We start from the raw sequence: 54946 nt of genomic DNA, 5'->3' as shown, positions 1-54946 counted from the left end.
CAGGCGGGTTTCGCGGTGCTCAAGTCGCCCAGCGTGCCTTCGATCCTGGTGGAGACTGGCTTCATGTCCAATGCCCGGGATTGCCAGCGGCTGCAGGATCCTCGTCACCAGCGCAAGGTCGCCGAAGCTATTTTCGCCGGGCTCGACAAGCACTTTCGCAGGCGCGCCCCCGATGGCAGCTACCTGGCCGCGCTCGCCGCGTACCGCCTGGCCGAGCCTGGCGCCCAAGGCTGAAGCGGGCCGCTTCGAGAACGCAGCGGGCTTGCGTATACTGTGCGCCTTTACGGTCCAGGGCTGAACCCTGCGACCCGCTCACGGATCGCGCACAGAGGCTTGCCAGTACGATGACGCAAGGATGTACTTCCACCACTGAGGCACCGTTGATCTCGGTCGTCGCCCCCTGCTACAACGCCGAGAAGTACCTGGAGGCGGCACTGGCGAGCATCTTTGCCCAGGACTACCCGAACTTTGAAGTCATCATCGTCGACGACGGCTCCAGCGACCGAAGCGTCGAGATGCTCCGCGCGTTGCAATCGACCTACGATTTCACCTTGCTGACCCAGGCCAACCAAGGGGTCAGTGGTGCGCTCAATACCGGCCTGCAGCATGCCCGTGGGGTCTATGTCTCGACCCCCGATCTCGACGACATCATGCTGCCGAACTCCCTGAGTGTTCGCGCCGCCTACCTGGACGCCCACCCAAAGGTCGGTTGTGTCGGTGCGTTGATCGTCTACATGGACACCGAAGGCCGCGACATCAAGGCGCAGCAACGCACCGAAATCAAGACCTTCGATTTCGCCGAGATCCTGCGTGACGCAGTGGTCGTCGGCGCGCCCGGCTCGCTGTACCGGATGGAAGCGATGCGCGCGGCTGATTTCTACGACCCGGCCATCAAGGTCCAGGATTTCCAGATGACCTTGCGCATTGCTGCCCAGGGCTACGAGATCCACGAGCTGCCGGTGTGCGTCACCCGCTACCGCCGCCACCCCAACAACCTGTCGCGCAAGTTCAAGGTGCTGCTGGAGGCCGATCTCAAGGCCATCGCGCCCTACCAGCAGTATCCGGGCTATGCCCGTGGGCGCTCGGTGCTGGTGCACAAGGCGCTCAAGTATGCCGTGGTTGCCGACAAGGCCTACGCCTGGGATCTGCTGCGCAGCATTCCCCTGCGCCACTACAACAAGACCACCCTCAAGCGCATCAAGCGCCTGATGTTCCACCGTTGATGCCGATCGAGGAGCGCCTGCCGTGAAATTCTTCAGGAACCTGGCCGAGCGCCGCGAACGCAAGCGTCTGCGGGCGATGGACAAACTTGAGCGTGCGGCGGAGAAGATCCGCCTGCGCTATCCGCGTAGCACGGTCGGCGTGGGCAGCTACGGTATCCCCGAGGTCACCGATTTTGGTGATGATGCCGTCTTGCGCATCGGTAATTACACTTCCATCGCCGCAGGTGTTCAGGTGCTGTTGGGAGGCGAGCATCGAACCGACTGGCTGACCACCTATCCATTTCCGGCAATGATCGACGGCCTGGAAGACATCAAGGATTACGCACCCAGCAAGGGCGACGTGGTGATCGGCAGCGACTGCTGGATCTGCACCAACGCGGTGATCCTTTCCGGAGTCACCATCGGCCACGGCGCCATCGTTGCCGCCGGGGCGATGGTCACCCGCGATGTACCGCCATTTGCGGTGGTTGGTGGCAACCCGTGCAAGTTCATCCGCTGGCGCTTCGACGAGCCGGTGCGTGAAGCCTTGCTGGAGGCGGCCTGGTGGGACTGGCCGATGGAAGAGGTCAAGCAGGTGGCGCGCATGCTCAGCAGCGCTGACCTGGACGCCTTCCTCGGATACGCCAGAGCCCGTCAGGGCCGCTGAGGCTCTATCGCTCGATTGACCGACTCCAGCGCGCGTTCCACTGCGGCCGCTGCTGGTTGACCTCGTCCCAGTTCACCACCACGGCGCTCTGCTGATACTGCTGCATCGCCTCGACCTGGCCGCGGGTGCGTTCGGTGGTCGGGGTCGTGGGGTTGGACGGAATCTGGTCGCCTTCCTCCAGCGCCGGGGCTTGGGCCGCAGGCGTGAGCAGGTAGGCGGCGAGCTTCTGCGCCAGCTCCGGCTGGTCGTTGTTGGCCACCACGCATTCGGCGAAGTTCAGCACCACTGCCCCTTCCTTGGGCTGGGCGTAGGCCACCGGGATACCCTTGGCCTGCAAGGTGGTGACCTGGGTGGGCGTCAGTGGGAACAACGCGGCCTCGTCGGTCTGCACCATCTCGGAGATCTTCGCCGAGCTGGCGATGTACTCCAGCACGTTCGGCCCGACCTGCTTGGGCCAGGCCTTGAAGCCCGGTTCGACGTTGCTTTCGTCACCGCCCTGGAGGCGGTTGTACATCAGGAAGCCGTGCAGGCCGAAGGTCGAGGAGGCCAGCGACTGGAACACCAGCTTGTCCTTGAAGCGCGGGTCTTGCAGGTCGCTCCACGAGGTTGGCGCGGCCCAGCCGTTCTTCTCGAACAGGCGGGTGTTGTAGGCCAGCCCCGTCACGCCGAGGCTGACGGCCACGGCTTCTTCCTTGATGCGTGCCTTCTGCGGAATCTGCGACAAGGCCTCGCTGGGCTGCAGCTTGCTGCACAGCCCCATCGAGATGGCTCGGTACATGATGCCGTCGTCAAGCATCACCACATGCATCTGCGGCTTCTTGCTGTTGGCCTGGACCTTGGCCAGATGGTCGGCCGAGGTGCCGGGCACGATCACCACCTTGACGTTGTTTGCCTGCTCGAAGGCCGGCAGCACCTTGTCGGCGTAGGTACGCTCCATGGTGCCGCCGTTCATGCCCAGGTACAGGGTCGGGGTGGCGGCCTGCAGCGTGGGGCTGGCGGCGAGCAGGGCCAGTGACAGGCAGGACAAGCCGGTGCCGAGGATACGTTTGACGTGTTTCATGAAAGCGACCTTCCTCTTAGTGGTTGGAGGCCAGGTCGTGACGGACCTGGAAACGACGGATGGAAAATGCCTCGATCGGCTGCCTGCTGGCGCCGTCGCAGACGAGCTCGGCCAGTGCCTCGCCGACCGCCGGGCCGATCTGGAAGCCCGCCCCGGCAAAGCCGAAGCCATGCAGCAGGCCGGGTTGGGTGGTGCTGGCGCCGATCACCGGCTCGTGGTCGGGCAGATAGCCTTCGGTGCCGCTCCAGGTGCGGATCGCCTGGGTGCCAGCCAGAAACGGGTAGAGTTCGACGGCGTTGCGCAGGATCGCCAGCACCGCTGACTGCCCTGGGCGAGCGCGTTGTGCGTCGAGGGCAAAACCACGCCCGCCGCCGAGCACGCAATTGCCGCGGGCGACCTGGCGGGCATAGATGCCGCCACCCTCGACACCGGTGCTGGCATTCATCACCCAAGGCAAGGGCTCGGTGACCAGCATCGCCGGGTGGCCGGACTCCATCGGCACCGGCTCGCCAAACTGCGCCGCCAGATCGGCGGCCCAGGCACCGGCACAATTGAGCAGCCACGGCGCGCGCAGGCGCAGGCCGCTCTGGGTGTGCAGGATGAAGCGCTGGCCATCATGCTCGACACGGCTGTCGCCGGCCTGCTCGATGACCCGTGCGCCCTGCTGGCGGGCGGCACGGGCGAAAGCGGGGGAGACCAGGCGTGGGTTGGCGTGGCCATCGTCGGCGCAGTACGAGGCGCCGACGGCGATCTCGCCGACCCAGGGGTAGCGGGCGCGCAGGGCGGCGCGGTCGAGTAGTTGCAGGTCCAGGCCGTGGTCGCGGCTGGCCGCCTCATAGCCTTGCAGTGCGACGAAGTCGGCCTCGCTGCGTGCCAGTTTCAGGTGCCCGGAGCGCAGGTATTCGCCATCGATGCCGATCAACGCAGGCAGTTCGCCCCAGATCTGGTGCGCCCGCTGCGACAACGGCAACTGCGCCAGGCTGCGCCCCTGGCGGCGCACGCCGCCGTAGTTGACACCGCTGGACTGGGCGCCGCAGAACCCACGCTCCAGCAAGGTTACCGAACGGCGACGCCGGGCCAGGGCAAGCGCCGCCGACGCGCCGACGATACCGGCGCCCATGACGATCACCTCCGATTCGATCCACGGGCTCATGCGTCATGCTCCACGCCGAAGGGCAGGGGTTTGATCGGTGCCTGGGCGCGCAGACGGCCGACCTCGTGCAGGGCCTTGCCACTGCAATGGGCAATGATTTCCGCCGCTGCCGCGCCGCACATGCGGCCCTGGCAGCGGCCCATGCCGACCCGGCAGTGAGCCTTGACCCGGTTGATCTCCCAATGGCCTTCGCCGACCACGGCGCGCAGCTCGCCGACGCTGATCTCTTCGCAGCGGCACACCACCAGATCGTCCGGTGCCTGTTCAGCCCAGTGCTCGGGGAAGGGGAAGGCGGCTTCCAGCCCTTCACGGAAACGGCCAATGCGCGTCAGGCGTTTTTCCAGGGTGCGGCAACGCTGGGGGTCGACGGTTTGGCCGAGGTCCTGCAGCACCGCCAGGGCGGCGCGTTCGCCAGCCATTTCGGCGGCGTCGGCGCCCATGATCCCGGCGCCGTCGCCGGCGAGGTAGACATCGTGCTCGCTGCTGCGCCCGGCCTGGTCGCGGCGCGGCAGCCAGGCCCGGTTGAGCGTGCTCCACTCGAATGCGCAGCCGAGCAGGTCGGCCAACTGCGTTTCGCTGCGCAGCGCATGGGCAAAGGCCAGCGCATCGCATTCGGTGTCATGTAGCTGATCGCCCTTGCGCCATACCGCCCGTTGCACCTGTTGCCCGCCTTCGATGCGTTCCAGCGTCGCGCCCTGATGCACCGGCACGCCATGGGCGCTGAGCCAGGCGCGGTAGTACAGGCCCTTGCCCAGGGTTGCCGGTTGCTCGAGCAGCTCAGGCAGGGCGCGGCACTGGGCGCTGAAGGGCGCGCTGTCGAGCACGCCGAGGACCTTGGCACCGGCCTTGGCGTACTGGTAGGCGACCAGATAAAGCAATGGCCCGCTGCCGCAAAACAGCACGCGCTCGCCAATGGCGCAGCCCTGATGCTTGAGCGCGATCTGCGCGGCCCCCAGGGTGTAGACCCCGGGCAGCGTCCACCCCGGCACCGGCAGCACCCGGTCGGTGGCGCCGGTGGCGATGATCAGGCGCTGGTAGGGTAGGTGCGCGGCATGGCCGTCGCGCAGGGTGTCCAGGGCGCCGTGCTCGGCGTTCCATACCAAGGTGCCGGGGCGATAGTCGATCTGCCCGGCAAGCGCATCGAGGGTCTGGTGCAGCGCGCTGGCCTTGCGGGCCTCGAAACCATAGAGCTGGCGCGCCGTTCGCGTGAAGTTGGCCGGCTGGCGGCGATAGATCTGCCCGCCGCCCTGGCTGGCTTCGTCGATCAGGACTGGATGCACACCGTGCTCCACCAGTGTCTGTGCGGCGCGGATCCCGGCGGGGCCGGCTCCGACGATCACCACGGCGCTCATGGCCGGCGCCCCGGTTCGCGCAGCACCTGCTGCCCTGTTTCCAGCGCGGTGGCGCAGGCGCGTACGCGGCGGCCATCGCCCAGCCGTACCCAGCAGTCCTGGCAGGCGCCCATCAGGCAGAAACCGGCGCGCGGCTCGGCGCTGAAGTCGCTGCCGCGCAGGTGCGCGCCGCTGGTCAATATGGCGGTCAGCAGGGTGTCGCCGAGCAGGCCACAGGCCGGCTCGCCGTCGAGGGTGAAGTCCAGCTCCGGGCGCTGGCGCTCGGCGAGGCGTTTGAACAAGGCCATGTCAGTGCTTCCCTACCAGGACCCGATCCAGGCCATAGACCCGGTCGAGCAGAATCATGGTCACCGCTGTCAGGGCGATCACCAGGGCCGACACCGCAGCCATCATCGGATCGATGGACTCGGTGGCGTAGACGTACATCTTCACCGGCAGGGTCTGGGTGGCCGGCGAGGTGACGAAGATTGACAGGGTCACCTCGTCGAAGCTGTTGATGAACGCCAGCAGCCAGCCGCCGGCGATACCGGGCAGGATCATCGGCAGGGTGATCTTGCGAAACAGCGTGAAGCGGCTCGCACCCAGCGACTCGGCGGCCTGCTCGGCGCTGCGATCGACGCCGATGGCGGCGGCGATCACCAGGCGCAGCACATAAGGGGTGATCACCACCGTGTGCGCCAGGACCAGCCAGGTGAAGCTGCCATTGACCCCGAGCAGGGCGAACAGGCGCAGCAGCGCCACCCCTAGCACCAGGTGCGGAATGATGATCGGCGACAGGAACAGCACGTTGAGAAAGTCGCGTCCGGGGAACTGCAGGCGCGTGATCGCAAGCCCTGCCGGCACTGCGATCAGCGTCGCCAGGCTGGCGGCGAGAAACGCCAGCTGCAGGCTGTTTTTGAAGGCTTCGAGGAAGTCGGCGCGCTCGAACACCGCTTCGAACCAGCGCAGCGAGAACCCCGCCGTAGGAAGGCTCAAGGTGTTTTCCGGGGTGAATGCCACCAGGCACACCACCACCAATGGTGCGAGCATGAAGACCACCACCAGGCTGTGGAAGGTCAGGGCCAGAGGACCGTTCTTGGACATGAGTTACCCCAGCGATTTCTTGTAGCGGCGTTCGATCATGCGGTTCCACGACAGCATGATCAGCAGGTTGACCAGCAGCAGGGCGATGGCGATGGCCGCGCCCATGGGCCAGTTCAGGTCGGCCAGGTACTGGTCGTAGACCAGCGTGGCGACCATCTTCAGCCGGCGCCCGCCGAGCAGGCCGGGGATGGCGAAGGAACTGGCGGCCAGGCCGAAGACGATCAGCGTGCCGGACAGCACCCCCGGCATCACTTGCGGCAGCACCACCAGGCGCATGACCTTGGCCTGGCTGGCGCCAAGTGACAGCGCGGCCTGTTCGGCGGCGGGGTCGAGCTTCTGCAGGCTGGTCCAGACCGGGATGATCATGAACGGCAGCATCACGTGGACCAGCGCGACGATCACCGCGAACGGGGTGTACAACAGCTTCATCGGCGCGCCACCCAGGGCCTGGATCGCGTGGTTGACCAGCCCGTCGGCGCCCAGCAACAAGCTCCAGCCGAAGGCGCGCACCACCACCGAGATCAGCAGTGGGGTGAGGATCACCACCAGGAAGATCGAGCGCCACGGGCTGCCCATGCGGCTGAGGATGTAGGCCTCGGGTACGCCGATCACCACGCACAGCAGGGTGACCAGGGCGCTGATCCAGAAGGTGCGCCAGAAGATTTCGAGGAAGTAGCTGTCGCCGAGCAGGGCCAGGTAGTGCTCGAAGGTCCAGTGGTCGGCGCGGATGCCGACTTCGTAGTCGAACACATTGAACGACAGCACCAGGGTCAGCAGCAGAGGCACGACCAGCAGGGCGGCGAACAGCGCCAGTGCCGGCGCCGACAGCAGGTAGCCGCGCAGGTCACGGTGTTGCCTGGCGCAGGTGGCGGGGGCAGGCATGGCGCTGTTCATGCGCTCACCTCGTCGGCAGCGAGCACCCGCAGTAGCTCGGGCTGCCAGTCCAGGCCGACATCGACACCTTCACCGAGCGGTGCGCTGCCATCGTTGCGCCGCACCACGGTCAGTTCGCCCAGCGGTGTGCCGATGCGGTACAGCCATTGGCTGCCAAGGAAGTAGCGGGCCAGGATGCGGCCCTGCAGGCGACCGGCGCCGTTGTCGAGCAGGTCGATCTTTTCCGGGCGCAGGCTCAGGGTCAGGCTGGCGTCGCGGCTGTGTTGCACCTGTGGCAGGCCCGCGCCGTCCAGCTCGCCGGGCAACAGGTTGGCCTTGCCGACGAAGTCGGAGATGAAGCGGGTGCGCGGGTGTTCGTAGAGGCGATACGGCTCGTCGACCTGGGTGACGCGCCCGCCCTGCATCACCACCACGCGGTCGCTGATCGACAGGGCTTCGGCCTGGTCGTGGGTGACCATCAGCGTGGTGATGCCGACTTCGCTCTGGATCCTGCGGATCTCGAACTGCATCTCTTCGCGCAGGTTGGCGTCGAGGTTCGACAGTGGCTCGTCGAGCAGCAGCACCGGTGGTTCGATCACCAGCGCCCGGGCCAGGGCCACACGCTGGCGCTGGCCACCTGACAGTTCGCGTGGATAGCGTTCGGCATGCCGATCCAGGCGCACCAGCGCCAGTACCTCGGTCACCTTGCGGCGAATCTCGGCTTCGGGCTGCTTGCGCATGCGCAGGCCGAAGGCGACGTTGTCGGCCACGGTCATGTGCGGGAACAGGGCGTAGCTCTGGAACACCACACCCAGGCCACGGCTGCTGGGCTTGGCGTGGGTGATGTCGCGTCCGTCGAGCAGGATGCGGCCGCTGCTGACGTCGACGAAGCCGGCGATCATCTGCAGGGTGGTGGTCTTGCCGCAGCCTGAAGGTCCGAGCAAGGAGACGAATTCGCCTTGTTCGATGGCGAGGTTGGTGGCGACCACGGCGTCGATCGCGCCGTAGCGTTTGCAAAGATTGTCCAGTTGCAGAAAGGCCATGACTGCGTTCCACCTGTCTTTTGTCGCGTGTCGGGCACACTTGTTGTTGGGGGCAGATGCAAGGAGGCAAATCGAGGACCGATGAATACTCACGAGGCCACCGGTGTGTTGTTCGATTTGTCCCGGTGGACGCAGAGTAGGCGCAAGCCTAGGATGGCCTCAATGGCGAATTTCACTGAGTCGAGCACTATTTTCAGTTTTATTCGCTCAGTGAAATTTATATAAGGAAAAGCACAAATTGAATTCCGATAAACGAAATCAGGAAGAGCCTGGGGTCAGTGTGGTCTCGCGCTTGTTCGCGGTGCTGCGGGTATTGGGCGAGGCGCCGGTGGAGGGCATGCGGGTGATCGAGCTGGCCGAGCAGGTCGGCCTGTCGCAGCCGACCGTGCACCGGCTTGTGCGCAGCCTGGTGGATGAAGGCATGGTCGAGCAGGAGGCGCGCAGCAAGCGTTATCGTTTGAGCCTGGCGTTCTTTGCCCTGGCGGCGCGGGCAGGCAACAGCGGCAACCTGCGCGATCTGGTGCGGCCCAGCTTGCTGCGTCTGTCGGCCTCGCTGGGGGACTCGCTGTTTCTGCTGGCGCGCAGTGGGTTCGATGCGGTGTGTCTGGATCGCAGCGAAGGGCCGTATCCGATCCGTACCTTCACCGGCGATATCGGTGGGCGTGTGGCGTTGGGTGTGGGGCAGGGGAGCCTGGCGATCCTCGCCTTCCTGCCGGAGGAGGAACGCGAGGCGGTGATTCGCAACAATCTGCCGCGGCTACGGGATTTTCACCTGTACGACGAGGTGTTCCTGCGTGCGGAGGTGGAGAACGTGCGGCGCCAGGGTTATGCCGCACGCAATACCGGCGTGCTGCCCGGCATGGCCGGGCTGGCGGTGCCGATCCTCGATGGCAATGGCCATGCCGTGGCGGCGTTGAGCGTGGCGACCATCAGTGACCGGCTGGGGCCGGAGCGCCTGCCGATGGTGGTCGAGTTGCTCAAGCGCGAAACGACGGCGATCGGGCCGAGGATCAATCCGTTCGATCCGACCCTGCGCCATCCTTCGCGGGTGTTCGGGGAGTGAATGTCGCGGTGTCCCTTTCGCGGGCAAGCTCGCTCTCACCCTGTGGGGGCTTGCCCGCGAAAAGAACAGCGCAGTACCTGCGATCAGGTCCTGAACTGCTCCATCAGTGCCTGCTGCTGATTGGCCAGGCGGTTCAGCGCCTGGCTGATCCGCGCCGACTCTTCGGCCTGCCCTGACAGCGACTCGGTCACATCACGAATACCCGCCACGTTGCGGTTCACCTCCTCAGCCACCGCGCTCTGTTCCTCGGCCGCCGACGCGATCTGCAGGTTCATGTCGCTGATCACCGCCACGGCCTCGCCGATCCGTTGCAGGGCCGGGAGCGCCTGATCCATGCGCTGGGCATTGTCCTGGGCCTGGCGTTGACCGGCCTGCATGGCATCGACCACATCGCGCGTGCCTTGCTGCAGGCCTTCGATCACCACGCGGATCTCCTCCACCGACACCTGGGTGCGCTGGGCCAGGTTGCGCACCTCGTCGGCGACCACGGCAAACCCTCGGCCGGCTTCGCCCGCACGGGCGGCCTCGATGGCGGCGTTGAGTGCCAGCAGGTTGGTTTGTTCGGCGATGGCGCGGATCACCTCCAGTACAGAGCCGATCTGCTCGCTGCGCCCGGCCAGCGAACGGGCTTCGTCCATGGCCGCATCCATGCCCGCGGCCAGGTTGGCGATGGTCTGGCGGGTACTGGCGACCAGTTGCAGGCCCTCCTGGCTGGCCTGGTCGGCACCTTGCGCAGCCTCGGCAGCCTGCGAAGCGTTGTGGGCGACATCCTGCGCTGTGGCGCTCATCTCGTTGGCGGCGGTGGCCACCTGCTCGATCTCGCGGTGCTGCAGTTGCATGCCGGCACTGGTCTGGCTGGCGATGGCGGCCGACTGATCGGCCGTGCCGCGTGCTTCGTGCAGCGACGCCTTGACCTGGGCGATCACCGGCTGGAGCTTGTCGAGGAAACGGTTGAACCAGCCTGTCAGCTGGCCCAGTTCGTCGTCGCGGGCGTAGTCCAGGCGTCGGGTCAGATCGCCCTCGCCGCTGGCGATATCGCGCAGGCGCTCGGCCACGGCCAGGATTGGCCGCGTCACGCCGCGGGCGGTCAGCCACACCAGCAGCAGGCCGAGCACGGCAGCGACCAGGCCGATCAGCAGGCTGGTGAGGTTGGCCTGCTGGTTGTGGGTGTCCAGACGCTGGTTGACCGCCACGGCGGGGGCGCGCAGCACCGCTTCAGGCACTTCCAGCAGCACCTGCCAGGGCGCGGCGCCAGGGATCGGTGCGAACGGATGGGAGACGCGCAGCATCCCGCCTTCCTGGCGCTCGACTGGCTGACCGGTGCGCATCGGTGCCACCAGTTCGCGCACCGCCTCACCCAGCGCCTGCTCCAGGGGCTTGCTCAACTGGCTGGCGTCCTGGCTGTGCCCGGCCAGCAGGCCGACGGGGCTGACGATGCTGACCTGGCCCTGGCCTTCGAACAGCTCCTGGCGCCCAGCCAGGCTCAGTTGCTGCAGGTTGTCCAGGCCGATGTCCAGGCCGACCACGCCGATCACCTTGCCGTCTTCCAGCAGTGGCAGGGCGATGCTGGTCATCAGCACCTGACGGCCGTTGACTTCGTCGAAGTAGGGGGCGAGCACACAGGCCTTGGCGGTTTCCAGCGGGCAGGTCAGCCAGCGGTTGTAGGCTGAGCCGTTGGCGCCGATGCTGGTGTCGGCCAGCATCGATTCGGGCATCGCTTCGGAGGCGACGTCGCCTGAGCCTTCGCGCGACCAGTACAGCGAGAAGCGCCCTTGCTCGTTGCTGCCCAGCTCGGCCTGGCCGCTGAAACGCGCGTCCTGGTGCTCCAGGGCGTCCGGTTGAAACACCAGGTAGAGGCCGATCAGGTCAGGGTTGCCTGCCAGTGCCGTACCGGCTTGCTTGACCAGTTCGCTGCGCAACTCGTCGCCCCCGCGCGCCCTGAGCACCTGCACCACGCGGGCGAAGCCATTGCCGTACTGATAAGCGTCCATGAAATAACGCTGGATGCGCAGCGACTGGGTCTCGGCGTGGGCCTGCAGGCGCTGCCGCGCGCTTTGATCGAGCAGTTCGGTGTTGGCGGTGAACACCTGTTCGGTGCTGCGTCGGGATTGGATCAGCGAAGTGGCCACCAGCAAGGTGACCACCGCCAGCAGGCACAGCCCTGCAAGCAGGGTGATTTTCCACTGGATGGAGAGACGGCGCAGCGACATGGAGCGTTTCCTTCTCGATCAAGACAACGTCCGCGGTCAGGCGCGGGCGTTGTCGGCAGGGTGGGTCATTCGGCCACGTAGCTTGGTGGGGCGACGCGGAACGCCTTGGTCAGCCAGGCCAGGTACAGCACGCCGCACAAGGCCCAGGCGCCGCCGAACGCCAGTGAGTGCTCGTCCAGGTCGATCCACAGCACGGCGATGATGCAAAAGCCTATCGTCGGCAGCACCAGATACTTGAGGTTGTTGGTCAGGCCCTTGTTGCGCCGTTCGCGAACATAGCAATGGTTGATGACTGACAGGTTGACGAAGCTGAAGGCCATCAGTGCGCCGAAGTTGATCACCGAGGTGGCGGTCACCAGGTCGAAGAAGATCGCCGACAGGGCGATCACGCCCACCACCACGATGTTCAGCACCGGGGTGCGATAGCGCGGGTGCAGACGGGCGAACAGGCGGGCCGGGATCACCTCGTCGCGGCCCATCACGAACAGCAGGCGGGACACGCTGGCCTGGGACGCCAGGCCCGAGGCGATGGTGTTGATCACCGTGCAGGCGATGAACACCGACTGGAACAGCTTGCCACCGACGTACAGGGCGATTTCCGGCAGGGCCGCTTCATGATCCTGGAAGCGGTCCATGGTCGGGAAGTACGCCTGGATGAAGAACGACATGATAATGAACACCACGCCGCCGATCAGGGCGATCAGGAAGATCGCGCGTGGGATGGTGCGTGCCGGGTCGCGGGTTTCTTCTGACAGGCAGGTGACGGCGTCGAAGCCCAGGAACGAGAAGCACAGGATGGTTGCGCCGGCGACCAGCGCGCTGAACTGCGTCTGTTCATCGGCGAACGGCGTCAGCGTCCAGGCCGTGCCCAGCCCTTCGCCCTGGTGCAGGCCGCGCACGCAGAGGTAGACGAACACGGCCATGATCGCGATCTGCACCGCCACGAACAGGGTATTGAAGTTGGCCACCAGGTTGATGCTGCGCATGTTGACCAGGCTGATCAGGGTGACGAAGGCCACCACCCAGACCCATGCCGGCACCTCGGGGAACATTGCCGACAGGTACAGCTTTGCCAGCAGGGCGTTGACCATCGGCAGCAACAGGTAATCGAGCAGCGACGACCAGCCGACCAGGAAACCGACGTGCGGGTTGATCGCACGTTGCGTGTAGGTGTAGGCCGATCCCGACTCCGGGAAGCGCCGCACCAGCGTGCCGTAACTCACGGCGGTGAACAGGATACCCAGCAGGGCCAGGATATAGGCGCTGGGCACGTGACCGGCGGTAATGCCGGAGACGATGCCGAAGGTGTCGAAAACGGTCATCGGTGCGATGTACGCCAGACCGATGATCACCACCTGCCAGAGGCGCAGGGACTTGCGAAACTGCTCGTGACGATTGGCAGGGTGCTCAGGCTGCATGCTGGCGCTCCCGGCGAAGGCGGGACGAAGCGGGCGACGGGCACGGCAAGGTCGAGCGGATGGGCTCCATGTTGTTCACCTTTTATAGCGGAGCGAAGGTTCGCGCGTGGGCGCGTGATCAGTACGGGCGGGGCCGGCGAAACGGCGGCGCCTGGGGGCAGGGGCGGACAGGCATGATGGCGGCGCGGTCTTTTTTCTTGATGTGGAGGGCGCGGAGCAAGGTGGGGAAAATAAAAGACGATTGGACGGTTGGGTGTCAAGTTAAACATGACAGATTGATTGGTTTTCAGGTTTTTATCGGCTTTTTAATGGGTGAAAATGGGTGTTCATGGATATTTAGGGCAAAAAGCAGATTTTAGTGTTCGTAAAATTTTACGATCGGCACCGTCGGAGTTATCTGTCGGCAGTTGTAGGACGCGTCGCAAGTGCAGGAAAATCTCCCGGGTGGACACCGCGCCAGGCAAGCGACAGTGCTACGCTTGGCACCCCGGTCGCGTGCTTCGCGCCACCACCAGCCCTATGGACAGCAATCGGTTCTATTCATGAAGAAATCAGTAGGCATCCTTTCCGGCCTGGCCGTCGCCATCGCCGTCGTCACCACTGCTGGCGCCTGGTACACCGGCAAACAGCTGCCGACGGAGCTGGAGCAGTCCATCGCCCGCGGTAACGCGGAGTTGCAGAAGGCGCTGGTCGGTACGGGTGGCACCATGACCATCGAGCTGGTCTCGCTGGACCAGCACCTGTTCACCAGCGATGCGCAGTACCGGCTCAAGGCCAGTGACCTGCGTATCGGCGAAGGTGCGCCGGTGAGCTTCGAGGTCGGTGTGACCGACCACATCGAGCATGGCCCTTTCCCCTGGTCGCGGGTCAAGGCGTTCAAGCTGCTGCCGGTGATGGCGGTCAGCAACAGCCAGTTGCAGAAGGATGACAACACCGCATCGTGGTTTGCCGCCGCAGGCGACAAGTCGCCAGTGGTCGGCCAGGTCAGCCTGGGTTATGGCGGTGGTGTCGAGAGCGACATCCGGCTGGCGCCGGTCAAGCTGGACGAAGGTGATGGCAATGTCCTCGACTTCGCCGGCATGCAACTGGTGCTCAAGGGGGATCGTGAAGGCAAGGCGGTGGAAATCCACGGCAATGCCGAGCGCCTGGACATGACCCTGGTTGGTGATGATCACCCGCCGGTCAAGTTGCAGTTCAATGGTTTCAAGATCGGCGGCGAGCTGGCCAGTACCGGGCACGACATGATCTATGTCGGCCACCTGAACCTGCTGCTGGCCGATCTGCAAGCCACGCTCGGGCCGAAGCAGGACGTGCTGGTGCTCAAGGGGCTGGAGCAGAACAACCTGTACAGCGCCGAGGGCCAGGACAAGCTGGGCGGGCGCCTGGAGTACAAGGTGTCCGATATCACCTACGCCGGTCGCGCGGTGGGCAGCGGGCAAATGGTGCTGAGCATGAAGTCGGTGAACATGCCGGCCACCCAGGCACTGCTGGAGTGGTATCAGACCAAGGTGCCCGAGCTGCAGGACGCTGCTGCCCGTGGCGAGGCGGTGCCGTCGCTGAACATGAGCCCCGAGGAGACCGCCAAGGTCCAGGGCGACCTGCAGAAATTGTTGGCCGACAAGCCGCAGCTGGCGCTGGAAGACCTGTCGTTCAAGACGGCGAATGGTCAGAGCCACTTCAACCTGTCGCTGGACCTCGCCAATCCGACGTCCTTCGACCTGCCGCCAGACCAGATCGCCAAGCAAATGGTGACCCGCCTGCAGGGCAAGCTGTCGCTGTCCAAGGCGATGGTCGGCGACCTCGCCACGCTGCAGGCGCTGCTTGACGGTCAGACCGACGCCCAGGCCATCGCCCTTCAGTCGGGCCAGGCCGGGGAAATGCTCGGCATGATGGCGCTGCAGAGCGGCATGGCCACGGTCGAGGGTAACGACGTGGTGTCGAGCCTGCATTACGCCGATGGCATGGTGGACTTCAACGGCAAGAAGATGACTGTCGAGGAGTTTGCCGTGCTGATGAGCATGCACCTGGCGGCTTTGTCGCCACAGGGCTGACGATTGCCTTGAGTTCTGCGCGGGTAAACCCGTTCCTGCAGTGGTGGTGTACCTCTGGGGGGCGGGTTTATCCGCGAATGCCTTATCCTGGCAAAAACACCTTTTGCATTCCCCCGATTGCCTGTAGCCTTCGCCGTCCGATAATAATCCGCGCCCGCAGAGGGGTCGCGATGGCCCGCCACTGCCGGCCATCCGGCACCGTTAGCCGATCTGCCAGGGGCCGGGTGGTACACTCGACTGACGCGCACGCAGGTCCAGCGATCATGACCCAGATTTCCGAACGTCTCCTGGTTCAAGCCCACCTTGACGCCAAGCAGCCCCATCCGCTGACGCCCGCGCAGGAGGCCGATTACCGTGCGGCCATCGCTGCCGAGCTCAAGGCGCAGAATGCGGTTCTGGTTGCCCACTTCTATTGCGATCCGGTGATCCAGGCCCTGGCCGAGGAAACCGGTGGTTGCGTTTCCGACTCGCTCGAAATGGCCCGCTTCGGCAAGAACCATCCGGCTGAGACCGTGGTGGTCGCCGGTGTGCGTTTCATGGGTGAGACCGCGAAGATCCTCACCCCGGAAAAGCGCATTTTGATGCCGACCCTGGAAGCCACCTGCTCCCTCGACCTGGGCTGCCCGGTGGAGGAGTTCTCGGCGTTCTGCGATCAGCACCCGGAACGTACCGTGGTGGTTTATGCCAACACCTCGGCAGCGGTAAAGGCGCGTGCCGACTGGGTGGTGACCTCCAGCTGCGCGTTGGAGATCGTCGAGACCCTGATGGACAACGGCGAGACCATCATCTGGGGCCCGGACCAGCACCTGGGCCGTTACATCCAGAAGAAAACCGGCGCCGACATGTTGCTGTGGGACGGTGCCTGCATCGTTCACGAAGAGTTCAAGTCGCGCCAGTTGGCCGACATGAAGGCGCTGTATCCGGATGCAGCGATCCTGGTGCACCCGGAGTCGCCGGAGTCGGTGATCGAACTGGCCGATGCGGTGGGGTCTACCAGCCAGTTGATCAAGGCAGCGCAGACGCTGCCCAACAAGACCTTCATCGTCGCCACCGACCGCGGCATCTTCTACAAGATGCAGCAGCTGTGTCCGGACAAGGTATTCGTCGAAGCGCCGACCGCCGGCAATGGCGCCGCCTGCCGCAGTTGCGCGCACTGCCCGTGGATGGCGATGAACACGCTGGAGCGCACGCTGGATTGCCTGCGCAAGGGCAGCAATGAGATTTTCGTCGAGCCTGCGCTGATTCCGCGTGCGATCAAGCCGCTGAACCGGATGCTGGACTTTACCCAGGCGGCGCGTCTCAAACTCTCCGGTAACGCCTGACGCCAGACTGCCGCTCCCTCAGTGAGTGATGTCCTCGCTCGCTGTGGGAGCGGGCTCGTCCCGCGATTGGGGCGCGCAGCGGCCCCTGTCCATATCAGCGCATCATGTCCTTGACCATCCGCTGCTGCTCCATGATCTCCCGCTGGCGCTGGTCGATCTGCGAAGCCAGTGGGAAGTTGCTTCCTGCCCGGCGCTTGGCGTAGTCCAACTGCTGGATTGCCTGATCGAAATCGCCCACCAGCGTGAAGTACTCCGCCCGTGCCCGGTGCAGGCCAATCGTGTTGCCTGACAGCCCGCGCACCTCGGCTACGTCGTACCAGACATCCGGGTCGTCCGGCCGGTTCTTGACCAGGTCGTCCAGCACCTTTTCTGCTTCGGCTGGCTTGCTCTGCTTGACCAGCAGGTCGGCGCTCACCTGCTTGAGCGGGTAGTTACCCGGATACAGCCCTTGCATGCGGGTGACGCGCTGCTGGGCATCGGCCAGGCGGTTGTTGGTGATGTCCAGGTCGATCTGCGCCAGGTTGTAGGTGATGTCGTTGGGTGCCTTGGCCAGCAGCGGCTTGAGGTTTTCCCGTGCCTCGTTCAGCTGGCCACCCTTGATCTGCGCCAGGGCCAGACCGTAGCGGGCAGCGTCGAGGTTGGGGTTTTCGTCAAGCTGGGCACGGAAGCGCTTGGCCGCGAGGCCCGGCGTGCCTTCGTAGGTGAGGGCGACGCGGGCGCGGATCAGTTGGTAGCGCAGGCTGTCTTCGACGCCGCCCTTGGGCGCCTGTTCTGCGCGGTTGCGGGTGTCGGCGATACGCGATTCGGTGACCGGGTGGGTCAGGAGGAATTCCGGCGGCTTGGCGTCATAGCGGTACTGGCGGGCCAGGCGCTCGAACATGCTCGGCATGTTGCGTGGGTCGTAGCCGGCCTTTTCCAGGTTGAGGATGCCGATGCGGTCGGCTTCCTGCTCGTTCTGCCGCGAGAAGCGCCGCTGTTCCTGCAGGGCAGCGGCCTGGGTGCCGGCGATCACGCCGATCCCGGCATCGCCACCGCCACCGGCAGCCAGCACGATACCGGCCAGCAGCGCCGCCATCATGGGCAGTTGCATACGCTGCTGGGCCTCGACGCCGCGGGCGAAGTGGCGTTGCGACAAGTGCGCCAGTTCGTGGGCCAGCACCGAGGCGTACTCGCCTTCGGTCTGGGCGTTGAGGAACAGGCCGCCGTTGACCCCGACGATGCCGCCGGGCGCGGCGAAGGCGTTGAGCTCGCGGCTGTCGATCAGGATGAATTCCAGGCGCCGGTCCTGCAGCTGGCTGGTCTCGGCCAGCCGGTACACGCTGGTTTCGACGTAGTCCTTGAGCTGTGGGTCGTTGAGCTGGTTGACCTGTCCGCGCAGCAGGCTCAGCCAGGCGCGGCCCAGGTCGTGCTCCTGTTTCGGCGAAACGATCGCAGAGCTGGCATCACCCAGCGACGGCAGGTCGTCGGCATGGCCAGGAAGGGCCATCAGGCAGGCCAGCGTCAGCAGGGTAGGGCGCAGTAGATTCATGCACGAAGCTCGCGTCGATCAAAACCCTTACTGTAGCCCGCTCGCACCTTGCCGACCAGTGGCGGTATCCTACGGACATCGTCTGCAACACCTTATTGCGCCCGCCATGGAGACTCCTGATGATCGACACCCCGACCTGCGACGCTGAGCTCGACGCCAGCGGGCTGAACTGCCCATTACCGCTGCTCAAGGCGAAAATGGAGCTCAATCGCCTGGCCAGCGGCGCGGTCCTCAAAGTAGTGGCCACCGATGCCGGCTCGCAGCGTGACTTTCGCACGTTTGCCCAGCTTGCCGGTCATACGCTGCTTCGTGAAACGGCCGAGTCAGGGACCTACACCTACTGGCTACGCAAGGCCTGAGTCTTCTTTCCCAAGGATCGTCAATGTTCAAAGTGCTTCGCGACTGGATGCAGCGCTACTTTTCCGATGAGGAAGCGGTGGTGCTGGCGGTCCTGCTGTTCCTGGCCTTCACCGTGGTGCTCACGCTCGGCGGCATGCTCGCGCCGGTGCTGGCGGGCATGGTCCTGGCGTTTCTCATGCAGGGGCTGGTCAACGCCCTGGAGCGCTTCAAGGTGCCGACGCGCATGGCGGTGTGGCTGGTGTTCGCCCTGTTCATGGGGGCGCTGGGCGTGTTCCTGGTAGTGCTGGTGCCGTTGCTGTGGCACCAGTTGATCACCCTGTTCAACGAGTTGCCGGGCATGCTCGGCAAATGGCAATCGCTGTTGTTGCTGCTGCCCGAGCGCTATCCGCACCTGGTCTCCGACGAGCAGGTGCTGCGCGCCATCGAGTCGGTGCGTGGCGAGATCGGCAAGTTCGGCCAGTGGGCGCTGACGTTCTCGCTCTCCAGCCTGCCGCTGCTGGTCAATGCGATGATCTACCTGGTGCTGGTGCCGATCCTGGTGTTCTTCTTCCTCAAGGACCGCGAGATGATCGCCCGTTGGGTCAGCGGCTACCTGCCGCGTGAACGCAGGTTGCTGACCCGCGTGGGCGACGAGATGAATCGGCAGATCGCCAACTACATCCGCGGCAAGGGCATCGAGATCCTGATCTGCGGCATCGCCACCTATATCGCTTTCATCAGCCTGGGGCTCAACTACGCGGCCTTGCTGGCGCTGCTGGTGGGGCTGTCGGTGGTGGTGCCCTACGTGGGGGCGGTGGTGGTGACCGTGCCGGTGACCCTGATCGCGCTGTTCCAGTGGGGCTGGGGTGATCAGTTCTTCTACCTGATGGCGGTGTACGCGATCATCCAGGCGTTGGATGGCAACGTGCTGGTACCGCTGCTGTTCTCCGAAGCGGTGAGCCTGCACCCGGTGGCAATCATCTGCGCGGTGCTGCTGTTCGGTGGGCTGTGGGGGTTCTGGGGGATCTTCTTCGCCATTCCCCTGGCGACGCTGTTCAAGGCGGTACTCGACGCTTGGCCGCGGCAGGAGCCGACGGTGGCGCCACTACTGTAGGACTGTGGTGTTCTTTTCGCGGGCAAGCCCGCTCCTACAGGTGTAGGAGCGGGCTTGCCCGCGAAAAAATTCAAGGCGATATCAGGCCTTGTTCAGGGCCTGCGCTGCCGCCAGCACCGCATCCACATGCCCGGGCACCTTCACCCCGCGCCATTCCTGGCGCAGCACACCGTCCTTGTCGATCAGGAAGGTGCTGCGGTCCACGCCCAGGTATTCCTTGCCATACAGCTTCTTCAGCTTGATCACGTCGAACAGCTGGCACAGCGCCTCGTCCTTGTCGCTGATCAGCTCGAAGGTGAAGCCTTGCTTGGCCTTGAAGTTCTCGTGGGACTTGATGCCATCACGCGAGACGCCCAGCACCACGGTGTTGGCAGCCTTGAAAGCTTCGTGCTGGTCACGGAAACCCTGGCCCTGGGTGGTGCAGCCCGGCGTGCTGTCCTTGGGGTAGAAGTACAACACCACCTGCTGGCCCTTGAGCGCGGACAGGCTGATGGTCTGGCCACTGGTGGCCTGGGCCTGGAAGTCGGCAACGGGTTGGTCGATGGCAACGGCCATGGGAGCTCCTTAGACAGGGTTCTGTGGACGCCAGGGTTCGATCAGGGCGTCCAGGTTCAGGGCGTCGGCGAAATCCAGGAACTGGTCGCGCAGCCAGCTGATCTGGGTGCCGGCCGGCAGGATCACGGTGAACTGTGCGTTGAGCATGCTGCTGCCAGTCTGCGGGGCGAGGTAGGTGTCGCAGGTCATCCCGTCGAGCTCGACGCGGTGGTCGAGGAAGAACTGGCACAGCTCGTTGATGATGTCCGGGCGATAGGCGGCGCTGACGTAGGCAACGTAGGGCAGTGCCTGTGGGCGAACCTCCTGCTCGGCGCTGCGCACCACATCGAGGGTCAGGCCATGCTTCTTGCCAAGGCCGGGCAGGGTGGTCTCAAGACGGGCCAGGGCATCCCAGCTGCCACCGACCTGCAGTACCAGGGCGCTGGTTTCGCCGTGGCGCGACAGGCGCGAGGTGACGACCGCACAGCGGTTTTCGAAGGCTGCGCGGCTGAGGACGTTGGCAAGCTCCATGGGATTGGGGCCCAGGGCACTGATGACGAGGAATTGTTCGCGGGGGGCGGTGGACATGCAGCATTCCTAAAGCGATGAGCGGTCGGCGAAGGACGAGAGCAAGCCTCACTGTCGCCCTTATTCGCAGCCCTGTGGGGCATGACGAAGTACTGGCGTGGAGCACTGTCGACGGCCCGGCGGGCCGCACTGCGCCGATCAAAGAATCAAGGGTAGCGAAAAGCGACGCCGAGGGGAATGCTCCGCCCGCCAGCTTCGCTTGTGCAAGGTCGATGGCGCCAGTACCATTACCGCTCTCTTTTTCCGGCAGGAGCAGTTTCATGATCGCGGGCAGTATGGTGGCATTGGTCACACCCATGGATGCACAAGGGCGTCTGGATTGGGACAGCCTCGATAAACTGGTCGACTTCCACCTGGAAAAGGGCACCCACGCGATCGTAGCGGTCGGCACCACTGGCGAATCCGCCACGCTTGACGTCGAAGAGCACATCCTGGTCATCAAGCACGTGGTCGAGCGCGTCAAGCGCAGCGCCCGCCGCATCCCGGTGATTGCCGGCACCGGCGCCAACTCCACCGCCGAAGCCGTGCACCTGACGCAGAACGCCAAGAATGCCGGCGCCGACGCCTGCCTGCTGGTGGTGCCGTACTACAACAAGCCGACGCAAGAAGGCCTGTACCAGCACTTCAAGCACATCGCCGAAGCCGTCGACATCCCGCAGATCCTCTACAACGTGCCCGGTCGCACTTCCTGCGACATGCAGGCCGAGACCGTGATCCGCCTGTCGAAGGTCAAGAACATCATCGGCATCAAGGAAGCCACCGGCGACCTGGTCCGTGCCAAGGCCATCCTCGACGGCGTCGACAAGGACTTCATCGTCATGTCCGGCGACGATCCGACGGCCGTCGAGCTGATCCTGATGGGCGGCAAGGGCAATATTTCCGTCACCGCCAACGTCGCCCCGCGCGAAATGGCCGATCTGTGCGAGGCCGCCCTTGAGGGCAATGCCGAGAAGGCCCGCGCGATCAACGAAAAACTCATGCCGCTGCACAAAGACCTGTTCTGCGAAGCCAACCCGATCCCTGTGAAGTGGGCGCTGGTGGAAATGGGCCTGATGCACAAGGGCATTCGCCTGCCGCTGACCTGGCTGAGCGAAGGCTGTCACGAAAAAGTCCGTACTGCCTTGCGCCAGTCCGGCGTACTGGTTTAATCGAGGAAGTACACCGCATGAAGCGACTGGCTGGTCTTTCCGCGCTCGCCCTGATCATCTCCAGCACCAGCGGGTGCGGCTGGCTGTGGGGCGAGGATGGCTATTTCCGCGACCGCGGCAGCGATTACCTGCAGGCGCACCCGACTGCGCCGATGCAACTGCCGCCGGACGCCGCCAACGTCAAGCGCCTGGATCCGCTGCTGCCGATCCCGCGCAACGTGGCCGACGACAACGCCACTGGCGAGTTCGAAGTTCCGCGTCCGCAGCCGCTGTCGGCCAGCGCCGACGTCAGCGATTTCACCCTGCAGCGCAGCGGTGCCAACCGTTGGGTGCTGGCCCAGCGCTCGCCGGCCGAAGTCTGGCCGGTCGCGCGCCAGTACTTTGAAGACAATGGTTTCCGCATTGCCGAAGAGCGTCCGCAGACGGGTGAGTTCAACACCACCTGGCAGCGCTTCGATGAGCTGTCTGCCTCGCTCGGCCAGCGCCTGGCCAGCACCTCCAGCAGCCCGGACAGCGAAGTGCGCGTCCGTGTGCGCATGGAGCCCGGCGTGCAGCGCAATACCTCCGAGGTGTACGTGGTCAGTGTCGAGCGTCCGGCCGGCAGCACCGCCGAGCCTGGCTTCCCGAGCACGTCGAGCAACACCGGCGTCGATGCGCTGCTGGTCGACGAACTGCTGGCCAGCATGAACCGCAGCGCCGAGAAGGGCGGTTCGGTGTCGCTGCTGGCGGCGCGCGATTTCGATGCCCCAAGCCAGGTCAGCCTGAGCGAGGACGGCAGCGGCAACCCGGTGCTGTTCCTGGGCTCGGACCTGGACCGCGCCTGGTCTGGCGTAGGCCGCGCCCTGGAGCAGGGCGAATGGCGTGTCGAGGACATCAACCGCAGCCTGGGCCTGTACTACATCAACCTGTCCGAGAAACCCGAGGACAAGCAGAACGAGCCGGGCTTCTTCAGCCGCCTGTTCGGCAGCGCGCCGAGCAAGGAAGAGCGTGAAGCACGCGCCGAGCGCTACCAGGTGCGCCTGAGCAAGGTGGGCGAGTCGGTCCAGGTCACCGTCGAGAAGAACATCAACACCGTGGCCCCGGCCGATGTGGCCCGCCGCGTGCTGAGCGCGATCCAGGACCGTCTGGGCTAAGTGCGCTTCGCGGTACTGGGAAGCGGTAGCCAGGGAAATGGCACGCTAATCGCCAGTGACGATACCTTCGTCCTGGTCGATTGCGGGTTCTCCCTGCGCGAGACCGAGCGGCGCCTGGCGCTGCTCGGGGTGTCGGCAGCACAACTGAGCGCCGTGCTGGTGACCCACGAACATGCCGACCATGTGCATGGCGTCGGGTTGCTGTCGCGGCGCTACAATGTACCGGTCTACCTCAGCCAAGGGACCTTGCGCGGCATGCGCAAGCCGGTGGAGGTCGCCGGTTTTCTCGGTTGTGGCGACGTACTGGACATTGGCAGCCTGCAGGTCAGTGCCGCGCGGGTCGAGCACGATGCGCTCGAACCCCTGCAATACGTGATCAGTGACGGGCGCCGGCGTTTCGGCATGCTCACCGACCTGGGCAGCTACGATACGTACCTGCTGGAGCGTTACCAGGGCCTCGACGCGTTGCTGATCGAGGCCAATCACTGCCGTGACCTGCTGGCGCGCGGGCACTACCCGTACTTTCTCAAGCAGCGGGTTGGCGGCAGCCAAGGACATCTGAACAACCACCAGGCTGCCAACCTGGTGGCCGAGCTGGGCTGGAAGCACCTGCAACACCTGGTGCTGGCCCACCTCAGCAGCAAGAACAACCTGCCACAACTGGCCCGTCAGTGCTTCGTCGACACCCTGGGGTGCGATCCGGACTGGCTCCAGGTGGCGAATCAGGAACACGGGCTCGACTGGCGCGAAATCGCCTAGCCCAACCACTCAAGCAAGCGGAGCCCATCATGGAAAAACGCGACGAACTCTACCGCGGCAAGGCCAAATCGGTTTACAAGACCGACGACGCCGACCGCTTGATCCTGCTGTTCCGTAACGACACCTCGGCGTTCGACGGCAAGCGCATCGAGCAGTTGGACCGCAAGGGCATGGTCAACAACAAGTTCAACGCCTTCATCATGCAGAAGCTCGAAGAAGCCGGCGTGCCGACCCAGTTCGACAAGCTGCTGGGCGACAACGAGTGCCTGGTCAAGAAGCTGGACATGATCCCGGTCGAGTGCGTCGTGCGTAACTACGCTGCCGGCAGCCTGGTCAAGCGCCTGGGCGTCGAGGAAGGCATCCAGCTGACGCCTTCGACCTTCGAGCTGTTCCTGAAGAACGACGAAAAGGGCGACCCCTTCATCAACGAATCCCACGTTGTCGCGTTCGGCTGGGGCACCGCCGAGCAGTTGGTCGAGATGAAGAAGCTGTCGCTGAAGGTCAACGAAGTGCTGAGCAAGCTGTTCGATGACGCTGGCCTGCTGCTGGTTGACTTCAAGCTGGAGTTCGGCGTGTTCCACGGCCAGATCGTCCTGGGCGACGAGTTCAGCCCTGATGGCTGCCGCCTGTGGGACAAGGAAACCCGCAAGAAGATGGATAAGGACCGCTTCCGCCAGGGTCTGGGCGATGTCATCGAAGCCTACGAAGAAGTCGCCAAGCGCCTGGGCGTGCCGCTGTAACCCGCACGCTCACGCAAGCGCCTGATACCACGCGAATTTTTTTCGAAAAAGGTTTGCCAGAAACGAAAACGCTGGTATGATGCGCGCCACTGGAGAGATGCCGGAGTGGTCGAACGGGACGGATTCGAAATCCGTTGTACTGGCAACAGTACCTAGGGTTCAAATCCCTATCTCTCCGCCATACATGAAAAGCCCCGCTGATGAAAATCAGCGGGGCTTTTTTATGGGCAAAATTCGACGATAGGTAGGCTCGAGGCTCTCAAGAGTTTGCGGCAGATATCAGCGCTTCGGCCTCAAGTCTGCCGGGTCGCTGCCAATTCAACGACCGGCTTTGACAGGCCGCTTCGATCACTGAAACTCGAATTCCTTTTGAAACAGGTTGCTCAGGATCTGGGTGTTGCCTTGAGCATTGCAGACCGACGATTGTTTTGGGGTCAGGAGCTGCCGCGATCAGAGGCCTGGTCAGGATGGCTTTGACCAGGATGCTAGTAGATCGCTATGGATCTTTGCCGATGGCGGCGCCCCCATCGCGGGACCAGCCCGCTCCTACAGGTAGAATGAACCAGGACTAAGCCGAAAGCGCGCCCGAGAAGCTCGGGCGCGCTTTTTAGTTATGCGAATTTACTTTCCAGCGCTCTGCACAGCACTCGTAAGGATCCGTCACACCCTCAGGCAACAGCCGTGCTGCGTGCAGGCCGGCGGCGATACAGCACAAGCGTTGCAGTGAGCGCACACAGCGCTGCAAACATCAGCCAGTAAGCCGGGGCGGCCTTGTCTGACGTGGCATGGATCGCCCAGGTGGACACCGCCGGGGTGAAGCCGCCGAATACCGCAGTGGCGAGGCTATAAGCCAGGGAGAATCCGGCAACACGCACTTCGGTGGGCATGATTTCGGTCAGGGCCGGGATCAGTGCGCCGTTGTACACGCCGTAGAGGCACGAGAACCACAGCAGCACCTCCAGCATGTGAGCGAAGCTGGGGCTCTGGGCCAGGTACGACAGAGCAGGATATGCCGTGAGCACGGTCAGCAGGGACATCGCCGCCAGCAGCGGTTTGCGTCCCAGGCGATCGCTCAACGTGCCGCCGATCGGCAGCCACAGGAAGTTGGACACGGCGACCAGCAAGGTCACCATCAATGCGTCACTGGTATCGAGCTGCAGCACGGTTTTGCCAAAGGTCGGGGCGTACACGGTAATCATGTAGAAAGCGGTGGTGGTCATGGCCACCATCAGCATGCCCAGGATCACCACCGATGCGTTGGCGCACAGCGTCTTGAACACTTGGCTCATGGTCGGGCGATGTTCGCGTTTGGCGAATTCTTCGGTCTCCTGCAGGTTACGGCGCAGCAGGAAGATGCACGGGACGATCAGGCAGCCCACGGCGAAGGGAATCCGCCATCCCCACTGGGAGAGCTCCTCGGCGGACAACCACTGATTCAAGCCATAACCCAGGGCTGCGGCAACCATGATGGACACCTGCTGGCTGGCCGATTGCCAACTGGCGTAGAAGCCTTTGCGCCCGGGCGTGGCCATCTCCGCCAGGTAAACAGAGACGCCGCCGAGCTCGGCGCCGGCCGAGAACCCTTGCAGCAGCCTGCCTAGCAACACCAGGGCGGGCGCCCATAGACCGATACTGGCATAGCCGGGCACGAACACGATCAGCAAGGTGCCGCTGGCCATGATCGCCAAGGTCACGATGAGGCCCTGGCGCCTGCCTACGTCATCGATGTAAGCACCAAGGATGATTGCGCCCAGCGGGCGCATCAGGAAGCCTGCGCCGAACACGGCGAAGGTCATCATCAAGGAGGCGAATTCGTTACTGGCAGGGAAGAACGCGGCAGCGATCTGGGTGGCGTAGAAGCCAAACAGGAAGAAGTCGAATTGTTCGAGGAAGTTGCCGGAGGTCACCCGGAAGACTCTTCCGGCTTTGGATGAAGCTTTGGCAGGGAGGGTGGGATTCATCACAGGCTCCAGCTATTCAGCGAATCTTTGTAAGAGGTTGTAACTAAAGATTCTTGCAGAAAGAGCATGAGTCAAAACATGAAACTTTCATTAGGTTGGCGCCTGTGGTGCCGTCAGCGGACGATCAATCGAGGCTGTTCTCGAGCGCCGCTAACAGTGCCTCGTACAACTGCTCCACCTCCGGCAGCTCCCTGGCCCGCAGGCAGCCATGAACCAGCCCGTGGCCGGGGAAGTAATCCACTGTCACGCCGTGATCCTCCAGCCGTTGCGCATAAAGCAGGCCGTCATCGCGCAATGGATCGAACTCGGCCACGGCAATGAAAGCGGGCGCCAGCCCTTTGAAATTGTCGGCGAGCAGCGGTAGCGCCAGCGGGCTGCGGGTAGTGGAGGGCAGGTAGGCATTCAGGCAGGCCTGCATGTCCGCGACAGACAGCAGCGGCGCATCGGCACATTCGCGTCGCGACACGCTGTCCTCGTCGCCCAGTGCTGGATAGATCAGTGCCTGCATGCGCGGCTGCGGCTCACCGGCCTCGCGCAGTGCCAGGCACAAGGCGGCGGCGAGGTTACCCCCGGCGCTGTCGCCGATGGCGACCAGGCGCGTGGGGTCGATCGGTATATCCAGCACGCCATCGCGCAGGGCGCGCCAGGCGGCGAGGCTGTCGTGCAGGGCGGCGGGGAAGGGGGTTTCCGGCGAGAGTCGGTAATCCACCGCCACCACTAGCACCTCCAGGCGAGCTGTCAGTTCGGCGCAGAAGAATGCGTGTGAATCGAGCCCGCCCAGCATCCAGCCGCCGCCATGCATGAATAGCAGCGCTGGCCACCCATCGGCCGGTGCCGATTGTGCAGGCTGGAACACGCGCAGCGGCGCCAGTCCGGGCAAGCTCAGGTCGCGCACCTGCACGCCTTTCGGGCAGGGCGGGGTGAAGGCGGCTGCCATGCGTGAATAGGCCGCGCGCTGGGCCGTCAGTGCGGGATCGGCCACACCGAAGGCGCGGGTCCGCTCGATGAAGACCTGCATGCCGGCCGAGAGTGCGTAGCGCTGCATTACCGTTGCGCGACCAATGCCGCATCGGCGGGCTTGCCGTCGAATGTGGTGACGCCTTCGAGCCAGGCCGAGACCTGCTCGGGGTGTGCCTTGAGCCAGTCTCGCGCGGCATCGAGCGGCGCTTTGCGGTTGAGGATCGGCTCCATGACCTGACTCACACCTTCATTGGTGAAACGCAGGTTGTGCAGCAGCTTGGCGACGTTGCCGCATTGTTGCTGGTAACCGGCAGCGGTCATGATCGAGACGGTGGCCGAGCCTTCGTTGGGGCCGAAGGCGTCATCGCTGCCGGAGAGGTAGCGCATGTCGATCTGCAGGTTCATCGGGTGCGGCTTCCAGCCGGCGAACACCACCCACTCGCCCTTCTGCACGGCACGCTTGACCGCTGTCAGCATGCCAGCCTCACTGGACTCTATGCCCTTGAAGCCCTTCAGGCCGAATTTGTCTTCGGCGATCATCTGCGCGGTGATGCGGTTCATGCCGCTGCCCGGTTCGATCAGGTACAGCTGGTTCTTGAGCTTGTCGCGAAACCTGGCGATGTCGGCGAAGGTTTTCAGGCCTGCGTCGTAGGCGTAGGCAGGCACGGCATAGGTGGACTGAGCATCGGCGAGGGTGGCGGGGCTGATCACGTCGATCTGCTGTTTGTCCAGGAAGGGCTTGGCCACCGATTGCATGGTCGGCTGCCAGTAACCGAGGAACACATCGAGGCGTTTTTCCGCGATGCCGGCCAGGACGATCTGCTGCGAGGCGCTGGTCTGCTTGACCTTGTAGCCCAGACTGTCGAGCAGGGCTTCGGCGACGGCGCTGCTGGCGACGACATCGGTCCAGTTCACCGAGCCCATGCGCACATTCTGGCAAGCGGCGGGTTCTGCGGCCCAGCTGGCTGCGCTGATACTCAGGAGTGCGGCGCAGGTGGCCGCCTTGATCGATCGCTGCATGACTTTTCCCCTCACGAGACGGTGATTATCGTTGTTATGTCATGACGCCCCGCGCGGCGGTGGCTGCCGCTCAGGTTATGAGCCGGCCGAGCGGAAAAATCGCACCCAGGCGACCTGCTTTTGCACCCAGGCGACTTCGAGTTTGGCACGCTACCGGATGAGGCGCTTGGCCGGGACGCTGTTCTGGTTGTTCAAACATCACGCAACCCGTTGATTTTGCTTGCGCTATTCCCCTCCCTGATTGTGCCGCCCGCGTTGCGGGTATAGACTTTGCAAACTCTTCACCAAAGGCCCCCTTTGGTCCTCGCGACCGCCCGCCAGCATGAAACCGATCCAGTTGCCCCTGGGTGTGCGCCTGCGCGATGACGCCACCTTCATCAACTACTATCCGGGTGCCAACGCCGCGGCGCTGGGCTATGTCGAGCGGCTGTGCGAAGCCGACGCCGGCTGGACCGAGAGCCTCATCTATCTATGGGGTAAGCAGGGCGCGGGGCGTACTCACCTGCTGCAGGCTGCCACCCACCGTTTCCAGCAACTGGGCGAACCCGCTGTCTACCTGCCGTTGGCGCAATTGCTCGACCGTGGCGTGGAGCTGCTCGATCATCTGGAGCAGTACGAGCTGGTGTGCATCGACGACCTGCACGTGATTGCCGGCAAGGCCGACTGGGAAGAGGCGATGTTCCATCTGTTCAATCGCCTGCGAGACAGCGGCCGGCGCTTGCTGCTGGCGGCATCGAGTTCGCCGCGGGAGCTGCCGATCAAGCTTGCCGACCTTAAGTCACGGCTTACGCTGGCACTGATTTTCCAGATGCGTGGCCTGTCCGACGAAGACAAGCTGCGCGCCTTGCAACTGCGGGCTTCACGTCGTGGCCTGCACCTGACCGATGAGGTCGGGCACTTCATTCTCACCCGTGGCACGCGCAGCATGAGCGCACTGTTCGATCTGCTCGAGCGCCTCGACCAGGCCTCGCTGCAGGCCCAGCGCAAATTGACCATCCCCTTCCTCAAGGAAACCCTCGGCTGGTAACCCTGAAAACACCGGGCCAGAGCGGCAAAACGCAAAAGTCACATTTTTTTCGATAAAATTTGCAAATAGGTCCGATAGAAGGCATAGTTTCCCCCTTCTAAAGGATTACAGACACGGTCGTGCCCATGCTCAAGCGCTTCGCACCCCTCGTGCCACTCGCACTCGTGACCCTGCTTTTTGGCTGCGCGGCCCAAGGCCCGATTTCCCAGCCCCAGGATCACCCATCGGTCACCGCGCAAACCGCGGTCAAGGCCAAGGCGTCGCATTCGTCGGTATTCGATGAAGAAGACCTCGCCACCGATGAAGACCTCCAAGCCTTCTCCAGCAACAGCAAGCCCTACCAGCTGCCCGTCCTTGCAGACAGCATCCTGGAGCGTGGCATGTCGCTGATCGGCACCCGTTATCGTTTCGGCGGTACTTCCGAGCAGTCCGGCTTCGATTGCAGCGGCTTCATCGGCTACCTGTTCCGCGAAGAGGCCGGCATGAACCTGCCGCGCTCGACCCGCGAGATGATCAACGTCGACGCACCCAAGGTCGCACGCAACAAGCTCAAGCCAGGTGACCTGCTGTTCTTCAGCACCAATGGCCGTGGCCGTGTCAGCCATGCCGGCATCTACCTGGGCGACAACCAGTTCATCCACTCCAGCAGCCGCCGCAGCGGTGGTGTGCGCATCGACAACCTCGGTGACCGTTACTGGAGCAAGACCTTCATCGAAGCCAAGCGTGCCTTGGCCATGGCGCCGACCACTACCCTGTCGCGCAACTGATATCAAAATGCTGTATCCTCGCACGGCGGCGTAGCTGAAAAGCTAGCCGCCGTGCGCATTTACGAATAGCGTCTAATCTAAATCCTTAACTCTTTTTTCGGCTGCGGCCGATTGGTCTCAGACAGGTTCTGACCCATGGCGATGATGACGCGCTTCGCATTCCTCTCCCTGGTGGCACTGCTTGCCGCCTGTTCCAGCCGTGCTCCGGCCCCGGCACCCGTGGCCAAGCCGCAGGTTACCTTCATTGACCAGCCTTCCTCGTCGCCCGTGGCTGACGACGTGCTGATCCGTGCCATCGGTCTGGTCGGCACCCCGTATCGCTGGGGCGGCAACACGCCGGACTCGGGCTTCGATTGCAGTGGCCTGATCGGTTATGTGTACCGCGATGCGGCGAACATCAGCCTGCCACGCTCGACCCGCGAGATGATCGTCATGCGTGCGCCGACCGTGAACATCAACGCACTGCAGTCCGGTGACCTGGTGTTCTTCGCCACCGGCGGTGGTTCGCAGGTAAGCCATGCCGGGATCTACGTGGGTGAAGGGCGCTTCGTGCATGCGCCGTCCACCGGCGGTACGGTGCGGCTGGACTACCTGTCGAACAGCTACTGGTCCAAGGCCTACCTGCAGGCCAAGCGGGTGTTGACGCCGGGGCATCTGGCGCAGAATCCCTGAGATCGTCGGGGCTGCACAGCAGCCCCGACGTACATTCAAGCCTGCTTGAGCAACAGCGCCACCCCCGGATGGTATTGCCCCGACTCGTTATGCAGCTTGCGGTACGCATACGGGAAGTACCAGGCAATCGCACAGGCCGTGTGCTTGTTCAGGTCATCGACCAGATCCTGCAGTTCCTCGGGGCTTGCATTCTGCCCCGCCTTCCACGGGCTGACGAACAGCGCCCCGGCCTTGAGCTGGCTGGGATAGGCTGTCAGCCGCGCCAACGTCGCCGCCTCCTGCAGGGCCCCCGCCAGATCCAGGCGGGCGATCTTCGGCCAGCGCTGTTCAGTGTGCAGATGAATGGAGTGTTCGGCACCGGCAATCGACAGATCGCAGCGCCCTTCGCGCTCACCTTCGTCACGCTGCTTCTTGCTCTGATACTGCTGCAGCGCCACCAGCTCGGCCTGCCAGGCCGCCGCGGCGAGAATACCGGCATTGGCCTGGGCACCATGCCAGTAGGGCGCGTCGCCGTCGCCGTGGATCTGGTTGAAACGGTCGATGCAGTCGATCCAGCGCTCCAGGGCCGGGCGCAGGAACTCCAGGTGCGGGTTGTTGATGATCAAGCCTTGCATGCCGCGCTCTCCTTTTATTATGGTCGCGTACAGCCGGTGATGGCTATGTGATATCACTGCTTCAATAGTGAGACAAGCATCCAGATCAACCGTTCATCGTCCGCGTTTAATTGACGCTCCCGGTGCAACCCTCTAACCTTCGCGGCGTGTTTCAGGTGCTCTGCGGATCAGCTCCGGCAGGGTGAAACTGGGAAGCCGGTGGGCGCCAGCAGGGCGCGAATCCGGCGCTGCCCCCGCAACGGTAGGTGAGTCAAGGCCGCGCAAGGCCACTGGGTGTCCACACCCGGGAAGGCGCGCGGTTTCGGGCCAAGGCCCGGCTCACGAGCCCGGAGACCGGCCTGTCACTGCCAACGGCATCACGGAGGGTGATGCGCGCTGCCCCGTGGTGTCGCCACGGCTTTTGCGCGCTCCCTTCGCCTGCCTGCCTTGTTTTCTGTCGTTGCCTGGTGCCCGCCCGCGAGTGCCCGACCGGTGCGTCGACAGCTTGCGGAGAACCCCTGATGAGCGAATCCACCGAACGCGACGAACGCCACTTGGCGCGCATGCAGCGCAAAAAAGCGATCATCGACGAACGTATCGCCAACTCCCCCAACGAATGTGGCCTGCTGCTGGTGCTCACGGGCAATGGCAAGGGCAAGAGCAGCTCGGCCTTCGGCATGCTCGCCCGCGCGCTGGGGCATGGCATGCAGTGCGGGGTAGTGCAGTTCATCAAGGGTCGCAACAGCACTGGCGAAGAGCTGTTCTTCCGCCGTTTCCCCAATGAAGTGCGCTACCACGTGATGGGCGAGGGCTTCACCTGGGAAACCCAGGACCGCCAGCGCGACATCGCGGCTGCAGAAGCGGCCTGGGCGGTCTCCCGCCAGTTGCTGCAGGACCCGTCGGTGCAGTTCGTGGTGCTCGACGAGCTGAATATCGCCCTCAAGCACGGCTACCTCGACCTCGACCAGGTGCTCTCGGACATCCAGGCCCGTCCACCGATGCAGCACGTCATCGTCACGGGCCGCGCCGCCAAGCCTGAGATGATCGAGCTGGCCGACACCGTGACCGAGATGGGCATGCTCAAGCACGCCTTCCAGGCCGGTATCCGCGCACAGAAGGGCGTTGAACTGTGAGTCGAGCCACCCGTCATTGCCCAGCGGTGTTGATCGCCGCGCCGGCCTCCGGCCAAGGCAAGACCACCGTGACTGCCGCCCTGGCGCGCCTGCACCGCAACCTCGGGCGCAAGGTGCGGGTGTTCAAGTGCGGGCCGGATTTTCTTGACCCGATGATCCTGGAGCGCGCCAGCGGCGCCCCGGTGTATCAGTTGGACATGTGGATGATCGGCGAGCAGGAGAGCCGCCGCCTGTTGTGGGACGCCGCCGCCGAAGCCGACCTGATCCTCATCGAGGGTGTCATGGGGCTGTTCGACGGCACGCCGTCGAGCGCTGACCTGGCGCGGCATTTCGGCGTGCCGGTGCTGGCGGTGATCGATGGCACTGCCATGGCCCAGACCTTCGGGGCCCTGGCCCTGGGGCTGGCGCGCTACCAGCCCGACCTGCCATTCGCTGGCGTGCTGGCCAACCGGGTCGGCAGCCTGCGTCATGCGCAACTGCTCGAAGGCAGCCTGACCGAAGGCTTGCGCTGGTATGGCGGGTTGTCTCGCGAGCGCGGCATCGAATTGCCCAGCCGTCACCTCGGGCTGGTCCAGGCCAGTGAGCTGAACGATCTGGATGCACGCCTGGACGCCGCCGCCGAGGCCTTGGGCGCCAGCTGCGATGCTGCTTTGCCGCCACCGGTGGCCTTTGTCGAGCCACAAACCGTGCACTCGGCCGCAAGCCTGGCCGGTGTGCGCATCGGTGTGGCCCGCGACGAGGCCTTCGCCTTCCTCTATGGCGCCAATCTCGACCTGCTGCGCGATCACGGCGCGGAGCTGGTGTTCTTCTCGCCGTTGCATGATCGCCACCTGCCTGTGGTCGACAGCCTGTATTTGCCTGGCGGCTACCCCGAACTGCATCACCACGCCCTGGCGGCCAACGCGCCGATGCGCGAGGCGATCCGCGGCCATCATGCCGAAGGCAAACCCTTGTTGGCCGAATGCGGCGGCATGCTCTATCTGCTCGATGCCTTGACCGACGTTGCGGGCGAGCGCGCCGAGCTGCTGGGACTGTTGCCCGGCGAAGCCGTGATGCAGAAGCGCCTCGCCGCCTTGGCGCTGCAGGCTGTCGAGTTGCCTGAAGGCACCCTGCGTGGCCATACCTACCACCACTCTCTGACCACCACCGAGCTTGTGCCCATCGCCCGTGGCCTGAGCCCCAATGGCGGACGTGGCAACGAGGCGGTCTATCGTCTGGGGCGCTTGACGGCGTCCTACGTGCACTTCTATTTCCCTTCCAACCCCGAAGCGGCGGTGGCGCTGTTGCGACCATGAACGAACACGCTTTCAGCGAGGCCGAGCGCGCTGCGGTCTACCGCGCGATCGGCGAACGTCGCGACATGCGCCACTTCATTGGCGGCGACGTGGCGCCTGCGCTGCTTGCCCGGCTGCTGGCCGCCGCGCACCAGGCGCCCAGCGTCGGGTTGATGCAGCCCTGGCGCTTCATTCGGATCAGCCAGCGCGATCTGCGCTTGCGCATCCAGGCGCTGGTGGAGGAAGAGCGGATTCGCACCGCCGAGGCCCTCGGTGAGCGCTCCGATGCATTCATGAGGCTCAAGGTCGAAGGCATCGGCGAGTGCGCCGAGGTGCTGGTAGCCGCCTTGATGGACAAGCGCGAGCCGCACATCTTCGGCCGCCGCACCCTGCCGGAAATGGACCTGGCGTCGATGGCCTGCGCGATCCAGAACCTCTGGCTGGCCGCACGCGCCGAGGGGCTGGGGATGGGCTGGGTGTCGCTGTTCGACCCGCAGGCGCTGGGCGAGCTGCTGGGCATGCCGACTGGGGCCAAGCCGGTGGCGGTGTTGTGCCTGGGGCCGGTGGCGAAATTTTACGAAGCGCCCATGTTGGTGCTGGAAGACTGGGCGCGTGAGCGGCCGCTGAGCGAGATGCTCTACGAGAACCAATGGGGAGAGCGGCCATGAGCATCGCCTTGCTGACCGTCGCCGGTGTGGCGCTGGATGCGCTGTTGGGGGAGCCGCAGCGGCGTCATCCTCTGGTGGCTTTCGGCAACTTCGCCGGGCGTCTGGAGCAGCGCTTGAATGCCGGTGGCCGTGGCTGGCGCAGCCACGGCGTCAGTGCCTGGTTCCTGGCCGTGGTGCCCTTGACCCTGCTGGCGCTGATCCTGTCGTGGCTGCCCTACATCGGTTGGCTGGTGGACGCCCTGGCGCTGTATTGCGCGCTGGGCATGCGCAGCCTGGGCGAGCATGTATTGCCCGTGGCCCAGGCCCTGCGCCAAGGGGATCTGGATGAAGCACGGCGACGGGTAGGCTATCTGGTCAGCCGCGAGACCCGCGAGCTCGACGAGGCTGCCGTGGCCCGCGCCGCCACCGAGTCGGTGCTGGAGAATGGCAGCGATGCGGTGTTCGCCGCGCTGTTCTGGTTCGTCGTGGCCGGTGCGCCGGGCGTGGTGCTGTATCGCCTGAGCAATACCCTGGATGCCATGTGGGGCTATCGCAATGAGCGCTTCGAGCGCTTTGGCTGGGCTGCGGCGCGCATCGACGATGTGCTCAACTTCCTGCCGGCCAGGCTGGTGGCACTGACCTACGCGTTGCTGGGCAAGACCCGCCTGGCCTTGAGGTGCTGGCGCAGCCAGGCGCCACTGTGGGACAGCCCCAACGCGGGCCCGGTGATGGCCGCAGGGGCCGGTGCCCTGGGCGTGGAGCTGGGAGGCCCGGCGGTGTACCACGGCGAGCTGCACGAACGCGCCCGTCTGGGTGAGGGGCCGGTGGCCGATGCCGATGCCATTGAGCGCGGCTGGAGCCTGGTGCAGCGCGGCGTATGGCTGTGGCTGCTGGTGATCTGCACGGGGGCCTGGCTCTATGCTTGAACATGGTGGTCGCCTGCTGCGCGCGATGCGCCAGTACGGTATCGCACGCGAAGACTGGCTCGACCTGTCCAGCGGTATCGCTCCCTGGTCCTTCGCCATCCCATCGATTCCGCTGGATGCCTGGGCGCGCCTGCCCGAGGTCGAGGATGGCCTGGAGCAGGCCGCGCGCGCCTATTACGGTGTCGATGAGCTGCTCGCGGTGGCCGGTTCCCAGGCGGCGATCCAGGCCTTGCCGCACTTGCGCGCGCCCGGGCGGGTCGGCGTGTTGTCGCCGTGCTATGCCGAGCATCCGCACGCCTGGCAGCGCGCCGGGCATGAGCTTGTCGCGCTCGATGACGACCAGGTCGAAGAGGCCCTGGACAGTCTCGATGTGCTGTTGCTGGTCAACCCGAACAACCCGACCGGGCGCTGTGTGCCGCGCGAGCGCCTGCTCGCCTGGCACGCTCGCCTGGCACGACGCGGCGGCTGGCTGGTGGTGGACGAGGCGTTCATGGACAACACCCCGGCACACAGCGTCATCGACCAGAGCGGACGTGCTGGATTGATCGTGCTGCGTTCGTTCGGCAAGTTCTTTGGTCTGGCCGGTGTGCGTCTGGGCTTTGTCATGGCCGAGGCGCCACTGTTGCAGCGCCTGGCCGAGATGCTGGGGCCATGGACGGTCAGCGGTCCGACTCGAATCATCGGCCAGTCGTGCTTCGCTGACCATGCCTCGCAGCAGGCGCAGATCCTGCGCTGCGCCGAAGCCAGCGCACGCCTGGCAGCACTGTTGGCCGAGTCCGGCTTGCCCGCCACTGGAGCCTGTAACCTGTTCCAGTACCTGCGTGATCCGCGCGCCGCGCAGTTGCATGACTTTCTCGCCCGTCGCGGCATTCTCGTGCGCCTGTTCGAAACGCCTGCCGCCCTGCGCTTTGGCTTGCCCGCCTGTGCGGCGGATGAACAGCGCCTGCGCCAGGCGCTGCAGGACTTCCAGAAGGAATCGGCATGACCACCCTCATGGTGCAAGGCACCACCTCCGATGCCGGCAAAAGCACGCTGGTTACCGCCCTGTGCCGCTGGCTGTTGCGCCAGGGTGTCGGCGTGGTGCCGTTCAAGCCGCAGAACATGGCGCTCAACAGCGCGGTGACCGCCGACGGTGGCGAGATTGGCCGCGCCCAGGCGGTGCAGGCCCAGGCCTGCCGGCTGGCGCCGCACACCGACATGAACCCGGTGCTGCTCAAGCCCAACAGCGACACTGGCGCCCAGGTCATCGTCCATGGCCGCGCGGTAACCAGCATGAACGCCGTCGCCTACCACGACTACAAGGCCATCGCCATGCAGGCGGTGCTGGCCTCGCACCAGCGCCTGAGCGCCGCCTACCCGGTGGTGATGGTCGAAGGTGCAGGCTCGCCCGCCGAGATCAACCTGCGGGCAGGCGATATCGCCAACATGGGGTTTGCCGAGGCGGTGGACTGCCCGGTGATCCTGGTGGCCGACATCAACCGTGGTGGGGTGTTCGCCCATCTGGTCGGCACCCTCGAACTGCTGTCGCCCAGCGAGCAGGCGCGGGTGAAGGGGTTTGTCATCAACCGTTTTCGCGGTGATATCGCCTTGCTGCAACCGGGCCTGGACTGGCTCGAGCAGCGTACCGGCAAACCGGTGCTGGGCGTATTGCCCTACGTCACCGACCTGCACCTGGAGGCCGAGGACGGCATTGACCGGCGCCAGTCGCTCAAGGGCGATCGTGTGCTCAAGGTGATCGTTCCGGTGTTGCCGCGCATCAGCAACCACACCGACTTCGACCCGCTGCGCCTGCACCCGCAGGTGGACTTGCAGTTCATCGGACCCGGCCAGCCGATCCCGCCTGCCGACCTGATCATCCTGCCCGGCTCCAAGAGCGTGCGCGGTGACCTGGCGCAATTGCGCGAGCGCGGCTGGGACAGCGCCATTGCCCGTCACCTGCGTTATGGCGGCAAGCTCATCGGCATCTGTGGCGGGCTGCAGATGCTCGGGCGCCAGGTGCACGACCCGCTCGGGCTGGAAGGGCCGGCGGGTTCGAGCGCTGGGCTGGGCCTGTTCGACTACGCCACGGTGCTGGAAGCCGAAAAGCAGCTGCGCAATGTCGCAGGCGTGCTGAGCCTTGAGCAGGCATCGGTGTCGGGCTACGAGATCCACGCAGGTGTCACCCAGGGGCCTGCGCTGGAGCAGCCCGCGGTGATGCTCGCAGACGGCCGTGCCGATGGCGCGATCAGCGCCGACGGGCAGATACTCGCCACCTATCTGCATGGTCTGTTCGAGGGTAGCCAGTCGTGCGCCGCGCTGCTGCGCTGGGCCGGGCTGGATGACGTCGAGGTGGTCGATTACGAGGCATTGCGCGAGCGCGATATCGAGCGTCTGGCCGACCTCATCGAGCAGCACCTGGACACTGCGCAGTTGCGCGCCTTGTGTGGAGTCGCCTGAGATGCGCAACCTGATCCTCGGTGGTGCCCGCTCGGGCAAGAGCCGTCTGGCCGAGCAACTGGCTGCGGCCAGTGGTTTGCCGGTCACCTACATCGCCACCAGCGAGCCGCTGGACGGCGAGATGAATGAACGCGTGCGCCTGCACCGCGAGCGTCGGCCTTCTGACTGGGGGCTGATCGAAGAGCCTCTGGCCCTGGCCCGCGTGCTGCGTGCCGAAGCCGACCAAGGGCGCTGCCTGCTGGTGGATTGCCTGACCCTGTGGTTGACCAATCTGCTGATGCTCGACGACGAGCAGCGCCAGGCCGAGGAGCGTGACGCGCTGCTCGACTGCCTGGGTAGCCTGCCGGGCACGCTGATCCTGGTCAGCAACGAAACCGGCCTGGGCGTGGTGCCCATGGGCGAGCTGACCCGTCGTTACGTCGACCTGGCCGGCTGGCTGCACCAGGCCGTGGCCGAACGCTGTGAGCGCGTGGTGCTCACGGTTGCCGGCCTTCCTCTCATGCTCAAAGGACCTGCTCTATGAATACCACCTGGTGGCTCGATGCCTGCCAACCCCTCGACAACGACGCCATGGAGCAGGCGCGCAGCCGTCAGCAGCAACTGACCAAACCCGCCGGATCGCTGGGCCAGCTGGAAGCCCTGGCGATTAGCCTGGCCGGCCTGCAAGGTCGTGAGCGTCCGAACCTCGAGCGCGTGGCAATCGGCCTGTTTGCCGGTGACCATGGCGTGGTGGAGGAGGGTATCTCCGCCTATCCCCAGGCAGTGACTGGCCAGATGTTGCGCAATTTCGTCGGCGGTGGCGCGGCGATCAGCGTGCTGGCGCGTCAACTGGAGGCGACGCTGGACGTGGTCGACCTGGGGACCATCGACCCCGAACTACAACTGCCGGGCGTGCATCACCTGCGCCTGGGTACCGGTACTGCCAACTTCGCCCGTCAGCCAGCGATGACCGACGCGCAACTGCGCGCCGCGCTCGCGGCCGGGCGCGACAGTGCCTTGCGTGCAGCAGAGCAGGGCGCGCAGTTGTTCATCGGTGGCGAGATGGGCATTGGCAACACCACGGCAGCGGCGGCCCTGGCCAGTGCGTTGCTCGGGTGCCCGGCCAATGCCCTGAGCGGCCCGGGTACCGGGCTCGACTGTGCCGGGGTACGGCACAAGGCCGAGGTGATCGAGCGTGCCCTGACATTGCACGGCCTGCAGGACGGCGACCCGTTGCGGGCATTGGCCTGCGTCGGTGGTTTCGAGATCGCCGCGCTGGCGGGGGCGTACCTGGCCTGCGCGCAGGAAGGGATAGCGGTGCTGGTCGACGGCTTCATCTGCAGCGTGGCGGCCTTGGTTGCCGTGCGCCTCAATCCGCAGTGCCGCCAGTGGCTGCTGTTCGCCCACCAAGGCGCCGAGCCTGGGCATCGGGCCTTGCTCGAGGCGCTGCAGGCAGAACCGCTGCTGGCCCTCGGGCTGCGCCTGGGCGAGGGCAGCGGTGCTGCGCTGGCGGTTCCTTTGATGCGTCTGGCCTGCGCGCTGCACGGGCAGATGGCGACCTTCGCCGAAGCGGCGGTCGCGGATCGCCCGGCATGATCCTCGATCTGCTGCGCCATGGTGAGACCGAACTGGGCGGCGGCCTGCGCGGCAGCCTGGACGACGCCCTGACCGCGCAGGGCTGGACGCAGATGCGTGCGGCTGTCGAGAAGGGTGGGCCCTGGGACGTGCTGGTCAGTTCGCCCTTGCAGCGTTGTGCACGTTTCGCCGACGAGCTGGGCGCAGGTCTCCAACTGCCGGTGCAGCTCGAAGCGGGTGTACGCGAGCTGCACTTTGGCGAGTGGGAAGGACGCAGCGCGGCGCAGATCATGCAGACCGAAGCTGACGCCTTGGGGCTGTTCTGGGCCGACCCATACGCCTTCACGCCGCCTGCAGGCGAGCCGGTTGCCGACTTCGCCGAGCGCGTGCTGGCCGCGATCGAAACCCTGGCCCGGCAACACTCGGGCAAGCGCGTGCTGCTGGTGACCCACGGCGGTGTCATGCGCTTGTTGCTGGCGCGTGCCCGTGGCCTGCCGCGTGAGCAGTTGCTGCAGGTCGAGGTGGGGCACGGTGCGTTGGTACGTCTGGCGCTGCAGGCTGACGGCCAGTTGCGTGAGGTAGCCTGATGCTGCCGTTCTGGATTGCCCTGCAGTTTCTTAGCAGCCTACCGGTAAGCCTGCCGGGCATGCCGGAGCCGCGGCAGATGGGCCGCTCGCTGCTGTTCTACCCCGCCGTCGGGTTACTGTTCGGCCTGCTGCTGTGGGCTGCCAGCGCGCTGCTGCAGGGGGCAGCGGCACCGTTGCAGGCGGCATTGCTGCTGACCTTGTGGGTGCTGCTCAGTGGCGCCCTGCACCTGGATGGCCTGGCCGACAGTGCCGATGCCTGGCTGGGTGGCTTCGGCGACCGCAAGCGCACCTTGCAGATCATGAAAGACCCGCGCAGTGGCCCGATTGCCGTGGTCACCCTGGTGCTGGTGCTGCTGTTGAAGTTCTGCGCCTTGTGGGTGCTGGTCGAGCGTGGCGCGGGTGCCTGGTTGGTTCTGGCGCCAGTGGTCGGGCGGGCTGCGATGCTCGGTTTGTTCCTCTGCACACCTTATGTGCGTGCGGGGGGGCTGGGCTCGGCACTGGCCGAACACCTGCCCAGGCGTGCGGCAGGCTGGGTGCTGCTGGGCAGTGCGCTGGGCTGTCTGGTGCTGGGTGGCTGGCTGGGGCTGTGGCTGCTTCTGGTGGCAGCGCTGGTCTTTGCGTTCTTGCGGCGGCAGATGTGCCGCCGGTTGGGCGGGACCACTGGTGACACTGCAGGTGCACTGCTGGAACTGCTGGAGTTGACGGTGGTATTGGGGCTGGCACTTTTGTATTGATACCCGGGCAAATTCGGAATCTGCCTTCAATCATTGTGGAAATTTCCCAGTGTTTGCAGGGTTACGCTCGGCTTCCTTCCGTGCCCTGGGGTAATCTCCGATGCTCTACCGTCTGCTTGTCGGCCTGTTGTTACTGGTGCCGCTAACGGCTCCAGCAGCTGATCTGATCGATTTCTGGGGCACACCGCGCCACGGTGGTAACAGTTTCAACCGCCTGCCGCCCGAGCAAGCTTACTTCGACGCCCTGCAAGCCTACGGTGCGACCTGGGTGCGGCTTTCGTACGACAAATGGAAGCCGGCCGGCAGGGATTTCCTGTTGGGCGACGCCGACAACTACACAGAGCTTGTCCAGGCAGATCTGGACACACTGAAACAGGTGCTGGATCGCGCTCAGCGTGCAGGCCTGAAAGTGGTCATCGCACCGCTTTCGCTGCCGGGCATGCGCTGGTCGCAGAACAATCAGGGTCATTTCGATGATCGGCTGTGGCAGGACAAGCGCTACTGGGTCCAGTCCGCGGCCTTCTGGCGGGACCTGGCGCAGGCATTGAAAGGCCATCCCGCTGTCGCAGCCTATAACCTGGTCAATGAGCCCGCCCCGGAAAAGCAGGGTGGTCTGCCGGAGCATGCCTCGCAGGAGCAGATGAAAGCCTGGTATGCGCGGCAGCAGGGCGGGCCGCGTGATCTGCCGGCACTGTCTGCCAAGCTGCTGGCAGCGATCCGGGCAGTGGACGACAAGACCCCGGTGATGGTCGATGCCGGCTGGTATGCCGCGGCCGATGCTTTCGGCTATTGGCCAAGGCCGCTGGCAGATGCGCGTGTGCTCTACAGCGTGCACATGTACGAGCCCTACGCTGCCACCAGTGCGCCGAACATGGCGCGCAAGCGGCCGTTCGAATACCCGGGCAGGGTGCCTTTCGCGGGGCGTGACGAGCACTGGGATGCGGCGCGGGTAGCACAGTACCTGCGACTTCCGCTGCAATGGGCCGAGGCCATGCGGGTCCCGCGTTCACGACTGGTGGTCGGCGAGTTCGGCTGTATGCGCCGTCTGCCGGGCTGTCATCGCTACCTGGAGGACGTTCTGGAAGTGCTCGTGCATGAGCGGCTGCACTGGGCCTTCTACAGCTTTCGCGAGGACAGCTGGGATGGCATGGACTACGAACTGGGCAGCGGCAAGGTGCCGTGGCGCTACTGGAAGGCTATCGACGAGGGCGCGCCCGATCCGCTCGAGCGTAAGGCCGGTGAGGCATTCGAACCGATTCGTCGGCGTTTGCAGCCATGAGCGAATCGAGAAACTTCTTGCAACATCCCTGGGTGCGGGTATATACACGCTTTCATGTTGACCAGTGAATGCATCTGCACCCACCTGCGTCGTGCCGCCCGCGGGGTGAGCCGACATTACGACGAGGCCCTGGCGGGCTTCGGTATCAATGTCGCGCAGTTTTCCTTGTTGCGTCATCTGCAGCGGCTCGACCAGCCGAGTATCACCAGCCTGGCCGAGGCCATGGGCCTTGACCGCAGCACCTTGGGTCGCAACCTGCGGGTGCTGGAGGCCGATGGGTTGGTGGCGCTTGGCGAGGGCAGCGACCAGCGCAATCGCCTGGTGTGCCTGACCGAGGCAGGCAAGGCGTGCCTGGCTGCCGCACATCCTGCCTGGGAGCAGGCTCAGCTACAGTTGGTCGAGCATCTGGGCGAGGAGCAGCGCGATGAACTGGTTCGCTTGTTGGAGCGTTTGGCCTGAAATGTGCCCTATAAAGCGGGTATATACCCGCACAAACCTTGCGATGGTTAGGAGACAACAACAATGACTTCCGTTTGGCGAACCAGTGGCTGGGTGCTGCTCGGGGCGGCGCTGATCCTGGCGCTGTCGCTGGGTGTGCGGCATGGCTTCGGCCTGTTCCTGGCCCCCATGAGCGCCGATTTTGGCTGGGGGCGTGAAGTCTTCGCCTTCGCGATTGCCCTGCAGAACCTGATCTGGGGATTGGCCCAGCCGTTCGCCGGCGCGCTGGCCGATCGCCTGGGCGCGGCGCGGGTGGTGATCATTGGCGGCATTCTCTACGCTGCCGGCCTGGTACTGATGGGCATGGCCGATTCGATCTGGTCGTTGTCGCTGAGTGCTGGCTTGCTGATCGGCATCGGGCTGTCCGGTACCTCGTTCTCGGTAATCCTCGGCGTGGTTGGCCGCGCGGTGCCGCCGGAAAAACGCAGCATGGCCATGGGGATTGCCAGCGCGGCGGGATCGTTCGGCCAGTTCGCCATGCTGCCGGGTACGCTTGGGCTGATCCAGTGGCTGGGCTGGTCGGCAGCGCTGCTGGTACTGGGTTTGATGGTGGCGCTGATCGTGCCTTTCGTCGGGCTGCTGCGCGATCGGCCACTGCCCAGCCAGGGCGGCGAGCAGACGCTGGGCCAGGCACTGCGCGAGGCGTGCTCGCATTCCGGTTTCTGGCTGCTGGCACTGGGCTTTTTCGTCTGCGGTTTCCAGGTGGTGTTCATCGGTGTGCACCTGCCGGCCTATCTGGTCGACCAACACTTGCCAGCGACCATCGGCACCACGGTGCTGGCACTGGTCGGGTTGTTCAACATTGTTGGCACCTACACTGCCGGCTGGCTGGGCGGACGCATGTCCAAGCCGCGTCTGCTGACTAGCCTCTATCTGTTGCGGGCGGTGGTGATCGTGCTGTTCCTGTGGGTACCGGTGACCGAATTCAGCGCCTACCTGTTCGGCATTGCCATGGGCCTGTTGTGGTTGTCGACGGTGCCGCTGACCAATGGCACGGTGGCGACCCTGTTCGGTGTGCGCAACCTGTCGATGCTGGGGGGTATCGTGTTCCTCTTCCATCAGCTCGGCGCCTTCCTCGGTGGCTGGCTGGGCGGGGTGGTCTATGACCGCACGGGCAGCTATGACCTGGTCTGGCAGATCTCCATCCTGCTCAGCCTGCTGGCGGCGGCCCTCAACTGGCCGGTGCGCGAACGCCCGGTTGCGCGCCTGCAGGCCACGGCGGCATGAACCGCGCCTTGCTGCGCGGGCTGCTGGTGGCGGGTGCGCTGCTGGTGCTGGCGCTCGCCTGGTGGGGCTGGCATCAGGGCGGATTGGCGTTGATGCAACTGGGCATGGGTGTTTGTTAAGCGCTACCCTGCAAGGCAAGGAATTGTCTTGCAGGAGAACAAGAACATGCTCACTCGTTGGTTCGCGCTACCTTTGCTGGCCCTGACAGTCACTGCTTCCACTTGGGCGGCCGAATGCCCGGCGCTGCTGCAGGGCAGCCTGCCGGAGCTGCGTGGCAAAGGGCAGGTCGAGCTGTGCCAGCGCTACGCCGGCAAGCCGTTGGTGGTGATCAATACCGCCAGTTACTGCGGCTTCGCGCCGCAGTTCGAGGGCCTGGAGGCTACCTACAAGGAGTACCACGAGCAGGGGCTGGAAATGCTCGGCATCCCCTCCAACGATTTCAAGCAGGAAGATGCCGACAGCGAGAAGACCGCCAAGGTCTGCTACGCCAACTACGGCGTCACCTTCACCATGACCAAGACCCAGCCGGTGCGTGGCAAGGATGCGATCCCGCTGTTCGTCGAGCTGGCAAGGCAGAGCAGTGCGCCCAAGTGGAATTTCTACAAGTACGTGGTGGACCGGCGAGGCAAGGTGATCGGCAATTTCTCCAGCCTGACCAAGCCGGATGATCCGGCGTTCCGGGCGGCTATCGAGAAGGCCATTGCGTCGCAGCCTTGATGCAGCGCTTTCTGTTGATGGGCGATCAGTGCGGGTGCACGGTGATTGCCACCAGGCGCATCACCACGGGCCGCACCATCAGCACGCAGACGAACGCCACCGGCATCGCCAACTGATAGGCCTGGAGTACTTTGCGCAAGTAGTCCTGGTCGATGCCGGCCGTGGCAGCGGTAATCACGAAGCACATCAGCATCGCCATGATCGCCGACATGTAGAAGGCGAAGACATAGGGTGTGGCACTGGCGCGCAGCTTGCGACGGCGGGGCTGGGACAAAGGAGTCATGAGGGCGTCTCTCGGTTGAACATGAGAAGCGCAGGTTAACAATGGCTTCCTGTGCGCTGTAGACCCGTCGCGTTGAGTTCTTTATAAAGAGATTCTTACGAATCCCAAGGGCTGACCATGGATCTGCTCAACGCTATCCGCAGTTTCATCAAGGTCGTAGAGGCCGGCAGCATTGCCGGTGCGGCGCGCGCACTGGGCCTGAGTGCGGCAGCGGTCAGCCAGAACCTGGCCCGCCTGGAGGCGCACCTGCAGGTCCGCCTGCTGTCGCGCAGCACCCGCAGCATGGCCATCACACCCGCTGGCAGCCAGTATTACAGCCGGGTCAAGCATGTGGAGCGCGACCTGATCCTGGCCGAGCAAGCGGTCACCACTCCCGATACCGAGCCTCAAGGGCGCTTGTGCATTGCCGCCACATCGGCGTTCGGGCGCCGTATCCTGGCGCCACTGATTCCTGCTTTCAGTGCACGCTATCCGCTGCTTTCGATAGAAATGGTTGCGAGTGATCGTCGCGTCAATCATGCCCGCGAAGATGTCGATGTCAGCCTGCGTATCACTCCGCAGTTGGAAGACCACTTGCTGGCCCGGCATATCGCCCGTATCCCGTTCGTCTGCTGTGCCTCGCCCGGCTACCTGGCCCAGGCCGGCCGGCCGACCACGCCCGAGGCGTTGCGGGATCACCGCTGCCTGGTGCTGCGTTACCCCGTCGATGGGCGGCTGCTGCGCTGGGATTCGTGCGGGACGGTATGCGCTTCGAGGCGGAGTTCGGACGCGTGCTGATCAGCGATGACATCGAGGCCCTGGCGGAAATGGCGCTCAACGATGGTGGGGTGACGCGCCTGGCCGAGTTCCTTGTGCGCCCGCACCTGGACAGCGGTCAGTTGGTGCCGTTGTTCGACTCTGCCCAGCCCGGTGAGGCGTATGCGCAGACCGAGCCGATGGATGTGTTTCTGTGCGTGGCTGATCGCTTTGCCATGACCGCCAAGGTGCGCGTGTTCATGGAGTATCTGCAGGCGAGCCTTGGGGAGAGCTGGCGCGTGCAGGCATGAAAAAACCGCCACGAGGGCGGTTTTTTCATGCAGGTCGAACCCACTCAGAAGCGGTAGGTGAGCGAAGCTCCGATACCGTGAGCGCTGTTCTCGTACTTGGCCTGGTAAGTGCCTTTGGTGGCGCTGGCCAGGTTCACCTTGGTGTCCTCTTCCCACAGGTAGGAGTAGGCCACGTCGATGGTCACGTCGTCGGTCGGGCTGTAGCCGGCACCCAGGCTGAAGATCTTGCGATCGCCAGTAGGGATGCGCGGAGAGCGGTCGTGGTTGTTGGTCGGCGACTGATCGACGGTGAAGCCGGTGCGCAGGGTCCACTCTTTGTTCACCTTGTACGAGGCACCGATGGCGTGAGCCCAGGTGTCGTGCCAGTTCTGCTCTTCGCTGATGGTGCCGAACTGGCCGGCCAGCGGGGCAGGGACGTCGTTGGTGACGGTGATGTCCTTCAGGCGGCTCCAACGGGTCCAGGTGCTGCCTGCGTACAGGGTCCACTGGTCGTCGAGTTCGTGGGTGACCGAGAAGTCTACCGACTCGGGCGTCTTGATCTTCAGGTCGGCGTCGAACTTGCTGCCGCTGAACGGGCCGATCAACGCGTTGTTGATCTTGGTCTTGCCTTCGAGCTTGTAGTCGACCATCGAGTGGTAGGTCAGGCCGAGGCGGGTACGGTCGGTGGCCTGGACGAGGATACCGATGTTGTAGCCCACGGCGGTGTCATCGCCCTTGATCTTCACTTCGCCATCGTTGCGGCCAGGGGAGCGCGGGTTGATGGTGCTCGAACCCAGCTCGCCCTTGATGCGGTTGATGGTCGGGCCGAAACCGATCGACACCTTGTCGTTGAAGGCGTAGCTGACGGTCGGCTGGAAGGTGACCACTTCGACGTGGCTTTTCTTGCCCCAGTAGCGCGCCGCGTGGTTGCTGCCGTAGTCGGTGACCAGGCCGAAGGGCACGTAGACGCCGAAGCCCAGGCTCCAGTGATCATCGATTGGCTTGACGTAGTAGCCCATGGGCACGCCCACGAACGGCACCATGTCACCGTCCATTTTCCCGCCCAGGTTGCTGCCGCGGCCGGAAATGTCGGTCTTGGCGATGACGGCTGCGCCGCCTACGGTGATCTGTTCGCGCTTGAGGCGCGACATGCCGGCAGGGTTTCCGTAAATGGTGCTGGCATCGTCGGCAGAGGAAGAACGACCCGCAAAACCTGTCCCCATGCCACTGACGCTTTGTTCGTTGAGGGCGAAGCCGCTGGCGAACAGTTGGCTGGAAGCGAGCGCGATCGCGACGCCGAGAGAGGTTTTGAGCATGACTGTTTTCATTATTAGAACTCCTTGGGATCTCCGGGGCGAAAAGCTACCAACAAATCACGCACTACGCCATAGCCTGTATCGGCGGAGATAGAGCGGTTTTGTAGGACAATCCGACCAAAATTCCCTTTTTTCCGGTTTGTGCGTAGGACAGTTCTTAAGATGCCTGGGACATTATCGGATTTACCCAGCAGTGCCAGGCTTGGGTGAAATCACGCAGGCGTCCCTGGGGGTGGAATGTCTGTCGCCAGATTCGCGCCAGACCCAGAAGATCGTCGGCGGCGGGTAGAGGGGTGGCCTGTTCTTCGATGAGCATCCAGGCAATGGCGGTGGCATAGCGCAGGTTGACCGTCAGCTCCAGGTGCGGGCCGCCAAGGAAGGCATGCTGGCTGGCAAGCCCGCGTACCAGGCTTGCCAGCTCGGGGTCGCGGGCCAGGTAGTCGTCCCAGAGGGTCTGATGGCGCGTCTCGCCGATCCTGTACAGGCCGTGACCGCGACGGTCGTGCAGGGCCGCTCCAAGGCTGGACTGGCTGGCGGCGACCCCCAACAGCAAGGCTTCGGCGCTCGCGCTGTGGCGATCCAGGTAGATCAGCGTGGGGCGGATCACATATTGGCTCAACTCGTTCGCAGCGATACCCATGATGCCCTCGAACTGTCAGGGGCCGACGGGCGCTGGAGCTTGGCAGCTAATGGATGATCAGGCCCGCCGGAAGCGGCTCGCACCGCTCGAGTTGAAGTGTAGTGTGATAATCATGGTGTAAAGGGCTGTTTTTAAATCGATTGCTGCCGCAGCGCCTGCGCTATATGCCTTGTGGCAATTAAGCAAAGAGCGTTTCGGGCAGCGATCAGGGTCGCTCATTCATGGGGTGAATCCTCACCCATTCATTCATGCGACCAGCGACTGGCGGGTGCGATCGATTACCGCCTGCAGCGGCTCTGCACGGGTGTAGTGCTCTGGATACAGGCGCTCGGTGTGACAGGCCACGCCGTGTTCGTCGACCAGGGTGAAGCTGAAGCTGCCCTTGCGAGGGGCAACGATGAGGCACTTCAGTGGGGCGAAGGCCTGAGAAAGCGTGCCGAAGGCGCGCTGGATCTGATGGTGATTAGTCATTTTTTTAGATTTCCTGCTCAAGACACGGGTTTCGATCCGTGCACAATAGAAACGTTCCGGTGACGCCTTTATTAAGGGAGGCGAAAAACCTGACCGGAACAGAGCAGCCAGAGGTAGCGCAAGCACAAGTAAGGCGCCGGGCTGACTGGTAGGTACTTCGGAAGGCGGGCAGCATCCCGCGGACCAGGTTCTAGGCCGCTGGGTGAAGATCCCGATCAATCTGTCATTAGGTGATTCGTGCTGGAGCGGCTGTTGCCGTCGAGGGAATCATCGAGTGGGCCGGTCCTGGTTTCAGCGGTGCTACCCGGGGAGGGTGGCAATTCGCAAGGACATTGTGGCCAGAATTGACTTTCAGCTTGGTACTAACGACGGCCACACTACCGGAAGGATTGCCGAATGGCAAGCCCTTTTTGATTTTTCTTCAGCGAAGCCGATCATTATCTCTGTTCGTGGGGCTTCTGTGAAGAGGGCGCGATGCCGTGAAATGGCGCGGTTTTTTCTTCGTGGTGCAAGCCCGGGCACTTCGTTGGTGCACTTGTGCACACTTGGAGTATGACTTGTAACCGTTCTGCAACAAGCTCCCCGGACTCCGCCAATGACTTGACTGAGCCCTTAAGTCAATGAAAAAAAACACTTATTTTGGCTGGTGAAAAAATCGTCAGTTTGACTGTAAGCCCCATTCCACAGGGGTTTGCGGGCGCCAAGGGGGGGTTGTCCACCGAGTTATCCACAGGTTCTGTGGATTGTCCCTAGGGCTTGCTCTAGGACGGGCGTGCCAGCTGTTTTCAGAAGCGTCCGACACTGCGCCGAGGAAAATACCCACGACCTTTCTCTGGGGTGAAAACGTCAAGAAAAGAACCATGAAATATTTTTTCCCAACGCCCCAAGGTTGCACCGGGCCTTTGTCGAAAAAAAGGAGTAGAGTGGCGCGCCTTTCGAATCACCATCGCTGTTGTCATGAATTTTCGTGGTAAATCCCCCGCTGGATCCCCCGCCGTTGCGCCATTGGTTTCCCCCAAGCGCTTTTCCCTGAAAGTGGCCCTGTGGCTGCTCGACAACCCGCGCCTGGGCGACAAGCCCAGCGTCAAGCACCTTGCGGGGCGTATGCTCAAACAACCCGCCCGGCAAGGCGTGGTGGTGGCGCAGAGTCGCCTGGGGCAGATGCTCTGCCGTGACTGCGGCACTGCGCGGGATCGGCGTATCGGCCACGAGCTGCTGCGCCAGGCCGCCCGCGCAGGCGATAGCCGGGCTCAGCTCGAATATGGCCGGTTGTGCCAGGCGCAGGACCCCGAGCAAGCGCGGTACTGGCTGGAGCTGGCGGCAGGGCAGGGTTCGCAGGAGGCGCGGCGGCTGCTTGGGCTGCTGCCTTCGCTGCGATAGCACCGGCAAAAAACCTGTAAGCTGCGCACAATCTAAGCGTTGACCGGAGCAAGCATGGCAGTGGACCTGGCCAGTATTCTATTGGGCATCGTGGCTGCCGCGGTGCCATGTCTGGGGTGGGTGTTGCAGCTCCAGCGTCGGCTCGCTGCCCGCCAGGCCGAAACCGGCCTGATGCAGGAACGCCTGAGTGCCGCGCAGTTGGCCCAGGCCGGCCTGCAGGCGCAGCTCGAGGCCAGTCGCGACGAGATCAGCGACCTCAGCGAAGCCAACAGCCACAAACAGGCGACGCTCGCCGCGCAGAACCGCGAACTGGAACTGTTGCAGATCGATCGCGACAACGCCCGCGATGCTGCCCATGCCTGGAACCTGGAGCGCGCCACCCGCGAAGCCGAACTGCGTCGCCTGGAGGCCCAGGCCGCACGCCTGGACGCCGAACTGCGCGAGCAGCAGGAAAGCCACGCCCAGCGCCTGGACGACTTGCAGGAAGCCCGCGATACCCTGCGTGCCCAGTTCGCCGAGATGGCCACCAAGATTTTCGACGAGCGCGAGCAGCGCTTCGCCCAGACCAGCCAACAGCACCTGGGGCAATTGCTCGATCCGCTCAAGGAGCGCATCCAGGCCTTCGAAAAGCGCGTGGAAGAAAGCTATCAGCAGGAGGCCCGCGAGCGCTTCTCGCTGGGCAAGGAGCTTGAGCGCCTGCAGCAACTCAACCTGCGTCTGTCTGATGAGGCCACCAATCTCACCCAGGCGCTCAAGGGCCAGAAGACCCAGGGCAATTGGGGCGAGTTGATTCTCGAGCGGGTACTGGAGCATGCGGGCCTTGAGAAAGGCCGCGAATACCAGACCCAGGTCAGCCTGAAGAGCGCCGATGGCGAGCGTTTCCAGCCCGATGTGCTGATCATGCTGCCGGGAGACAAGCAGGTGGTGGTCGATGCCAAGGTCAGCCTCACCGCCTACCAGCAGTTCGTCTCCGGCAACGACGAGGCGGCGCTCAAACAGCACGTGCAGTCGTTGCGCAGCCACGTCAAAGGCCTCTCCAGCAAGGATTACAGTCGGCTGGATGGCTTGCACAGCCTGGATTTCGTATTGCTGTTCGTGCCCATCGAAGCGGCCTTCTCGGCAGCGCTGCAAGCCGAGCCGGGCCTGTTCCAGGAAGCCTTCGACCGACAGATCGTCATTGTCAGCCCCACCACCTTGCTCGCGACCCTGCGGGTCATCGACAGCTTGTGGAAGCAGGAGCGTCAGGGCCAGAACGCCCGCGAGATCGCCGAGCGTGCGGGTTGGCTGTACGACAAGTTCGTGCTGTTCATCCAGGACTTGGACGAGCTCGGTGCGCGCCTGCAGCAGGTCGACAAGGCCTACGCCGCAGCGCGCAACAAACTGTGCGAAGGGCGTGGCAACCTGATCAGCCGCAGCGAGCAGCTCAAGCTGCTGGGCGCGCGCGCCAGCAAGAGCTTGCCGGCCGACCTGCTGGAGCGGGCGCTGTCGGATGAGGCGCTGGCCGATGCAACGCTTACTGAACCAGGCTCAGATGCCGATTGAGCAAGGCGCGCAGGGCGGCGGGCTTGACCGGCTTGGCCAGGTAGTCCAGCCCGGCGGCATGCACCTGGGCGATGGTTTCGTTGCGCCCGTCGGCACTGATCACCACGCCAGGGACGGGTTCGCCCAGGCGCGTGCGTAGCCAGACCATCAGGCCGATGCCGGTTTCGCCATCGTCCAGGTGGTAGTCCACCAGCGCCAGGTGCGGGCGCATGCCCTTCAATAGCAGCGCCTCGCACTCGGCCTGATTGCGTGCGGTCCAGACCTGGCAGCCCCAGCGCCCGAGCAGGCTGTTCATGCCGATCAGGATGCTGTCTTCGTTGTCCACGCACAGCACCTGCAGCCCGGCGAGCGGCTGCCCGCCCGGTTCCACTGGCGCTGCGGGCGCTGCCACCGGATGCCTGGCGATCGGCACGCTGACCCGGAACACGCTGCCCTTGCCTGGCCATGAGCGCACTTCCAGGCGATGCCCGAGCACCCGGCACAGACCATCGGCGATTGCCAGGCCCAGGCCCAGGCCTTTTTCGGCGCGGGTCTGATGGCTGTCCAGGCGTTTGAACTCCTGGAAGATCACCTGCAGTTTGTCGTCGGCGATGCCCGGACCGCGGTCCCAGACCTCCAGCCAAAGGTGCTCGCCTTCACGCCGAGCGCCCAGCAGGATCGGGCTCTTGCCGTAGCGCAGGGCATTGGTGAGGAAGTTCTGCAGCACCCGGCGCAACAGTTTCATGTCGCTGGCGACTTGCAGTCGGCTGCCGCGCAAGCGGAATTCCAGGCCTTTCTCGGCCGCCAGTACCTTGAACTCGGCACCCAGGGTGTCGAACAGTTCGTTGAGCGCGAAGGGCTTGATGTCGGGGGTGACCTTGCCGTTCTCCAGGCGCGAGATGTCCAGCAGGTCGCTGATCAGCTCCTCGGCCGAGCGCAGCGAGCTGTCCATGTGCTGCACCAGTTGCTGGGCCTCCTCACTCAGGCCCTCGGCTTGTTGCGACAGGGCGGCGGAGAACAGCCGCGCGGCATTCAGCGGTTGCATCAGGTCGTGGCTGACGGCGGCGAGGAAGCGGGTCTTGGACTGGCTGACCGCCTCGGCATGGCTCTTGGCTTCCGACAACGCCTGGTTCAGTTGCGACAGCTCGTGGGTGCGTTCGGCCACGCGTTGCTCCAGCCCCTCGTTGGCATCCTTGAGCGCCTGCTCGGCTTCGCGGAACGGGGTGATGTCGGTAAAGCTCATGACGAAGCCACCGCCGGGCATGGGGTTGCCGATCAGTTCGATCACCCGCCCGTTGGGGAACAGCCGTTCGGAGGTGTGCGCCCGGCCCTGGCGCATCCAGTGCAGGCGCCTGGCCACGTGCACCTGCGCCTCGCCCGGGCCGCACAGGCCGCGCTCGGCGTTGTAGCGGATGATGTCGGCGATCGGTCGGCCGACACTGATCAGTCCGTCGGGGTAGTTGAACAGCTCCAGGTAACGACGATTCCACGCCACCAGGTGCAGGTTCTGGTCGACCACACTGATGCCCTGGTTGATGTTCTCGATGGCGCCCTGCAGCAGGGCGCGGTTGAACTGCAGCACCTCGCTGGCTTCGTCGGCGATGCGCACGACGTCTTCGAGCTGCATGTCGCGGCCTTCGATGGCCGCCTTGACCACCGCACGGGTGGAGGAGGTGCCGAGCACGCCGGCAAGCAGGCGCTCGGTGTGTTCGATCCAGTCGCCGTCGGCGTTCTGGTTGGGGTTGAAGCCCTTGCCCTGGCGGTAGGCGAAGCGGATGAAGCTCTGCCGTGCGCGCTCCTCGCCAACGAAGCGCGCGGCGAGGTTGAGCAGATCGTCGATCTGCACCGCCAGCAGGGTGCGACTGCTGGGGCGAGCGCTGGTTTGCTGGCCGATGAAACGCCCGGCCTGCCAGTGCTCGGAAACCCGGGTGCGCGAGAGGATCGAGACCCAGGCAAAGAGCATGAAGTTGCCCGCCAGCGACAGCACCACCCCTTGCGTCAGCGGGGTGATCGGCAGGTCCAGCGGGTTGCCGTGCAGCCAGGCAAGGCCGGGGAACAACTGCAGCGACCAGCCCAGGCTATGGGCGGCGATCGGCAGCACCAGGGTGTAGAACCACAGGAAGATGCCTGCGGCGAGGCCAGCGAACACGCCACGGCGGTTGGCCTGCTTCCAGTACAGGGCGCCGAGCATCGCCGGGGTCAGCTGGGTGACCGCGGCGAAGGCGATCTGGCCGATGGTCGCAAGGCTCGCGGTGGAGCCGAGCAGGCGATAGCTGACGTAGGCCAGCAGCAGGATGACCACGATGGTCACCCGGCGCACCGAGAGCATCCAGTGGCGGAAGGCCTCGAACGGGCGTTCGGCGTTGGTGCGTCGCAGCAGCCAGGGCAGCAGCATGTCGTTGGAGACCATGGTCGACAGCGCCACTGCCTCGACGATCACCATGCCGGTAGCGGCCGAAGCGCCGCCGATGAAGGCGAGCAGGGCCAGGCTCGGGTGGGCCTCGGCCAGCGGCAGGCTGATGACGAAGGAGTCGGAAATCACCGTGCCCGGCAGCAGCATCTGCCCAGCCAGGGCGATCGGCACCACGAACAGTGCGGCCAGCACCAGGTACAGCGGGAACACCCAGCGCGCCAGGCGCATGTCCTGGGGCTCGATGTTTTCCACCACGGTGACGTGGAACTGCCGTGGCAAGCAAATGATCGCCATCATCGCCACGGCAGTCTGCACCACCATCGATGGCCAGTTGATGGTCTCCTGCCAGTAGTTTTCCAGATGGATCGACTGGCGCGCCTGGCTGAACAGGTCGTCGAAACCGTCGTACAGGTTGAAGACCACGAAGGCGCCGACGGCAAGAAACGCCAGCAGTTTGATCAGTGACTCGAAGGCGATGGCCAGCACCATGCCGCGATGGTGCTCGGTGACATCCAGGCTGCGCGTGCCGAAGACGATGGCGAACAGCGCCAGCACCAGTGACACCACCAGCGCCGTGTCCTGCACCCGGGTGCCGGTGGCGTCGGGGGTGGCGCCGATCAGCAGGTTGACGCCAAGCACGATGCCCTTGAGCTGCAGGGCGATGTAAGGCAGCACGCCGACCAGGCAGATCAGGGCCACCACCACCGCGAGCGTCTGCGACTTGCCGTAGCGGGCGGCAATGAAGTCGGCGATCGAGGTGATGTTCTGCTGCTTGCTGATCAGCACCATCTTCTGCAGCACCCAGGGTGCGAAGATCAGCAGCAGCACCGGGCCCAGGTAGATGGGCAGGAACGCCCAGAGCTGCTCGGCCGCCTGGCCGACGGCACCGAAGAACGTCCAGCTGGTGCAGTACACCGCCAGCGACAGGCTGTACACCCAGGCGCGCAGGCGCGGCGGCAACGGCGTGCTGCGACGGTCGCCGTAGAAGGCGATGGCGAACATGATGGCCATATAGGCCAGGGCGACCACGGCGATCAGCCCGCTGGACAACGACATGCAAACTCCGGAGCAAAAAGGAAAACGCGGTCCCGATCAATCAGTCTGGCACGCGGGCGCGGGTTCGTCAGCGCAGACGATGGTCGCAGTGGCAGGTGGTCGCAGGGGCCCCTGTGGGAGCGGGCTTGCCCGCGAAACGGCCAGCGCCGCTCTAAGCCTTTGCCCCTCGCGTCCCCAGCCAATAGAACAACGCCGCCAGCACCACCGACAGCACCAGCAGGTAGAACACCGCCACCGGCACCACATACCCCAGGGCAAACCCGACCAGAACCGGCCCCAGCGCCGCGCCGAGGTTGGAGAGGTTCTGCGCGCCATAGTAGACGCCGCGCAGATGTTCCGGCGCGATCAGGTCGATGAACATGTACTCGGCGGGAATCACGATGATCTCGCCGAGGGTGAACACCAGCATGGCCAGGCACCAGGCCAGCACCGAGCCGGCCAACGAGAAA

53 protein-coding genes, 1 tRNA gene, 3 pseudogenes and 1 riboswitch (2 of these 58 only partly in view) are annotated in these 54946 nt (G+C 64.5%); of the genes and pseudogenes, 34 read left to right on the top strand and 23 right to left on the bottom strand.

The genetic code is table 11. From position 1 onward, the window contains the following. The 3 genes from ACK3BK_RS19240 to ACK3BK_RS19230 all read left to right on the top strand — a co-directional run. Positions 1–234: the 3' portion of an N-acetylmuramoyl-L-alanine amidase gene (locus ACK3BK_RS19240; protein WP_411383102.1), read on the top strand. The gene continues 978 nt to the left of window position 1, outside the view; 234 of the gene's 1212 nt are visible here — the last part of the coding sequence; the start codon falls outside the window, past its left edge; the stop codon is at positions 232–234. A gap of 110 nt (positions 235–344) precedes the next feature. Further along, positions 345–1223, top strand: coding sequence for a glycosyltransferase family 2 protein (locus ACK3BK_RS19235; RefSeq protein WP_411383101.1), 879 nt, complete (start codon positions 345–347; stop codon positions 1221–1223). Between the two features lie 76 nt (positions 1224–1299). Continuing rightward, on the top strand, positions 1300–1869 hold the full coding sequence (locus ACK3BK_RS19230) for a CatB-related O-acetyltransferase (RefSeq protein ID WP_054890988.1): 570 nt from the start codon (positions 1300–1302) through the stop codon (positions 1867–1869). A 4-nt stretch (positions 1870–1873) separates the two neighbouring features. Here the strand turns inward: ACK3BK_RS19230 and ACK3BK_RS19225 are convergent, their stop codons facing one another. From ACK3BK_RS19225 to ACK3BK_RS19195, 7 genes are read right to left on the bottom strand one after another with little or no spacing between them, the layout of a single operon-like run. Continuing rightward, positions 1874–2929 carry an ABC transporter substrate-binding protein gene (locus tag ACK3BK_RS19225; RefSeq protein WP_411383100.1) on the bottom strand — a complete coding sequence of 352 codons (1056 nt, stop codon included), beginning with the start codon at positions 2927–2929 and terminating at the stop codon, positions 1874–1876. A gap of 16 nt (positions 2930–2945) precedes the next feature. After that, on the bottom strand, positions 2946–4082 hold the full coding sequence (locus ACK3BK_RS19220; protein WP_411383099.1) for an NAD(P)/FAD-dependent oxidoreductase: 1137 nt from the start codon (positions 4080–4082) through the stop codon (positions 2946–2948). Continuing rightward, positions 4079–5434 carry an FAD-dependent oxidoreductase gene (locus ACK3BK_RS19215; RefSeq protein ID WP_411383098.1) on the bottom strand — a complete coding sequence of 452 codons (1356 nt, stop codon included), beginning with the start codon at positions 5432–5434 and terminating at the stop codon, positions 4079–4081. The genes ACK3BK_RS19220 and ACK3BK_RS19215 overlap by 4 nt, the downstream gene beginning before the upstream one ends. Further along, on the bottom strand, positions 5431–5721 hold the full coding sequence (locus ACK3BK_RS19210) for a (2Fe-2S)-binding protein (RefSeq protein WP_411383097.1): 291 nt from the start codon (positions 5719–5721) through the stop codon (positions 5431–5433). The genes ACK3BK_RS19215 and ACK3BK_RS19210 overlap by 4 nt, the downstream gene beginning before the upstream one ends. Before the next feature lies 1 nt (position 5722). Continuing rightward, positions 5723–6517, bottom strand: a complete 795-nt coding sequence (locus ACK3BK_RS19205; protein ID WP_186667159.1) for an ABC transporter permease — start codon at positions 6515–6517, stop codon at positions 5723–5725. Between the two features lie 3 nt (positions 6518–6520). Then, entirely contained in the window at positions 6521–7399 is an 879-nt protein-coding gene (locus tag ACK3BK_RS19200; protein WP_186709581.1) for an ABC transporter permease, read from the bottom strand. A gap of 8 nt (positions 7400–7407) precedes the next feature. After that, positions 7408–8433: an ABC transporter ATP-binding protein gene (locus ACK3BK_RS19195; protein ID WP_411383096.1), complete on the bottom strand. Its 1026-nt coding sequence runs from the start codon at positions 8431–8433 to the stop codon at positions 7408–7410. 238 nt (positions 8434–8671) lie between these two features. On the opposite strand from ACK3BK_RS19195, the gene ACK3BK_RS19190 reads away from it, so the two are divergent. After that, positions 8672–9496 (top strand): IclR family transcriptional regulator, encoded by an 825-nt coding sequence (locus ACK3BK_RS19190; RefSeq protein WP_411383095.1) that lies wholly within the window; start codon positions 8672–8674, stop codon positions 9494–9496. Positions 9497–9579: 83 nt separating this feature from the next. Here the strand turns inward: ACK3BK_RS19190 and ACK3BK_RS19185 are convergent. From ACK3BK_RS19185 to ACK3BK_RS19175, 3 genes and pseudogenes are all read right to left on the bottom strand, one after another. Beyond that, a pseudogene (locus tag ACK3BK_RS19185) lies at positions 9580–10170 on the bottom strand (methyl-accepting chemotaxis protein); the annotation flags it as partial. Between the two features lie 315 nt (positions 10171–10485). Then, positions 10486–11487 (bottom strand): annotated as a pseudogene (locus ACK3BK_RS19180) (chemotaxis protein); the annotation flags it as partial. Between the two features lie 284 nt (positions 11488–11771). Beyond that, positions 11772–13124, bottom strand: a complete 1353-nt coding sequence (locus ACK3BK_RS19175) for an APC family permease (protein ID WP_411383094.1) — start codon at positions 13122–13124, stop codon at positions 11772–11774. A 542-nt stretch (positions 13125–13666) separates the two neighbouring features. On the opposite strand from ACK3BK_RS19175, the gene ACK3BK_RS19170 reads away from it, so the two are divergent. Then, entirely contained in the window at positions 13667–15175 is a 1509-nt protein-coding gene (locus ACK3BK_RS19170) for a YdgA family protein (RefSeq protein WP_411383093.1), read from the top strand. A 263-nt stretch (positions 15176–15438) separates the two neighbouring features. Next, positions 15439–16497, top strand: a complete 1059-nt coding sequence (nadA, locus tag ACK3BK_RS19165; protein ID WP_186667152.1) for a quinolinate synthase NadA — start codon at positions 15439–15441, stop codon at positions 16495–16497. A gap of 94 nt (positions 16498–16591) precedes the next feature. Here the strand turns inward: nadA and ACK3BK_RS19160 are convergent, their stop codons facing one another. Next, complete coding sequence (locus ACK3BK_RS19160) at positions 16592–18025, bottom strand: M48 family metalloprotease (RefSeq protein ID WP_186709563.1); 1434 nt, start codon at positions 18023–18025, stop codon at positions 16592–16594. A gap of 119 nt (positions 18026–18144) precedes the next feature. Here ACK3BK_RS19160 and ACK3BK_RS19155 point away from each other — a divergent pair, with 119 nt between their 5' ends. Together ACK3BK_RS19155 and ACK3BK_RS19150 are read left to right on the top strand one after the other, a co-directional pair. After that, complete coding sequence (locus tag ACK3BK_RS19155) at positions 18145–18384, top strand: sulfurtransferase TusA family protein (protein WP_186667150.1); 240 nt, start codon at positions 18145–18147, stop codon at positions 18382–18384. A 23-nt stretch (positions 18385–18407) separates the two neighbouring features. Next, the gene (locus ACK3BK_RS19150) at positions 18408–19478 is read left to right on the top strand and encodes an AI-2E family transporter (protein ID WP_186667149.1); all 1071 of its coding nucleotides are present in this window, start codon (positions 18408–18410) and stop codon (positions 19476–19478) included. An 81-nt stretch (positions 19479–19559) separates the two neighbouring features. On the opposite strand, the gene ACK3BK_RS19145 is transcribed toward ACK3BK_RS19150, so the two are convergent. Both ACK3BK_RS19145 and ACK3BK_RS19140 read right to left on the bottom strand, forming a co-directional pair. Further along, the gene (locus ACK3BK_RS19145) at positions 19560–20033 is read right to left on the bottom strand and encodes a peroxiredoxin (RefSeq protein WP_054890968.1); all 474 of its coding nucleotides are present in this window, start codon (positions 20031–20033) and stop codon (positions 19560–19562) included. A gap of 9 nt (positions 20034–20042) precedes the next feature. Beyond that, complete coding sequence (locus ACK3BK_RS19140; protein WP_054890967.1) at positions 20043–20600, bottom strand: glycine cleavage system protein R; 558 nt, start codon at positions 20598–20600, stop codon at positions 20043–20045. Positions 20601–20860: 260 nt separating this feature from the next. Between ACK3BK_RS19140 and dapA the strand changes: the two genes are divergently transcribed. The 5 genes from dapA to ACK3BK_RS19115 all read left to right on the top strand — a co-directional run bounded on the left by dapA (position 20861) and on the right by ACK3BK_RS19115 (position 24561). Then, positions 20861–21748 (top strand): 4-hydroxy-tetrahydrodipicolinate synthase, encoded by an 888-nt coding sequence (dapA, locus tag ACK3BK_RS19135; RefSeq protein ID WP_186718949.1) that lies wholly within the window; start codon positions 20861–20863, stop codon positions 21746–21748. Positions 21749–21765: 17 nt separating this feature from the next. Continuing rightward, the gene (gene bamC / locus ACK3BK_RS19130) at positions 21766–22881 is read left to right on the top strand and encodes an outer membrane protein assembly factor BamC (protein ID WP_065862225.1); all 1116 of its coding nucleotides are present in this window, start codon (positions 21766–21768) and stop codon (positions 22879–22881) included. Further along, positions 22882–23640 (top strand): MBL fold metallo-hydrolase, encoded by a 759-nt coding sequence (locus ACK3BK_RS19125; RefSeq protein WP_153773364.1) that lies wholly within the window; start codon positions 22882–22884, stop codon positions 23638–23640. A gap of 29 nt (positions 23641–23669) precedes the next feature. Beyond that, positions 23670–24380 (top strand): phosphoribosylaminoimidazolesuccinocarboxamide synthase, encoded by a 711-nt coding sequence (gene purC, locus ACK3BK_RS19120; protein ID WP_063545856.1) that lies wholly within the window; start codon positions 23670–23672, stop codon positions 24378–24380. Between the two features lie 91 nt (positions 24381–24471). Then, positions 24472–24561, top strand: a tRNA-Ser gene (locus tag ACK3BK_RS19115). A 487-nt stretch (positions 24562–25048) separates the two neighbouring features. On the opposite strand, the gene ACK3BK_RS19110 is transcribed toward ACK3BK_RS19115, so the two are convergent. The 3 genes from ACK3BK_RS19110 to choX form a co-directional block, all read right to left on the bottom strand. Continuing rightward, the gene (locus ACK3BK_RS19110; protein ID WP_411383092.1) at positions 25049–26341 is read right to left on the bottom strand and encodes an MFS transporter; all 1293 of its coding nucleotides are present in this window, start codon (positions 26339–26341) and stop codon (positions 25049–25051) included. A gap of 124 nt (positions 26342–26465) precedes the next feature. Then, positions 26466–27386: an alpha/beta hydrolase gene (locus tag ACK3BK_RS19105; RefSeq protein ID WP_411383091.1), complete on the bottom strand. Its 921-nt coding sequence runs from the start codon at positions 27384–27386 to the stop codon at positions 26466–26468. Beyond that, positions 27386–28321, bottom strand: a complete 936-nt coding sequence (gene choX, locus ACK3BK_RS19100; RefSeq protein ID WP_411383090.1) for a choline ABC transporter substrate-binding protein — start codon at positions 28319–28321, stop codon at positions 27386–27388. Before choX ends, ACK3BK_RS19105 begins: the two co-directional genes overlap by 1 nt. A gap of 322 nt (positions 28322–28643) precedes the next feature. Here choX and hda point away from each other — a divergent pair, with 322 nt between their 5' ends. The 3 genes from hda to ACK3BK_RS19085 all read left to right on the top strand — a co-directional run bounded on the left by hda (position 28644) and on the right by ACK3BK_RS19085 (position 30787). Then, on the top strand, positions 28644–29348 hold the full coding sequence (gene hda / locus ACK3BK_RS19095) for a DnaA regulatory inactivator Hda (RefSeq protein WP_054890953.1): 705 nt from the start codon (positions 28644–28646) through the stop codon (positions 29346–29348). Positions 29349–29473: 125 nt separating this feature from the next. Continuing rightward, positions 29474–30115, top strand: a complete 642-nt coding sequence (locus ACK3BK_RS19090) for a C40 family peptidase (protein WP_054890952.1) — start codon at positions 29474–29476, stop codon at positions 30113–30115. A 135-nt stretch (positions 30116–30250) separates the two neighbouring features. Further along, positions 30251–30787, top strand: a complete 537-nt coding sequence (locus ACK3BK_RS19085; RefSeq protein ID WP_186667144.1) for a C40 family peptidase — start codon at positions 30251–30253, stop codon at positions 30785–30787. Positions 30788–30822: 35 nt separating this feature from the next. Here the strand turns inward: ACK3BK_RS19085 and ACK3BK_RS19080 are convergent, their stop codons facing one another. Further along, on the bottom strand, positions 30823–31401 hold the full coding sequence (locus tag ACK3BK_RS19080) for a hypothetical protein (protein ID WP_411383089.1): 579 nt from the start codon (positions 31399–31401) through the stop codon (positions 30823–30825). A 136-nt stretch (positions 31402–31537) separates the two neighbouring features. After that, positions 31538–31758: riboswitch (cobalamin riboswitch) on the top strand. Between the two features lie 143 nt (positions 31759–31901). On the opposite strand from ACK3BK_RS19080, the gene cobO reads away from it, so the two are divergent. The 15 genes from cobO to ACK3BK_RS19005 all read left to right on the top strand — a co-directional run bounded on the left by cobO (position 31902) and on the right by ACK3BK_RS19005 (position 44392). Continuing rightward, the gene (gene cobO / locus ACK3BK_RS19075) at positions 31902–32513 is read left to right on the top strand and encodes a cob(I)yrinic acid a,c-diamide adenosyltransferase (protein WP_065862217.1); all 612 of its coding nucleotides are present in this window, start codon (positions 31902–31904) and stop codon (positions 32511–32513) included. Continuing rightward, positions 32510–33808, top strand: coding sequence for a cobyrinate a,c-diamide synthase (locus ACK3BK_RS19070; protein WP_186667142.1), 1299 nt, complete (start codon positions 32510–32512; stop codon positions 33806–33808). Before cobO ends, ACK3BK_RS19070 begins: the two co-directional genes overlap by 4 nt. After that, positions 33805–34455 carry a 5,6-dimethylbenzimidazole synthase gene (gene bluB / locus ACK3BK_RS19065; protein WP_411383088.1) on the top strand — a complete coding sequence of 217 codons (651 nt, stop codon included), beginning with the start codon at positions 33805–33807 and terminating at the stop codon, positions 34453–34455. Before ACK3BK_RS19070 ends, bluB begins: the two co-directional genes overlap by 4 nt. Further along, entirely contained in the window at positions 34452–35360 is a 909-nt protein-coding gene (gene cbiB / locus ACK3BK_RS19060; protein ID WP_186667140.1) for an adenosylcobinamide-phosphate synthase CbiB, read from the top strand. Before bluB ends, cbiB begins: the two co-directional genes overlap by 4 nt. Beyond that, positions 35353–36345: a threonine-phosphate decarboxylase CobD gene (gene cobD, locus ACK3BK_RS19055; protein WP_411383087.1), complete on the top strand. Its 993-nt coding sequence runs from the start codon at positions 35353–35355 to the stop codon at positions 36343–36345. The genes cbiB and cobD overlap by 8 nt, the downstream gene beginning before the upstream one ends. Next, a complete protein-coding gene (locus ACK3BK_RS19050) occupies positions 36342–37796 on the top strand; it encodes a cobyric acid synthase (RefSeq protein ID WP_288377419.1) in 1455 nt (484 codons plus the stop codon). Before cobD ends, ACK3BK_RS19050 begins: the two co-directional genes overlap by 4 nt. A gap of 1 nt (position 37797) precedes the next feature. Then, positions 37798–38319 (top strand): bifunctional adenosylcobinamide kinase/adenosylcobinamide-phosphate guanylyltransferase, encoded by a 522-nt coding sequence (gene cobU, locus ACK3BK_RS19045; RefSeq protein ID WP_411383086.1) that lies wholly within the window; start codon positions 37798–37800, stop codon positions 38317–38319. After that, entirely contained in the window at positions 38316–39371 is a 1056-nt protein-coding gene (gene cobT / locus ACK3BK_RS19040; RefSeq protein WP_411383085.1) for a nicotinate-nucleotide--dimethylbenzimidazole phosphoribosyltransferase, read from the top strand. Before cobU ends, cobT begins: the two co-directional genes overlap by 4 nt. Continuing rightward, positions 39368–39937 carry an alpha-ribazole phosphatase family protein gene (gene cobC / locus ACK3BK_RS19035; RefSeq protein WP_411383084.1) on the top strand — a complete coding sequence of 190 codons (570 nt, stop codon included), beginning with the start codon at positions 39368–39370 and terminating at the stop codon, positions 39935–39937. The genes cobT and cobC overlap by 4 nt, the downstream gene beginning before the upstream one ends. Beyond that, on the top strand, positions 39937–40671 hold the full coding sequence (locus tag ACK3BK_RS19030; protein WP_411383083.1) for an adenosylcobinamide-GDP ribazoletransferase: 735 nt from the start codon (positions 39937–39939) through the stop codon (positions 40669–40671). Before cobC ends, ACK3BK_RS19030 begins: the two co-directional genes overlap by 1 nt. 166 nt (positions 40672–40837) lie before the next feature. Further along, positions 40838–41950, top strand: a complete 1113-nt coding sequence (locus tag ACK3BK_RS19025; protein WP_411384494.1) for a glycoside hydrolase family 5 protein — start codon at positions 40838–40840, stop codon at positions 41948–41950. Between the two features lie 54 nt (positions 41951–42004). Further along, positions 42005–42409: a MarR family winged helix-turn-helix transcriptional regulator gene (locus ACK3BK_RS19020; protein ID WP_186711541.1), complete on the top strand. Its 405-nt coding sequence runs from the start codon at positions 42005–42007 to the stop codon at positions 42407–42409. 63 nt (positions 42410–42472) lie between these two features. Then, complete coding sequence (locus ACK3BK_RS19015; RefSeq protein ID WP_411383082.1) at positions 42473–43675, top strand: MFS transporter; 1203 nt, start codon at positions 42473–42475, stop codon at positions 43673–43675. Then, positions 43672–43794: a hypothetical protein gene (locus ACK3BK_RS19010; protein ID WP_411383081.1), complete on the top strand. Its 123-nt coding sequence runs from the start codon at positions 43672–43674 to the stop codon at positions 43792–43794. The genes ACK3BK_RS19015 and ACK3BK_RS19010 overlap by 4 nt, the downstream gene beginning before the upstream one ends. 46 nt (positions 43795–43840) lie before the next feature. Next, positions 43841–44392: a glutathione peroxidase gene (locus ACK3BK_RS19005; RefSeq protein ID WP_411383080.1), complete on the top strand. Its 552-nt coding sequence runs from the start codon at positions 43841–43843 to the stop codon at positions 44390–44392. A gap of 25 nt (positions 44393–44417) precedes the next feature. On the opposite strand, the gene ACK3BK_RS19000 is transcribed toward ACK3BK_RS19005, so the two are convergent. Continuing rightward, a complete protein-coding gene (locus tag ACK3BK_RS19000) occupies positions 44418–44675 on the bottom strand; it encodes a DUF2798 domain-containing protein (protein WP_065862204.1) in 258 nt (85 codons plus the stop codon). Positions 44676–44792: 117 nt separating this feature from the next. On the opposite strand from ACK3BK_RS19000, the pseudogene ACK3BK_RS18995 reads away from it, so the two are divergent. Continuing rightward, positions 44793–45721: pseudogene (locus ACK3BK_RS18995) on the top strand (LysR family transcriptional regulator). Positions 45722–45765: 44 nt separating this feature from the next. Here the strand turns inward: ACK3BK_RS18995 and ACK3BK_RS18990 are convergent. From ACK3BK_RS18990 to ACK3BK_RS18980, 3 genes are all read right to left on the bottom strand, one after another. Then, positions 45766–47028 (bottom strand): OmpP1/FadL family transporter, encoded by a 1263-nt coding sequence (locus ACK3BK_RS18990; RefSeq protein ID WP_063545839.1) that lies wholly within the window; start codon positions 47026–47028, stop codon positions 45766–45768. Positions 47029–47173: 145 nt separating this feature from the next. Beyond that, positions 47174–47656, bottom strand: a complete 483-nt coding sequence (locus tag ACK3BK_RS18985; protein WP_065862201.1) for a hypothetical protein — start codon at positions 47654–47656, stop codon at positions 47174–47176. A 246-nt stretch (positions 47657–47902) separates the two neighbouring features. Beyond that, on the bottom strand, positions 47903–48127 hold the full coding sequence (locus tag ACK3BK_RS18980; RefSeq protein ID WP_186667127.1) for a hypothetical protein: 225 nt from the start codon (positions 48125–48127) through the stop codon (positions 47903–47905). A 957-nt stretch (positions 48128–49084) separates the two neighbouring features. Here ACK3BK_RS18980 and ACK3BK_RS18975 point away from each other — a divergent pair. Together ACK3BK_RS18975 and rmuC are read left to right on the top strand one after the other, a co-directional pair. Further along, the gene (locus ACK3BK_RS18975; protein WP_186667126.1) at positions 49085–49507 is read left to right on the top strand and encodes a tetratricopeptide repeat protein; all 423 of its coding nucleotides are present in this window, start codon (positions 49085–49087) and stop codon (positions 49505–49507) included. A gap of 168 nt (positions 49508–49675) precedes the next feature. Continuing rightward, positions 49676–51049: a DNA recombination protein RmuC gene (rmuC, locus tag ACK3BK_RS18970; protein WP_186667339.1), complete on the top strand. Its 1374-nt coding sequence runs from the start codon at positions 49676–49678 to the stop codon at positions 51047–51049. Here rmuC and ACK3BK_RS18965 read toward each other — a convergent pair. Both ACK3BK_RS18965 and ACK3BK_RS18960 read right to left on the bottom strand, forming a co-directional pair. After that, positions 51021–54497, bottom strand: a complete 3477-nt coding sequence (locus tag ACK3BK_RS18965) for a PAS domain-containing hybrid sensor histidine kinase/response regulator (RefSeq protein ID WP_186711370.1) — start codon at positions 54495–54497, stop codon at positions 51021–51023. The two genes, rmuC and ACK3BK_RS18965, sit on opposite strands and share 29 nt — an antisense overlap. Positions 54498–54648: 151 nt before the next feature. Further along, positions 54649–54946, bottom strand: the end of a protein-coding gene (locus tag ACK3BK_RS18960; protein ID WP_186718996.1) for an MFS transporter. It continues 887 nt past the right edge of the window; the window shows 298 of its 1185 coding nt (coding positions 888–1185); its start codon lies off the right edge, out of view — the gene reads right to left on this strand; its stop codon occupies positions 54649–54651.

It is taken from the genome of Pseudomonas sp. L7 (assembly GCF_046605565.1).
Classification (GTDB): Bacteria; Pseudomonadota; Gammaproteobacteria; order Pseudomonadales; family Pseudomonadaceae; genus Aquipseudomonas; species Aquipseudomonas wayambapalatensis.
Note: the sequence above shows the minus strand (reverse complement) of the source record. Positions and strands in the feature narration are given on the sequence as shown.

Bases quoted from the DNA above. Each gene is read 5' to 3' on its own strand.
- ACK3BK_RS19235 (WP_411383101.1), top strand. From the start codon at position 345: ATGACGCAAGGATGTACTTCCACCACTGAGGCACCGTTGATCTCGGTC.
- ACK3BK_RS19230 (WP_054890988.1), top strand. From the start codon at position 1,300: ATGGACAAACTTGAGCGTGCGGCGGAGAAGATCCGCCTGCGCTATCCG.
- ACK3BK_RS19225 (WP_411383100.1), bottom strand. From the start codon at position 2,929: ATGAAACACGTCAAACGTATCCTCGGCACCGGCTTGTCCTGCCTGTCA.
- ACK3BK_RS19220 (WP_411383099.1), bottom strand. From the start codon at position 4,082: ATGAGCCCGTGGATCGAATCGGAGGTGATCGTCATGGGCGCCGGTATC.
- ACK3BK_RS19215 (WP_411383098.1), bottom strand. From the start codon at position 5,434: ATGAGCGCCGTGGTGATCGTCGGAGCCGGCCCCGCCGGGATCCGCGCC.
- ACK3BK_RS19210 (WP_411383097.1), bottom strand. From the start codon at position 5,721: ATGGCCTTGTTCAAACGCCTCGCCGAGCGCCAGCGCCCGGAGCTGGAC.
- ACK3BK_RS19205 (WP_186667159.1), bottom strand. From the start codon at position 6,517: ATGTCCAAGAACGGTCCTCTGGCCCTGACCTTCCACAGCCTGGTGGTG.
- ACK3BK_RS19200 (WP_186709581.1), bottom strand. From the start codon at position 7,399: ATGCCTGCCCCCGCCACCTGCGCCAGGCAACACCGTGACCTGCGCGGC.
- ACK3BK_RS19195 (WP_411383096.1), bottom strand. From the start codon at position 8,433: ATGGCCTTTCTGCAACTGGACAATCTTTGCAAACGCTACGGCGCGATC.
- ACK3BK_RS19175 (WP_411383094.1), bottom strand. From the start codon at position 13,124: ATGCAGCCTGAGCACCCTGCCAATCGTCACGAGCAGTTTCGCAAGTCC.
- ACK3BK_RS19170 (WP_411383093.1), top strand. From the start codon at position 13,667: ATGAAGAAATCAGTAGGCATCCTTTCCGGCCTGGCCGTCGCCATCGCC.
- nadA (WP_186667152.1), top strand. From the start codon at position 15,439: ATGACCCAGATTTCCGAACGTCTCCTGGTTCAAGCCCACCTTGACGCC.
- ACK3BK_RS19160 (WP_186709563.1), bottom strand. From the start codon at position 18,025: ATGAATCTACTGCGCCCTACCCTGCTGACGCTGGCCTGCCTGATGGCC.
- ACK3BK_RS19155 (WP_186667150.1), top strand. From the start codon at position 18,145: ATGATCGACACCCCGACCTGCGACGCTGAGCTCGACGCCAGCGGGCTG.
- ACK3BK_RS19150 (WP_186667149.1), top strand. From the start codon at position 18,408: ATGTTCAAAGTGCTTCGCGACTGGATGCAGCGCTACTTTTCCGATGAG.
- ACK3BK_RS19145 (WP_054890968.1), bottom strand. From the start codon at position 20,033: ATGGCCGTTGCCATCGACCAACCCGTTGCCGACTTCCAGGCCCAGGCC.
- ACK3BK_RS19140 (WP_054890967.1), bottom strand. From the start codon at position 20,600: ATGTCCACCGCCCCCCGCGAACAATTCCTCGTCATCAGTGCCCTGGGC.
- dapA (WP_186718949.1), top strand. From the start codon at position 20,861: ATGATCGCGGGCAGTATGGTGGCATTGGTCACACCCATGGATGCACAA.
- bamC (WP_065862225.1), top strand. From the start codon at position 21,766: ATGAAGCGACTGGCTGGTCTTTCCGCGCTCGCCCTGATCATCTCCAGC.
- purC (WP_063545856.1), top strand. From the start codon at position 23,670: ATGGAAAAACGCGACGAACTCTACCGCGGCAAGGCCAAATCGGTTTAC.
- ACK3BK_RS19110 (WP_411383092.1), bottom strand. From the start codon at position 26,341: ATGAATCCCACCCTCCCTGCCAAAGCTTCATCCAAAGCCGGAAGAGTC.
- ACK3BK_RS19105 (WP_411383091.1), bottom strand. From the start codon at position 27,386: ATGCAGCGCTACGCACTCTCGGCCGGCATGCAGGTCTTCATCGAGCGG.
- choX (WP_411383090.1), bottom strand. From the start codon at position 28,321: ATGCAGCGATCGATCAAGGCGGCCACCTGCGCCGCACTCCTGAGTATC.
- hda (WP_054890953.1), top strand. From the start codon at position 28,644: ATGAAACCGATCCAGTTGCCCCTGGGTGTGCGCCTGCGCGATGACGCC.
- ACK3BK_RS19090 (WP_054890952.1), top strand. From the start codon at position 29,474: ATGCTCAAGCGCTTCGCACCCCTCGTGCCACTCGCACTCGTGACCCTG.
- ACK3BK_RS19085 (WP_186667144.1), top strand. From the start codon at position 30,251: ATGGCGATGATGACGCGCTTCGCATTCCTCTCCCTGGTGGCACTGCTT.
- ACK3BK_RS19080 (WP_411383089.1), bottom strand. From the start codon at position 31,401: ATGCAAGGCTTGATCATCAACAACCCGCACCTGGAGTTCCTGCGCCCG.
- cobO (WP_065862217.1), top strand. From the start codon at position 31,902: ATGAGCGAATCCACCGAACGCGACGAACGCCACTTGGCGCGCATGCAG.
- bluB (WP_411383088.1), top strand. From the start codon at position 33,805: ATGAACGAACACGCTTTCAGCGAGGCCGAGCGCGCTGCGGTCTACCGC.
- cbiB (WP_186667140.1), top strand. From the start codon at position 34,452: ATGAGCATCGCCTTGCTGACCGTCGCCGGTGTGGCGCTGGATGCGCTG.
- cobD (WP_411383087.1), top strand. From the start codon at position 35,353: ATGCTTGAACATGGTGGTCGCCTGCTGCGCGCGATGCGCCAGTACGGT.
- ACK3BK_RS19050 (WP_288377419.1), top strand. From the start codon at position 36,342: ATGACCACCCTCATGGTGCAAGGCACCACCTCCGATGCCGGCAAAAGC.
- cobU (WP_411383086.1), top strand. From the start codon at position 37,798: ATGCGCAACCTGATCCTCGGTGGTGCCCGCTCGGGCAAGAGCCGTCTG.
- cobT (WP_411383085.1), top strand. From the start codon at position 38,316: ATGAATACCACCTGGTGGCTCGATGCCTGCCAACCCCTCGACAACGAC.
- cobC (WP_411383084.1), top strand. From the start codon at position 39,368: ATGATCCTCGATCTGCTGCGCCATGGTGAGACCGAACTGGGCGGCGGC.
- ACK3BK_RS19030 (WP_411383083.1), top strand. From the start codon at position 39,937: ATGCTGCCGTTCTGGATTGCCCTGCAGTTTCTTAGCAGCCTACCGGTA.
- ACK3BK_RS19020 (WP_186711541.1), top strand. From the start codon at position 42,005: ATGTTGACCAGTGAATGCATCTGCACCCACCTGCGTCGTGCCGCCCGC.
- ACK3BK_RS19015 (WP_411383082.1), top strand. From the start codon at position 42,473: ATGACTTCCGTTTGGCGAACCAGTGGCTGGGTGCTGCTCGGGGCGGCG.
- ACK3BK_RS19010 (WP_411383081.1), top strand. From the start codon at position 43,672: ATGAACCGCGCCTTGCTGCGCGGGCTGCTGGTGGCGGGTGCGCTGCTG.
- ACK3BK_RS19005 (WP_411383080.1), top strand. From the start codon at position 43,841: ATGCTCACTCGTTGGTTCGCGCTACCTTTGCTGGCCCTGACAGTCACT.
- ACK3BK_RS19000 (WP_065862204.1), bottom strand. From the start codon at position 44,675: ATGACTCCTTTGTCCCAGCCCCGCCGTCGCAAGCTGCGCGCCAGTGCC.
- ACK3BK_RS18990 (WP_063545839.1), bottom strand. From the start codon at position 47,028: ATGAAAACAGTCATGCTCAAAACCTCTCTCGGCGTCGCGATCGCGCTC.
- ACK3BK_RS18985 (WP_065862201.1), bottom strand. From the start codon at position 47,656: ATGGGTATCGCTGCGAACGAGTTGAGCCAATATGTGATCCGCCCCACG.
- ACK3BK_RS18980 (WP_186667127.1), bottom strand. From the start codon at position 48,127: ATGACTAATCACCATCAGATCCAGCGCGCCTTCGGCACGCTTTCTCAG.
- ACK3BK_RS18975 (WP_186667126.1), top strand. From the start codon at position 49,085: ATGAATTTTCGTGGTAAATCCCCCGCTGGATCCCCCGCCGTTGCGCCA.
- ACK3BK_RS18965 (WP_186711370.1), bottom strand. From the start codon at position 54,497: ATGTCGTTGTCCAGCGGGCTGATCGCCGTGGTCGCCCTGGCCTATATG.